Below are 57,671 nucleotides of genomic sequence, written 5' to 3'. Positions count from 1 at the left end.
CTGGGCTAATTTATTCGCACTTTCTTCAATCTCCTTCAGTGGTAAATTAATACTACGACCAACGAAATGGGCCGCAGCAATACCTAGACCAACTGCCAGTAGAATGGCTATGCTCAACATAAAAACAGATTGTTCTTGGAGCTTGTCCCCTTCGGCACTGGATATTTTACTTTGTTCCTGATTATATTTAACAATTTCATTGGAGGCAGCCACAGCAGCATCATATAGGGTCAAAGATTCACCTTTTATAACCTTATGTGCTTCATCTTTCTGACCAGTACGGCTTAATTCCAATAGTCTTTCATTCGTAGCTATGTAGTTATTCCACTCAGATTTTAATACCGTGTAGTAATTACGGTCCTGAACACTGTCAATGGATTTTTCATAACTAGCTAAGTTTTTATTTATTTTCACCTTATTTTGCTCTATGGATTCTTCCATTTCTTTCATTTCCTTACTATCATTAGCAACAATATGCCTGTATTCCCGCGTACGAGTATCGGAAATCAAGGTGTTAATTTCCTCAGCATACTGAATTCCAGCTAACCAAACATTGGAAATCTCCATTAACTTATCATTGATTTTACCCACTGTAAAACTTGCATACAAGCCGAGACAGATAATAAGACCGATTAATACACCATTGGCAAGAAAAAGCCTCTTCTTTACTGTTATCCTCATTACTTTACGTCCCCCTAACAAACGTCAAATTGCCTTCATATTACATTATTCGTCAAATTTCGATTTCTCTTTAGGCCAAAAGAAGAACCTGGTCTAATACCAGGTTTTTAAAATCATTCTTTATTTAAATGACCACAATCAGGACATCGTAAATCCCTTTTAACCTCTACATCCATAAAGGACATCGATAGCGCATCCATCGTAAGGATTCTCCCCACTAATAGATCTCCCTTGCCCAGCAGGTACTTCACTGCCTCGGTGGCTTGAATGGTCCCAATGATACCCGCTACAGATCCGAGAATCCCTACTTCTGTGGTGCCCTTAACTGTGTGGTTGATAGGCTTATCCCGGAAAATACAGCGGAAACAAGGTCCTTTGCCTGGCAATATCGTCATGGCCTGTCCTACCATGGACAGAACCCCACCATATATAAAGGGTTTTTCCTTAGCAATGCAGGCGTTGTTAAGAACATAGCGGGTTTCCAAATTATCTGTGGCATCCACCACGATATCATAGTCATCCAGCAGTTCCAAAATATTTTGCTCATTCATGCGGCAGGGATAGGTGATGATCTCTGTCTCTGGATTGATCCGAGCTAATTTCTCCCTGGCAGATTCCACCTTTAAACGTCCTATATCTGGGGTTGAGTGGACAATTTGCCTTTGCAAATTAGAATAATCCACCACGTCAGCATCAGCCAAACCAAGTCTGCCAATGCCAGCAGCCGTTAAATAGTAGCTCACCGGAGAGCCTAAACCACCGGTACCTACCACCAGTATCGAAGAGTTTAGTAGTTTAAGCTGTCCCTCTTCTCCCACCCCAGGCAGCATTATATTGCGATTGTAGCGTTCCCTCTGTTGGTCGGATAGCGTGGTTGGTGCCACCTTATTTTTTGGTTGTAATAAAGTGTTTTCTATCAGATTAGCCACACCCTCAATATCATCTAAATCAAAGAGAGGTATATCGATCGGTAAGGGTAAATCACTGACCACAGCTAACAATTCCCCAGTGGGTAATACCGTTTCGTTAGCAACTGCTGCCCGCACCAATTCTATCTTTGGTTGGGAACCCTGTTTAAAACCTTCCACGATAACTAGATCCAGGCCGGAAAAATACTGCCGTATTTCTTCCAGTGGCATTTCCTGGTCTATTTTCTTTGTGAGGCCAAATCCACTGGGTGTAGCCAAAGCAACAATTTCAGCCCCGGCCTGTCTATGCCGCCAGGTGTCTTTTCCCTCTATATCTAGCTCAAAGGTGCCCCGATGATGCTTTACAGTACCTATACGGTAGCCTCGTGAATTTAATTGTTGAAGAAGTTTTACCAGAAAAGTAGTTTTTCCAGAGTTTGAACGACCCACCAGGGAAATAACCGGCGGCAACTCTTTATTGTGGCTGAATTTCAATGTTATCCCCTACCTTCACTGTACCTCCTTGGAGTACTCGAATGAAGATACCCTCCTTGGGCATAACACAATCCCCCGCCTGATAATAGATGGCACAACGGGTATGACATTCCTTGCCAATTTGCGTCACCTCACCCAGAGCAGCTTCACCAATTTTTAATTTAGCTCCAATGGGCAAGGAAACTAAATCGATTCCCTCCGTGGTTAAATTTTCAGCAAAATCCCCAGGGCCTACCTTTAAACCCATCTGACGCATCTTTTCTATGCTTTCCTGGGCCAATAAACTAACCTGACGGTGCCATTCCCCAACATGGGCATCCCCTTCGATGCCATGTTCAACCAACAACATCGCTTCCCCAACGTTTTTCTTTCTCATGCCTTTCTTAGGACTGGTGCAAACAGCTACTATTTTTCCCATTGTTGCTCTCCTTCCCGGATGAAGTCGCCGCTTTTGCCACCACTTTTGCTGACCAGGCGGATGTTTTGAATCATCATTCCTTTATCCACCGCCTTGCACATGTCATAGATGGTCAGTGCCGCTAGGCTAACCGCTGTGAGTGCTTCCATTTCCACACCTGTTTTGCCGCCAGTCTTCACAATACCCCTAATTTCCACCCGTTCCGGTGGTACAATTTTAAAATCGATATTAACTCCGGTAATCATGATCGGGTGAGCCATGGGAATTAAGTTTGGTGTGCCTTTGGCAGCCATAATTGCCGCTACTCTGGCTACGCCAAGAACATCCCCCTTGGCCATACCGCCCTCTTGAATTAGTTTAAGAGTGGCCGGTGCCATGACCACTTCCCCTCTTACTTCGGCCACCCGATGGGTTTCGGCTTTTTCTGTTATATCAACCATCCGGGCATTACCACTGGCATCAAAATGAGTTAATTCTGACACTATGCCTTATCCCCCAATCTGGCTCATCACTCGACGGTCTGTCCAACCCTCTTCCATATGGTGTTGACTTGGTTTATATCGAATTGCCTTGGCAATAAGTGTAGCCAATTCCTGCCTATCGGCACCTTCCCTCAGGGGAGTTTTTAAATCAAATTCTTGCTGGCCGTAAAGACATGGACGAAGCTGGCCATTGGCTGTAAGTCTCAGTCGGTTACAGGCAGCACAAAAATGTTGACTAATGGCAGTAATAAAACCAATGGTCCCCTTGGCACCAGGTAGGCTAAAATATTTAGCCGGACCACCGCCAGTTACTTTAACCTCTGTATTCAAAGGGCCAAATCCCTGCTGAAGTTTCATCAATATTTCTTCCGCAGCAATAAAATTTTCAACCGCCCAGGGATTGCATTCCCCAATGGGCATTAATTCAATGAAACGCACGTGCAGCGGCAATTCCCTGGTAAGCCGGGCAAAATCAGCAAACTCATGATCATTGACACCTCGTACCGCCACTACATTTAATTTTACCGGATAGAGTTCCAGCTCCAAGGCTTTCTGAATACCGCGCCATACATCATCAAATTTGCCTAGACGGGTGATATCCCGAAAAACATTCGGATTTAGGCTATCTAAACTAAAGTTTACACGATTTAAACCCGCCCTTTTTAAATCCTCTGCCATGTCTGCAAAGAGTACGCCATTGGTGGTTATCGAAATATCATCAATGTGCGGATTGGCCGAAATACTTTCAAATAAGTCCACAATATTTTTTCTTACCAAGGGTTCCCCACCCGTAATACGAATTTTGCTTATGCCAAGATCAGAGGCAGCATCCACCACTCGAGTAATTTCTTCTAAGCTTAGTATTTCCCCGTGAGGGGTGTTTTTCACACCTTCTGGAGGCATACAATAAACGCAGCGCAAATTACAGCGATCGGTGACAGATATGCGTAGATAGTTTATGTTTCTTTGGTAATTATCAATCATTTGGTCAGCCCCCTATTCGTCTGGCTTGTACCTCTATTTCATATTGCAGCTAATTCAAATTGCTTCCAGCTTATTTGTAAGGAACCTTTTGATTCACTTCGTACCAAGGGGTAGCCATTGCAACAATCGAACCACCGATTGATCTTTTGGATTCTTATAGATTTCTTCCGGGGTCCCTGACTGAATAATTTTTCCTTGATCGATAACGGTTAACCGATGGGCCAGGTAAGGAATCTCTGCATAGTCATGGGTAACAAATAATGTGGCAATTTTTGTACCATGCAACAGTTTCACCATATCTAATAGTAGTTGCCCCCTGGTAGGACTATCCAAGCCTGTAAAGGGTTCATCTAAAAAAAGAACCTCTGGGTCCAAGGCCAAGGCCCGGGCAATACTAACCCGCTGGGCTTCACCACCGGAAAGAAATCGGACACCGCCGTTGGCTAGATGGGAAATTCCTAATTTCTCCAACCATTTATCTGTCCGCTGCTTGATCTCTTCTTTCGGAAACTTTCGTAAACGCAAACCCGTTTCAACATTCTCTCGAACACTCATATCTAACAAAAGGGGTTGTTGAAAAACAAAAGCCATCCGATGGCGTAATTTTAACAAATTTTTTTTCGTTACCGTTTCGCCTTTAAAATAAATCTGTCCCGCGGTGGGTTCCTGAAGCAAGGCCAGAATATGCATAAAAGAGGTTTTACCGGCCCCGTTTACTCCTATGAGGGAGTTAACCTTCCCTTCCTCCAGGGCAAAATAATCGATATCTAAAATGGTCTTACTTCCCTTGATGTATTGAATGCCCTTTCCTTCCAGAACATGCATGCTAAGGGCACCTCCCTCTTTGCTGTGCCATCGTTAAGACCACTGTTATGGAAAAAGCAATGATTAACAAAATAAGGCTGAGAGCCATACCCATTTCCTGCTGTCCCTTGTTTACCGCAAGAACAGTTGCTGTGGTTAGGGTACGGGTATAACCAACTAAGTTACCTCCTACCATCATAGAGGCCCCCACCTCAGAAACAGCACCACCAAAACCTGCTATGACCGCTGCCAACAGTCCAAGTCTGGCCTCCCTAGCCATTAGCCACAGCAGTTGTAGTTTAGTGGCACCTAAGGATAGTATTTGCAGCTTTAGTTTGGGGTGAAGCTGCTGAAAGGCCGCTAGGGTAAAACCAGCCACAATGGGAAAAGCAATGACACCCTGGGCTGTGATCATGGCCCCAGGGCTATACAACATATTAAGCATTCCTAATGGTCCATATCTACTTAACAATAGCCAGACTACTAACCCCACCACCACAGGGGGTAAACCCATGCCGTAATTTATTAAACTAATTAGTATGTTGCGACCTGAGAAACTTTTTAGGGCCAGCAAAAAACCCAAGGGCACCCCAATTAGCACAGCAATCAAGGTGGCTGTGCAAGACACCCTTAGGGTTAGCAAGGCTATTTCAATAATTTCCGGATCTCCTGCCAGTAATAATTTAACGGCCATGATTAACCCTTGTGAAAACACTTCCAAGCAATATCCACCACCATTATGTTTTTTTATACATAACGAGTCTTTGTTCTAGGGTAGGAACTACTCCTACCCTGCATAAAATAACGATTAGCCCCCACCCACTGGTGGGAAAAATGCCACCCGGTCACCTTCCTGCAAAACAGTATCAAGGGTTTTGTGCAAGCCATTAATTAGTGTGCTGAAAACTTCTTCCTCAGGAATATTAAGTTGCTTAACGATATCCCGTGTGGTACTGTTCTCTTCCATATTAATAAGAATTTTTTCCCCATAGCGTGTACCTGTGTATTTTTCCAGTCCGGTATAAACCCTTACTTCAATCTGCATGCACCGTCACCTCTTATGTGATTATAACAATAATTATTGCAAAATTAAAGCAAAGTAAAGCCAAAGCTCATTGTCAATTAGGTTTCTTTCTTTTGAATAATGCCCAAAAACACCCTATAGGGTCCCGGGGTTCCCGGAGGTAATAGTGCTACTCGATCCCCAGGAGCAATGGGATGGGATAAACCTTCTACCAAACCGTTAATAAAAACTGCCTCAACCTGTTTTTTATCAATTTTCAGCCTGTCAATAAGGTCATAGCCAGTCGTATTAGCTTCGATTTCTATTTTAGTCGGAAAGGAATAACCTTCTTCAGACAATATCTTTTGCAGAGCACCAAAGGCCCTTAATTCAATTGTCCCCACTTTACACTCCCCCCTAAACTTATTATATATGGGATTAATCAACAATAAAAATATTTATAGTGTTCGATCCTAATATAAAAGGAGCCGGTGTTAACCCAGCTCCTTTTGGGAATTTCGGTAGATTTAGAAGTTAAATACCTCATTAACTTCTTCTTCCGTGAAGTCCCAGGTGGTGTTATGCGGTGGACACTCTTCTTTAAAGAATTCGGGTAAACGGTCATCGGCTTTGGTAAAGCCGGCCAATTCATTAAATTTACGTTCAGCCCGTAATACCGTTTTACCTAGCTCCGTAACATCATCTGCCGTCAAGGACAAGCTATATTGAGCGTTCAGCATATCAATGATGGCCTGGAAGGCATCTGCATTATCCAGGATACAGAAGGCTACAAACAGACAGAGACCCGTGCTGTCAACAGCAGCAGTGGCGATTTGCAGGTTGCGGGAAAGCTCAACTTGACCGCCTTTGCCAAGGGGATCCACAAAGCCACCGACTTTAAGAATGTTCGTAGCAACGGCGTAACCAGCGGTATGGTCAGCTCCCATGGGAGTGGTGGCGTAGGTTAAGCCAACACCCTTAACCGCGCGGGGGTCATAGGCAGGAATTGCTTGTTTCTTAACAACAGGCACCCGGGCTACACCAAAGGCTTGGCCGGTAAAGGCAGCACCGTTACCAATAATACGGCCCAAGGCAGTACCTTCACCAATTTGTTTGATCAAATCAATCGCACCGGCAGCATCACCCCAAGGAATAATGCCTGCTTCCATCGCTACACCAACTGTTACGGAAGTTTCAATACTGTCGATACCGATATCATCCATCAGGCGATCGCATTCCGCAATGGCATCCAAGTTATCAATGCAAGCGTTGGCACCAAGGGCCCAGATGGTCTCATATTCAAAGCCGCTGGTGAGGTATTTGCCTTCTTTGTCATGGTAATGCTGGGAGCAGCGAATAACACAACCGGCATGGCAGCCGTGGGAAACTTTACCGCCACGGGCTTCAATGGTGGCACTCATGGTCTCACCACCGATATTGTTGGCCCATTCATTGCGGCCGGTACGGAAGTTTTTGGTGGGTAGGCCGCCCGCTTCGTTCAGAATATTAACCAGTACGTTGGTACCAAAGCCAGGTAGACCTTGCCCTGTTACCGGGTGATCCAGCAGTCCTTTAGCAAAACGCTTGGCAGCGGCCCTAAAGGCTTCAGAATCGGCAATGGGCACACCCTTGGCACCGGTATCATCAACAACAATGGCCTTTACCCTCTTAGAACCCATAACCGCACCTAAACCGCCACGGCCGGCACTACGGATATTGCCTTCTGGGTCTTTTACAGAAATGTTAGCAGAAGTTAGTCTCATTTCACCGGCAGGACCAACAATCATTACACCAACTTTAGCACCATATTTTTCACTTAAAACACGGATCGCTTCATAGTTGCCTTTGCCAATAACTTCAGCCGGGGCTTCTTCTACAACAGCACCGTCCACCGTAACTTTAATGACATAAAACTTATCATCTTCGGGCATGCCCTCAACAATTACACCAGCAATACCCATCTTAGCTAACTTTTGAGCTGCAGTCCCACCGGAGTTACTTTCTTTAATACCGCCAGTTAATGGGCTCTTACTTCCCACGGACAGACGTCCAGAGTTTGCACAGTTCGTTCCGCCTAATAAGCCAGGAGCAAAAATTAGTTTGTTATTGGGTCCCAGGGGATGGCACTTAGGGTCTACTTCATCCAGTACGAAACTTGAGGTCAGAGCGCGGCCAGCCAGGCCGATATACTTCTGAGGAAGTTCTTCTACGTTGGCTGTTTTGGTGGTCATGTTCACACGGAAAAGTTTAGTCATGTTTATATACCCCCTACTGGATTTTTTTGGCATTAAATTGCAATATAAAAAGGGATGCCCTAGGGCACCCCTTCCTTTGCGCAATGGCAGGCACAACAATTACTTGTCGTACCCCGTTTACTAATTCCCGGTAGGAGATTAGTAAATCGGAAGCGTAGAACTACATATTCAATTTTAAATTAAGTCTGAATTTACTTTAAATAATAGTCTGTCTAATAGTTTGTCTAAATATTTCATATTTCGTCACTAAAACTCCGATTCCTGCTTAGATATTAAACTTTTTTAAATATAAACACTAGACCAACTATTCTTACTTCCAAATCAACGCAAAACACATGCCAATGATTTATCCACTTTTAGTCAGACTGATTGTTCTAAACCGAAACATGTAATTGTTTCGGTTACGATCATTCGTATCGTAATGAAACAACTTAACGGGTTTTGCTATCGTAAAAAATACCACAGGGAGAACTTTCCCCCTATGGCATTTTTGTTTAGCTAATGATATTTATATTGTATTCCTTGGCCTTACGATACAGTGTGTTGCGTCCAATGCCCAGAGCCCTGGCACTCATACTAACATTCCCATTGAAAAAATCCAAGGTTTCTTCAATGGCTCTGGCCTCTATTTCGCTAATAGACAAAGGAAACACCGAGGTGATACCCCGTTTCCCCATGGTCCTATGAATTGCACGGTAAAGATCATCGATCTTATAATAAAGATCCAATAACGTTTCCTCATCCAGTTGATCTAAATCTTCATGCTTGGTATTTAATATATTGGTAATTACATTATACTCTTGTTTCGGTAAATCCATTTTTACATTGCGGTTTTCATTTAATAGTTTGCCATTTATTTTTCCCGATAAATGCTCTGGCAGAACAACTTGACTATCACATAAAGCCAAGGCCTGTTCAACAGAATTAGCTAACTCCCGGATATTTCCGGGCCAGTGGTAATTCATCATCGCTTCTATACAGGAGGCCGAAAAGGTTGGCACAGGCCCATCGTTCTTTTCCCAAAAACGATTTACAAAATGATCGACAAATTGAGGGATATCTTCCTTACGTTCCCGTAGTGGAGGAAGAACCAGACGAACCACATCCAAACGGTAAAACAAATCTTCTCTGAATTGCCTTTGGCTCACAGCCTCTTCCAAATCTACGTTGGTAGCTGCAATAATTCTTACATTGGTCTTGACAGGTTTTTCCCCGCCTACTCTAAGAAATTCACCCGTTTCCAAAACCCGCAATAATTTAACCTGAATGGCCAAACTAGCTTCTCCAATTTCATCTAAAAAAAGTGTTCCGTTGTTGGCAAGCTCAAAAATCCCCTTACGCTGCACGCTGGCTCCGGTGAAGGAACCCCTCTCGTGACCAAAAAGTTCGCTTTCCAGCAAATTTTCCGGCAGTGCACCGCAGTTGACAGCCAGAAAGGGTTTATCACTGCGCTGACTTGCAGCATGTACAAAACTAGCCAAAACTTCCTTACCAGTACCCGTTTCACCATGAATTAAGACATTAATATCCTTTGCAGCAATCCGTTCTGCAATGGATACTAATTTTATCATTTGGGGTGTTCTGCCTACCTGAAAACCAATATTTTCTGCCATTTGGCTCCAGCTATAAGAATCTTTGCCTTGCTGCCCAACTGTTTTGCCAAAATGTATAGCCCTTTCAATTAATTTCTCTACCAAAGCGATATCATCGAAGGGTTTTTCTATATAATCAAAGGCACCATATTGAATTGCTTTTACTGCAGTGCGAGTGGTACTATAACCGGTCATTATAATAACTTCACATTGGGGTTGTACATTCTTAATATGTTGGAGAAGACTAAGGCCATCGGCATCCGGCAGCTTTAAATCTACCATTGCTACGTCGAAATTTTCCTTTGCTATAAGTTGGTGAGCCTGGTCGCCGGAAGACGCAACGCCAATTCGGTAACCCTTTGATCTTAGGAGACGGCTAAAGAATGTACCGACCGATTGTTCGTCATCGATAATTAGGATACCCGGACCATTTACCATTAGGCCTCACCTCCTGTTTGCCTTATCGGCAACATTAATTTAAAGGTACTACCTACCCATTGCTTACTCTCGACCTTAATCGTTCCGCCGTGGGACTGAGCAATGCCAAAACTTACAGAAAGCCCCAGTCCAGTTCCCTTGGTTGCCTCTTTACTGGTATAAAAGGGGTTGAATATTTTGGTTAACCCCTCCGGGCTAATACCGCGACCATTATCACTTACTGTAAGCACAACCCATTCCTTATCCTGATCTACTTCCACTGCTGTCGATATCCAAATACACTTTTCGCCTATATTATCTTCCAAGGCGTCCCTGGCATTAAGAAGCAGGTTAATCAAAACCTGCTGCAATTGATGACCATTGGACATGATATGAGGAACATGCTGATCCAAGTTCTCAATAATACTGATGTTATTGCGATCAATTTGATAATGAATTAAGCTTAATACCTTTTCCACCTGTTGGTTGATATCTGTTTCTGTTAAGGCAAAATGTCCTTGTCTGGAGTAGGATAGTAGATTTTGAATAATTTTTTTGCAACGCATCCCACAATTAATTATATCATCTAACCATTCCGAATGGGGATGCTCTTTATTCATATCCCTTTGCATCATTTGTGCAGTACCGATGACCACCGTCATGGGGCTGTTTAATTCGTGGGCAACACCAGCGGCCATTTCCCCAATGGCTGCTAATTTTGCCGATTGCATGAGTTGAGCTTCCATTTTTTCCTTTTCTGTTACATCTTTTACCAGCAAAATTACAGAATAGGTTTCTCCATCTGGTCCAACCATTGGGTAGTAAAAAGAATCAAAAATGGCTCCTTCATTTTGAATTTGACGATAAGTTCCCCGGCCCAATTGATAAACTTCCTCCATGGGGCAGTTTTTACAGGGAGTATCCCTATGCCAAATAACCTGATAACATTTCTGTTCCTCGCCATCGTCCTCTAAGGGAATCTTACCCTCGCGCAAATTATGCCTTAAAACTTGATAATTTTTATCTATCAGAAAGATGGGATCTGTTACTGCCTTAAAGGTAGCCTCCCACTCTTGCTTTCCCTTGGAAATCTCCTTGTACAAACGAGCATTCTCAATACAGATAGCCAACTGGTCCGCCATCTGCTCAATAAATTTTAACTCAGAAGTACCGTAGGCCGATACCTGACTATCCCCAACAATAAGAACCCCAATCACTTGATTTCTTACCAGCAAAGGCACAATGGCCACAGCATCAAGCCCCAATCTCCCCACAGGATCATCCCAATTTATCACGGGGCTAAATTGCTCCGGGTTGCTGTCCATATTTATCAGAAGACGTTCACATCTATTATAGGATTGCCAGAGTGCTGAAGTGACTGGAACAGCTTGCCCAACACAGTCGTTAACCGGGGTGGCAGCAGTCATAATCAGTTTATTATTGTGAGCAAGTCCCAACCCTAAATAGCAGCAGGGAACTGCCTGGGGCAGTTTGCTATAAACCCGCTCAAGTATATCGGATAAAGACATGTCAATGTTAATATCTTTAATCAGCTGGTGTAAGATTTCTAATCGATTAATCTGGATTTTAATTTGTTCATTTGATCGTTGCACCTCTAGATAATAATTTAACTTAGAAGAATTCACTCCTGTTAAATTTTGTATAATGGTTAATTTATCATCACACATAGTTACCCCCCTTAAAGGGCTCTGCGGTATAATGCTTCTATTTGTTCTGCACAACAATCCCTCGGATTGGTTACCATACAGGTATCCTTTAGGGCATTTGCACTTAGTTTTGGTATATCTTCTTCTTTCATACCCACCTGAGCCAATTTTTCGGGTATCCCTATATCTTGAAATAATTTTCGAACAGCACAAATGCCCTTTTCTGCAGCTTTCCATTTACCCAATCCCTCAGTCTGTACACCCATAGACCTGGCTATTTTTGCAAACTTTTCCCCATTGGAAATCATATTGAATTCCATTACGTAGGGCAAAAGGATGCCATTTGTTTCTCCATGGTGCAAGTCCAGTAAGCCATCTATCTGGTGGGTCATGGCATGAGTGGCACCTAAAATAGCATTGGAAAAAGCCAAGCCTGCTTGCAGACTGGCCATGGCCATGGCCGACTTTGCTTCGAGGTTTGCTTTACAGGCAACGGATTCCCTAAGATTTTCGGAGATTAAATGAATCGCAGCCAGTGCATGCACATCCGTGAGGGGAGTGGCGGCCAAGGAAACATAGGCCTCTATAGCATGGCTTAGGGCATCTACACCAGTAGCCGCAGTGAGTCTAGGCCCTTTCGTTTGCAGTATTACCGGATCCACAATGGCAATATCCGGCACCAAGGATTTTGAGATGATTGACATTTTAGCCTGTCTTTCCCGCTCTACAATCATGGAAAATTGTGAAACCTCCGAACCGGCTCCAGCCGTGGTGGCAACAATAACCATTGGCGGTAGGGGACAGGTTATCTTATTGACCCCTTCATAATCCTTTATTTGGCCACCATTGGTAACCAAAATGGCAATGGCCTTGGCCACATCGATGGGACTACCTCCACCCACAGCAACGATACCATCACATTGGTTGGCTAAATAATACTCGGTTCCTCTGGCAACTTCAGAGTCCTTGGGGTTGGTAGACACATCGCTCCAGACAACTGCACCAATACCAACATCTTTTAAAAAATCTAAGGCCCGATCAACCCAGCCAACTCCTAAAATGCCTTGATCACTAACCAAAAAGGCCTTTTTAATCCCTAAACGGGCAGCACTTTCGCCCACTTGACTTAAAGCCCCTTGGCCAAAAATAATTTCCGGAGCCACAAATTTACTTATTTGAAGCAAACTCTTTTTCAACATGGGCAAAACACCTCCCGAATTATCTTTAGCCATTTTAGCTTTTAGCCTTTAGCTTTTGGGTTTTGTGCTAATGGTTAAAAGCTAAAGGCTAAAAGCTAACTCTATTGTACATAAACAATACTATCCCTGCAAACAAAAAATCAGGTGGACTCGGTCCACCTGCTACTACATAATATATTTATGTGGGGTGTGGATTATATTCTAGGCATTCGCTCAAACTACAGGGCGGACTTGAAAATTCCAATAATATCATTTAAAGTAGCTTTTCTTGGGTTCGTAAAACTGCAAGCATCCTTCATCGCATTTTCAGCCATAATCTTGAGATCTTCTTCCTTAACACCCAGCTCGGTCAAGCCAGCCGGAATGCCTACATCGACAGACAGCTTCTTGATTGCAGCAAGGGCTTTGTCGGCAGCATCACGAACGGACAGACCTTCAACCTTTTCACCCATGGCAACAGCGATATCAACAAAGCGCTCAGGAGCAGCAATCAGATTGAAGGCTTCTACATGGGGCAGCAGGATCGCGTTGCATACACCGTGGGGCAGGTTATAGAAACCACCCAATTGGTGAGCCATGGCATGTACATAACCCAAAGAAGCGTTGTTAAAGGCCATCCCACCGAGGAATTCAGCGTAAGCCATTTTGTCGCGGGCTTCCATATTTTCACCGTTAGCAACGGCAGCACGCAGGTTTTGTGAAATAAGTTTGATAGCCATTAAAGCAGCAGAGTCGGTTACAGGAGTGGCTGCGGTGGAAACATACGCTTCAACGGCATGGGTCAGAGCATCCATACCAGTGGCAGCTGTCAATGCAGGGGGCATACCTACCATTAATAAGGGATCGTTGATAGCAACGTTCGGGGTGCAGCGCCAGTCAACAATAGCCATTTTCACGTGGTTACTGGTATTCGTAATAATGCAAAAACGAGTCATTTCAGAAGCGGTACCAGCGGTGGTGTTTACTGCGATAAAGGGGGGCATTGCTTTCGTGCTCTTGTTGATACCTTCATAGTCACGGATGTGGCCACCGTTCGTAGCAACGATACCAATACCTTTAGCACAGTCGTGGGAGCTGCCACCACCCAAAGACAGGATCATGTCAGCACCACAGTCTTGGTAGACTTTCAAGCCATCGTGTACATTTACATCGGTGGGATTTGGTTCTGCACCGGCATAAATAGTTACTTTATTACCTTGGGCTTCTAACATAGCTCTGATATCATCGGCCATACCACCAGGACGCCCTAGAAAAGCATCCGTAACAATCAAAATATTAGAGCCGCCCATTACCTTTACTTGATCAGGAATCTCTTTGTGTGCTCCTACACCCATGAGGTTAACCGTAGGAATAAAATAACCAAATACTTGTTCTCCAACTGCCATAATTGTGACTCCTCCTTAAATTTATGCTAGGGGTAATCTCCCCTTTTCTATTTGACTGACTATTTATATAGCAATTCGTATGCCAAATAATTCAGTATTGAACAAATTTTCAGACTATAGATTAAATTGGGTCTTTTTTCCCTTTACTGTATCGTCTGAAATACCTAGCTTGGGTCAATCATTTGCATCATTTTCCCTTATTTAGCAAAAAATTTAAAAAATTCACAATGGCTTTTATAATTTGGATAATTAGTTAGTGTTCGAAATAAATACATCACTCTTGTTTCTTTATTGAACATTTGCATCGTTTACGAACAGTTCTCCAACTAACAATTTTCCTTTTAGAAGGAACATCACAATAAATAGCAAAATATAATAACACAGGTATCTCAAACTAAAAGTAACATCCCTCTTTTTATTACATAAAATGGAAAAACAATGTTAAGAGGGGTGATCCAATGGGTTTAAACAACAAAACATTAGATAATCTGCGTATGGTTAATTTAAGATTAAAGATTATTCTAATATCTTTGGTCTGTTTTTCCTTATACTTTGGTGTGACCATGCTGGGCCTTAACCAAACTTATTCCTCTCATTTTTTCCTACCACTTCATACCAATATTGAATTCTTCTGCGTTTTTGTGGCCCTTTGCACCTTTACTGCGACATGGTATTCTTACCTAAACAACTGTTCTATCTATAGCTATTTTATAGGCCTTGGACTATTAGCCGTGGGACTAATTGATTTACTTCATCTTTATTCCTGCGAAGGAATGCCTCATATTTTTGCCAGTGCCTGTACGAATCGTGCAACGCTTTATCATGTCATTGCTAGATTTCTAATGTCCCTAACCTTTTTAGTCAGTGTATTTTTATATGGTAAAGAATTTTGTTCCGTTAGACGCCATTACAGATTTTATTTTTTTGCTGCCACAATCGCTTTGGTGATTTTCATACTATTCACCGTTTCAATTGACTCCCCTTTATATCCTGCCATGCACTTACCCGATGGCAGCTTTACACAAGCTAAGATATACTGTGAATACATCATCATTGCGCTATTTGCTGCCTCCATAATAGGCTATTCACTATTATACCGAAAACATATGGATGTTTATTTTCAACTAATCATCAGCACATTGACCATTTCCATCTTTAGTGAATTGTGTTTTATTAAATATGAAAGTGTATATGATACCTTAAATCTTTTAGGACACGTTTTTCGTTTTGCCTCCTATGTGCTTATTTACGTAGCCATCTTCTTAAATAATGTCAAAAGACCCTATCAGCAATTAGTTGCCACCCGGATTGCTTTGGAGCATGCTAAGAACTCCCTGGAGGAAAAGGTTCAGGAAAGGACCCGCGAATTGCAGGAAGCCAACGAACGATTAGCCAAGGCAGCCACCCATGATTATCTTACCGGTGCCATCAACCGCATGGAGTTTACCAACCGTTTTAATAAGCTACCAGAAAAAGAAGGCTCCATTCATTCCGTCATTGCCCTTGACTTTGACTCCTTTAAAAAGATTAATGATACCTTCGGCCATGCCATCGGGGACGAATGTCTCAAAACCTTTGTCAAGGCTGCCCAGCATGTTACTCGACCCACAGACTCTGTGGCCCGTTTCGGCGGTGACGAGTTTATGCTGTTGCTTCCCAATACACCAAGGGCAGGGGCTAATGTTGTAGGAAATAAAATTCGAACACATTTGGCAGAGGTAGCGAACCCTCCCTTTACCATTTCTATGGGTATAGCGGAGTGGCCTAAGGATGGACGCAAAGAGAAAGATTTATTAGCCTATGCCGACGAGGCCCTCTACACTGCAAAGGAAAAGGGAAAAAATAGGATTGAGTAGCTGGTTTCTTATAAAAACTAAAAAATGCGAGGTTATGCCAAAATGACCGAAATCTTTCGTCTAGGCCTTTGTCAAATTAAAGTTGATACAATCAAAGAAAAAAACTTAATGCTAGCACAAAAAGCTGTCAAAGAGGCAGCCTTGCAGGGATGCCAAATAGTTGCACTGCCGGAAATGTTTAACTGTCCCTACGGTAATGATTTCTTTCCATCTTACGCAGAGCAATTTCCCGGCGGTGCAACCATCCAGACACTCTCCTCATTAGCGAAAGAGCATAACATATATCTGGTGGGCGGCTCCATCCCAGAACGGGATGCAGGTAACTTATATAATACTTGTTTTGTTTTTGATCCCAAGGGCAATTTACTAGCCCGCCATCGAAAGATACATCTCTTTGATATCAATATACCGGGTGGGGTCACCTTTAAGGAATCGGATACCCTTTCCCCCGGTGACAGCATAACGGTTTTTGACACACCCTTTTGCAGAGCCGGTGTAGCTATCTGTTATGATATCCGTTTTCCGGAACTAGCTCGTTTAATGGCCCTCAAAGGAGCCCAGTTGCTGTTGTTACCAGCGGCCTTCAACATGACCACAGGTCCAGCCCACTGGGAATTAACCCTGCGGGCTAGGGCCTTGGATAACCAAATTTACGTAGCTGCCATCTCACCAGCGAGGGATGAAAGTGCTGGTTACGTGGCCTTTGGCCACTCTTTAGTGACCACCCCCTGGGGGGAAATTTTGGTGCAAACGGCTGAAAAAACCGCTCTTCTAACCGCCGACATAGACTTGAGTTATCTGAATCAAATACGACAACAATTGCCCTTACTAAAACACCGCCGGGAACAGGTATATTTTGAAAATAAATAGCATTGGCATATTCAAGGCGAGGTGTACAGAATGCCAAGGAAAATTCTTGTTTTAGACCCGGGTCACGGTGGGCAGGACCCAGGTGCTGTGGGCAATGGCCTACTGGAAAAGGAAATAACGCTGGAACTTGGTAAAAAAGTTGCCCAAAGGCTAGCTAACTATGACGTTACAGTAAGGTTAACCAGAGAAAATGACACGTATATCTCATTAACTCAAAGGACTGCCTTTGCCAACAACCTGAAAGCCGATTATTTTTTATCCATTCATGTCAATGCCGGGGGTGGCACTGGCTTTGAAAGTTTTATTTATAATGGCGGAGTAAGTTCTGCCACCATTAACATCCGTTCAGAGATACACGACACCTTGGTAAGCTTCTTACAAAATCATAATGTTGTGGACCGAGGCAAGAAAAAGGCTAATTTTGCTGTGATTCGGGAAACAATTATGCCGGCAGCTTTAATCGAAAATCTTTTTATCGACTCTATCAAGGATACAGCACTATTAAAAAACATTGATTTCATGAATGACCTATCTGACGCCATAACCCTTGGACTGGTAAAAGGGCTTAATTTAGTACAGGTGACACCAACCAAGCCCCCCCAGCCCCCTACCATCTGGGACCCTCAGGGGGAAGTACAGCAGTTAATTGATGCAGGTATTTTAGCCAATCATCACCCAGCGGATAAACCAGTAACCTGGGGTGAATTTGCTGCAGTGATTAACAGGATTATAAAAATGAAATAAATAAATATGAAAAAAGTTAATACTAAATATAATCATTGATTTACATGGTATAATGTTCTGGGTGATTAAAGATGAACTACTCAATCCTACAAACCTTTATTGTTGTAGCTGAAAAAAAGAACCTGTCTCTGGCTGCTCAGGAAATTCATATAACCCAACCAGCCATCAGCAAACAACTCAGTGTATTAGAATCGCATTTTGATACTACCTTAGTTGAGAGAAAAGGAAGGGGTGTCAGCCTCACTCCAGCCGGTGAAGTTTTTTACCGGCATGCCAGGGAAATGTTAGAACTGATGAACAAGGCTGAGATAGAAATTCGCCAGATGTCCGGGGAAATTCGTGGCCGTATGATTATCTGTGCCAGCACGATACCCGGACACTACATTTTGCCCCCCATCATAGGTACTTTTAAAAAGGAATATCCCCTTGTGCAAACGGTGTTGCAAATTGGCGATTCCAAAGATGCTATCCGCAAATTATTGGAAGAGTCTGCCCATTTGGCCGCTGTGGGAATGTTACCCAATAACAAACGAATTGAAGGGGTTAAATTCTTTTCCGATGAACTGATGGTTATCGTTCCTATCGATCACCCCTTGGCTGAATCGGTGGAAGTGTCTATTGATCGACTGGCCAAAGAACCGCTGGTGTGGCGGGAACTAGGTTCTGGCACCCGATCCGTGGTGGAGTCTTTTTTAGCCAAGGGTGGCCTCTCTGCTGATAAATTAGATATTGCCCTGGAGCTCGGCAGCACGGGTGCCATTGTAACAGCAGTTGAAGCTGGTGCAGGTATTTCCGTGGTGTCACGTTGGGCCATCCTTAAGGAACTGGCCCTCAATAAGATCAAAGCGATTAAAATTAAAGATTTACCTATGCAGCGCGATCTTTTCCTGGCCTATCCCCGACGCAAAAATAAAAGCCCAATGGTAGAAACTTTTATTAAATATGCTTTAAAACAAAATCCCCCTGCCTAATCTGGCAAGGGGATTATTGTTTTATACAGATATAACTTCTGTTACTTCGGGAACCACTTGCTTGAGCGACCGCTCAATCCCATTTTTCAGGGTATAGGTTGCGCCGGGTCAACCACCACAGGCACCTTTTAGCTTTACACTTACAACGCCAGTAGCTTCATTAACATCTACCAGCTCAACATCACCGCCGTCTCTTTGCAGAAAAGGACGTACTTTTTCAAGGGCCTCTTGAACCTTTTCACGCATATCTGTTTCACCCCCTTATTTGCAAGACGTATTTTAAATATCCCCATATTGTCTGTTCTTTATGATTTAATTTATAAGGTATGCTTGTCATCCTGGGCTGTAGCAAAGGATGACGGAACATAATAAAAACGCTAAGATCTGGAGTAACCAAGCCTTAGCGTCGTTAACTAGTCAACTCTTACTACTTCAGTTACACCGGGAACTTGTTGTTTTAAAACACGTTCAATACCGTTTTTCAGAGTATATAAAGCCCCAGGACAATTTCCGCAGGCACCTTTTAACTTAACTTTTACAACACCATTTTCGTCGCAATCTACAAACTCAACGTCGCCACCATCTCTTTGCAGAAAAGGACGTACTTGTTCTAATGCCACTTTCACTTGCTCTTTCATTCCTTTGATCCCCTTCCTAGTTATTTGTCCATATTAGGATGTATTCATCACAAAAATATTGTAATCTATTTCAATGTACTTTTACAAGAAATATTTGTTATTATTTCCAATTCATTAAAGATTAAAGGGGAGTGTCGCCAAACTACTATTAAGAGGGCAGACACTCCCCGTTATCCACTTTCCACTGCTAATGACTCCTAATTTTGTATAAAACTTACATAATGGTAACTGTAATCAAACTATAGTTACTGCGTTCTTCTATTTGTTTAATCACTTTAACTTGTTCAGCCATGTCATGATTAACCTGCTCCAGTTGTTGTGCCAGCAGATTCGCCGGTTCTTCAGAATATTGCTGTTCCAATTCAGTTTGTTGTTGTTTTAAACCTGCTAATCTTTCGGCAGCTCCTTTATGTTGAATACTTAAATCCTTTTCCACAGGTAAAAAACTTACAACGGCGCCTAGCCCTTGTAAAGAATGAATAATCGTACCATAGGAACTTTTTGTCACCCTAATTTCCAAGGTACCGCTTTCATTGGTTCCGGAGTAAGGAGTATTGATCACTGCTCCATTATTTTGGGCAATCCGGTTGATATCTTTTAAGACATCTGCCACTTGGTCAACATCTAATTTCAAAGTAGTACTGCTTGCAACCAAGCCTTCACTGGGCTTGGGAATAAAGCTCTCCACCTGTTTATCCTTGGTTATCGGCTTAGCAGGCGTAGCTATGGTAGTCTGATTACTGGCAGCAGGAGCTTCTTTCCCCGGTTCGTTTGTATTTTCGTTAAGTGGGGAAGCCGTACTTGTATTCGGTTCTTGATTTTTTACCACTTCAGGGTTATTCGTCTGGGCTTGGTTTGGACTCGTTGGGTTTGGATTCGGTACGTTAGGCTGTTGGGCTGTGTTTATTATTTGTTTTTCCTTGGTTGGAACAGGCAAAAGCGAATTATCCTCCTGTTGCCATAAGGAAGTAATTCCCAGTGTCATCATCATTACCGCTGCCACTGCAACAGAACGATACCAGGTACTCCTGGTGATAGCTGTAACCCGAGTTAGCCAGCTCTTTTGTTGTTCTTTTTGTTTTGTAACCTCTATATCATCGATTTTCGCCAGCAGTTTTTCCCGAAAATCAACTGGTGGAGTCATTTCGGGAAGTTCCTGCAGTAAAAGCATGACAGCCTGGAGTTCTTCTAACTCTGCCTTACATTTGGGACAGCAAGCCAAATGAACCCGGACTTCAGCACACTCATCCGAATTAAGCACACCATCCAAGTAAGGAGACAGCATACTCGAGATATCCTTACATTGCACGGAACATCCCTCCTTTACTTAGCTAGACGTTTAGGTTGGGATATTAGTTCCATTTTCTTACTGATTTTTTCCTTTAATGCCTGTCGGGCACGGCTTAAGCGCGATTTGACCGTTCCAAGGGAACAACCAAGTATTTCCGCTATTTCTTCGTAGGCTAACTCTTGAATTTCACGCATAACGATTATTTCACGGTAATCATCGGATAGGGTATCTAAGCAGCTTTGAATCATTGCCTGTGTCTCACTACGATCCAGCATTTCTTCAGGACCTGGGTCATTACTGCGAATCTCATATGTATTATTGTTGTTTTCACTCGAGTTATCATCCAATGAAACCGTTGGCCTTCGTTGTCTTTTGCGCAATTCATCACGACAGACATTTACGGTAATGTGATAGATCCAGGTACTGAAACTAGAATCGCCTCTAAAATTCGGCAGTGCCTGATATATTTTAATAAAGGCATCTTGCGCCAAGTCTGAGGCATCCGCATAGTTCCCCATCAATCTGTAAGCAATTGTATAAACCTTATTTTCATATAAACGAACAAGGTGTTCAAAGGCCTCTCTATCACCTTTTTTGCTGCGCTCCACAAGTAATTGATCTTCCAGGGGCAAGGGTCCCCCTCCTTTTGAAAGGTTTGTCGGTCTCTTCCAGAATATTTATGAACATACAAAAAGTTTCCAGTTAACTAACCAACTTGGTTTAAAAGCTTATATGCAATTATCTTCTACGTTAAACAGTGTAATCCTTTAGCTAAAAAAAACCAACCTTGGAACATAATATCTTTTACTTAAACAGGTTTTAAAAAAGAAAACACTTTACTCCTAAATATGACTGCCTTCGTGCGCCTTTTGTAACAAAGAAATATAATATTAACACCATAATATTAAAAAAAATAAATTTGCACTTGAAAGTTTCGATTCGTTCTCGTATAATTAGAAAGCAGTCAATTTTATGCCGAAGTGGCGGAACTGGCAGACGCACTGGACTCAAAATCCAGCGGTGTAACAACCGTGCGGGTTCGACTCCCGCCTTCGGCACCAATATATGCAACAACCTTAAAACCTCGCAAAATGCGAGGTTTTTTGTTTAACAAGGTTTGGAAAAGCCAAAGACCCGGCACATAGGTTACCGGGTCTCTAACGGAAAGTATATTTTTTGCCGCTAGGGCGTAATTATTTTGCCCAATTCTCCTTAGAACATTCCTTTCATTCTACTGTTGAACTTCCCCTTGGCAACAAGGAAACCAATACCCCTACATCAAGTTTGACTTCTTGTACTCTTCGGTTTCTAGCGATCTAAGAACCGTATAGGCATGTTTTTCTATCTCCATTGTTATATCTGCTGTCAAATCCTTACTAAATTCAGAAATTACTTTTTTCCGAATTAAGCGTGAGAAACCAATAATGATAAGTAGCGAATCGATTAGGTCAGGATTTATTTTTTTTGTCTTCATAAAATCCCTCCTAAATTTTTCCTAATTATATCAAATAAACTAATTGTAGGGACAAATTGCACGAATATTTCAGAATATTTTAACGGTATTGTAACATTTAATAGAAATAATTACCCAGTGAATAACCAATATAAGCAAAAATAATACCGATAACGACACTGATAACTAAATAAATCAGCGAGATAATTGTCCTCCCCCGGCGAATTAACTCCACCGCCTCCAATTCATAGGTGGAAAAGGTAGTATATGCCCCTAAAAAACCAGTTCCCAAAAAGAATAAAACTTCCGATGACAAATGACGGCAGGCAAAAAGTAGCCCTAAAAGAAAAGAACCGGTGACATTGATTATAAAAGTACCAACGGGAAAGGATTTATGATGTCTAGCCTGGATAAAATTGTTAAGGCCAAAGCGGCAGATGGCCCCCAGGAATCCTCCGGCAGCTACCAGCAAAGGCAATTTCATTGGTTATCACCCCTAATTTTTACGTTGATAAACAAGCGGTGGGCTAAGCCGATGCCTAGCCAGGCCAAAGCCAACCCGCCAGTGATACTGACCAGGACATAGCTCCATGCCGCCGTATAGTGAGCCTTTTCCAGCAGGCTAATGGTATCAACGGAAAAGGTTGAGAAGGTGGTAAAAGAACCAATGATACCTGTATTTATGGCCAAAACATACGGACGAGGCAGTTGCCACTTAAGTAAACTACCATAGGTGATAAAACCAAGCAGAAAACTCCCCAGTAGATTAACCGTTAAGGTCCCATAGGGAAAAGCTGTTACTGTTATGCGCTGGATGGCAGTTCCCAAACAAAACCTAGCCAACGCCCCAAGGATACCTCCCATTCCCACATAAAGATAGTTCATTGCTTTGTCCCCCGCTTCCATTATGATGGATTAATCCTATTATAATTCCTGGTGGGATTTATAAATAGTTAACTTTACGAAAGATAACACAAAAAACCACCTCCGCTAAAAGGTGGTTTCAAGGCCGAAATCGGCAACAGTGGCTAATTTATTTGCTTATACAGTCATTTGATTTATCCACTTCCATAATAATGGGAAGAATCATCGGCCGACGCCTGGTTTTTTCGTATAGAAACTTGCCTAAATTAGATTTGATTTCTTGTTTAATGTAAGACCAACCGCAGTTTCCCTTGGCGATGCATTTTTCTAAGGAAGCAACCACTTTTAAGCGAGCCTCTTCCATTAAGACCTCCGCCTCTCTAACATAAACAAAGCCCCGGGAAACGATATCCGGCCCGGTCAATACTTGGTGGGTATGCTTATCCATCGTCAACACGACAATGAGTATACCCTCCTTAGCCATATCCCGGCGATCTCGCAGTACGATATTACCCACGTCACCGACTCCCAAACCATCCACCAGCACCCTGCCCGCCGGAACACGTCCCGTTAATCGACCATGCTTCCTGGTAAAGGAAAAGACCTGACCAATTTCCCCTACAAAAATATTTTCCTCGGGGATTCCCAGCAATTGAGCCAGTTCAGCATGTTTCTTTAACATCCGATATTCTCCATGCACCGGAATGAAATACTTGGGTCGCAGGAGGTTTATCATCAGCTTTAATTCCTCTTGGCTGGGGTGACCGGATACATGGATATCCGAGCTGCCTTCATAAATCACCTTAGCCTTTAGTTTAAAGAGATGATCGATGATCCGGGATACTAACTTTTCATTCCCAGGTATCGGCGTTGCGGAAATAATCACCGTATCCCCTGGGAGTACTTCCACCTGACGATGATCACCAAAGGCCATCCGGCTTAAGGCAGACATTGGTTCACCCTGGCTGCCAGTGGTAAGGATAACCACCTGGTTTTTTGGCAGACTGTCCACCTGATCCAACTCGATCAACATTCCTTCAGGAATGTTTAAATAACCCAATTCACCGGCCACTGACAACACATTTACCATACTGCGCCCGGCCACAGCCACCCGGCGACCATATTTGTGAGCTGATAAAATGGCCTGCTGCAGTCGATGAATGTTGGAAGCAAAGGTAGCAATAATAATTCTCTCTTCTGCCGCCAAGAAGTACTCATCAAAGGATTTTCCAACCAAACGCTCTGACAAGGTATAACCCTCTCGTTCCACATTGGTACTATCTGACATCAGTACCAATACACCTTTTTCCCCCAAAGAAGCAAATTTGTGCAAGTCAATCACATCATCATCCACCGGGGTATGGTCGATCTTAAAATCCCCAGTATGCACCACTACCCCCAGGGGGGTGTGAATGGCAATAGCCATTGCATCAGGAATACTGTGGGTGACCCGAATAAACTCAACTCTAAAGGGTCCAATCTCCACCACATCCCGAGGCCTCACCGACCGTAGATCAGCATCCCTTTCCAGATGGTGTTCCTTTAACTTGCGCTCTACCAAGCCTAAAGCCAGTGGAGAACCATAGACTGGCACTTTTATTTGTTTAAGAAAATAGGGTAACCCCCCAATGTGATCTTCGTGACCATGGGTAAGCAATACCGCCTGTACCTTATCTTGATTTTCGACCAGATAGGTATAGTCAGGCAGTACGAGGTCTATGCCCATCATTTCCTCTTCTGGAAAGGCCATGCCACAGTCAATAAGTACGATGTGGTCACCATATTTAATCGCTGTCATGTTCTTCCCAATTTCCCCTAGTCCACCTAGGGGAATTACTTGTAATTCTATATCCTTTGCCAAAATGACACCCCCCTTATATTCCTTCTATAATTAATTGCCGCTTAGTCCAACTTTTTACAATTATACTTTATAAAATTCCCCAATGGTAGTTGTAGATTAAGGAGGGGATGTTAATTTAGACGGTTGACCTTTTCCTAGTCCTTCTATTGCCATGGTTATCCAATCTTTTTTTATTATCCGTTTTGGCCCGGATGTCTTTATGAAAGTTCTTTGCCCGGGGATTAAATGGTTTTACATTCTTCGATCTTATAGGCCTTTCCTCTGTTAATTCCACAGGAGTTCGATCCGGTTCCTTCGTGATCATTTTTAGAGCAGCAGCCACAAGGGTCACTGAATCTTGTTCGGTCAACAAATCCTCCGCCAGCATTCGGTAAGATTCAAAACCGCCCTCTTCGGCAATTTGCATTAATTTTTCCACAGCCATCCTTTGCTGCCCCTCGATGGCTTCTTTAATAGAAGGAATTGGCCTACGGCTGATTTTGTGTTTGGTTATATTCTCAATAAATTTTAAAAGATTTATTTCCCTGGGCGTTACAAAACTTATGGCTTCGCCACTTTTACCGGCACGACCTGTACGCCCTATGCGGTGAACGTAGCTTTCCGGGTCTTGAGGAAGATCAAAGTTATATACATGGGTTACGCCACTGATATCTAAGCCCCTGGCAGCAACATCTGTCGCCACCAGGATGTCGATAACCCCACCCTTAAATTGACGTAATACACTCTCTCGCTTAGACTGTGTAAGATCACCATGGATACCTTCCGCCGCATAACCTCGTTTATTTAAGGCTTCATAAAGTTCATCTACCCGGCGCTTGGTTCGTCCAAAGACAATGGCCAATTCGGGAGATTGTATATCCAATAGTGTACAGAACAGTTCAAATTTTTGCCTTTCCTGTACCTCAATATAACTTTGATCAATACTAGGAACTGTAACTTCCTTGGCCTTGATGGTAATTAACTCAGGATTCTTTAAAAAACGCTGGGCCAGGTTTTGAATCGGTTTTGACATGGTGGCAGAGAAAAGCAAACTTTGGCGTTCCGCGGGAATATGCTGCATTATTTCTTCAATATCTTCAATGAATCCCATGTTCAGCATTTCATCTGCTTCATCTAAAACCACGATCTCAATTTCTTGCAAACGAATCGTTTTCCTCTGCATGTGATCCATGAGACGACCAGGTGTTCCAACAATGATTTGAGGTTTTTTCTTAAGTGCTCTAATTTGGCGGTTAATATCCTGACCGCCATAGATGGGTAGTGTTCGTATTCCCTTGACCTGGCCTATTCGATTTAATTCCTCTGCCACCTGAACAGCCAACTCCCGGGTAGGAGTAATGACAAGCCCCTGAATTTTTTCAAACTCCTGTGCTACTCTTTCAACCATTGGTATACCAAAGGCTGCGGTCTTTCCTGTACCAGTGTGGGCCTGTCCAATAAGATCCTTACCCTGTAAAGCAAAGGGAATGGCTTTTTCCTGAATGGGGGTAGCTTCCTCAAACCCCATAATCCTTAGTGATTCACTAACAGGTTCGCTTAAATTAAAATCATAAAAACGAGACAATAATGACACTCCTTTTCTTTAAAAACTATTTTTATATAAAATGATCAAAGAGGAACTTTAATATGCAAGACTTAGCCTTTGGGACCAAATACCATTAATCATACCAAAAGGTTCATGACTTTACAAATAAAACCACCCGATAATATTAAAAAACGCTCTAAATAATATAAAAATCTCTGCAATTATCCTGCAGAGATTGATTGGTGTAAGTATCTCATCTACTTATTCTTTTAAATAACCAGACGACAAGCACAAGCACAAAGCAAATACTAACCGTAATCAAACCAAAATAGTTTTCCAGCAAGGCTATAGCCTTTTCTCCTATTGCTATAATCAACAGTGCTTCTAGAAAAAACCTTGCACTTCTACTGATGATTGAGGCTAAGATAAATGTAATTTTGTTAATACGAAAAGCTCCGGCCGAAATGGTAAATATTTTATAAGGAATGGGTGAAAAGCCTGCTATGGCTACGGCCCAACCACCGTAGCGCTGAAAAAGACCTTGTATCTTCAGCATACTCTCTGGTGAAACCCATCTTTTCAATAAAGGTCTACCTGCAAATACGCCAATTAAATAACCAAACATACCACCAAGAACCGAAGCCACTGATACGATAGCAGCAAACCAGAGTGCTTGCTCCGGGTTGGCAAGGGCCATCGGAATCAACAAAACATCCGGTGGTATGGGGAAAAAGACGGATTCTATAAAGGATAGAATACCAAGACCTAAACTACCGTAATTTGAAAAAAAATCCAATATACCTTCCATTTATCTCCGTCCATAAAAAGAACTTGACCATTCCTTCTATCTTAAATAATGCTATTCGCGATAAAAGGTCTGACTATTATCATACGAATATCCCTATCCCCTGTCAATAGTATGAGATACCATTATTCACCATGAAATATTTTCCCTAAAGAGGAATATTTATGTTTCTGAAGAATTATATTATAATGCATAAACAACTAAATAATGCTCCGAGCCTACCAACCTAAAGTATTCACGGTTCTTAGGCCGTTAGGGTTTGCCGGGAAACGGGCAGACCTCCCGGTGTGGAAAGGAGGAATTTAATCATTCAGGACGGGTAAACCATGTACTGTTTTCCATATCAGTGCGCGGTTTTTTTATGTTTATTGGGGGGTGAAACAGCATCATAAATAGTCCCTATCCTAATTAATTTTATATTATTACTTTAACTGGAGGTTTTACTATGAAGAAACGTTCGACAACATTTATTGCGTTACTACTGTCAATGATCATGCTGGTATTTGTTGGCTGTGCTCAACAAAAAGCCCCTCAGGAAGAAGCCAAACAGGAAGCCCCAACACCAGCAGTAAAAGATGTTATTCTGGCCACAACCACCAGCACCCAGGACAGTGGCTTGCTGGATGTATTAAAGCCCGAATTTGAAAAACAAACCGGCCACAACCTAAAAATTATTGCTGTGGGTACGGGTGCCGCCCTACAAATGGGTGAAAAGGGTGAAGCAGATGTATTGCTGACCCACGCTCCCAAATCCGAGCAACCCCTGGTGGATAGTGGTGTTGCCATCAACTACAGTCTGGTTATGCACAACGACTTTATCATTGTGGGACCTGAGAATGACCCTGCGGGCATTAAGAACGCAAATACTACCGCTGAAGCCGTAAAAATGATTGCTGATAATAGTGCTATCTTTGTATCCCGGGGCGATGATTCTGGTACTCACAAAAAGGAACTGGATCTTTGGAAAGAAGCCCAGATAGAACCTAAAGGTCAAAATTGGTATCAAGAATCCGGTACTGGCATGGGCGCAACACTAAATATTGCCTCTGAAAAACAAGGCTATACCCTTACTGACCGGGCAACCTATTTAGCCCAAAAGGATAATCTAAAATTAACGATCCTATTACAAGGTGACAAATCCTTATTAAATATCTACCACGTAATGAATGTAAACCCAGAGAAATTTGATAAGGTAAATGCCGAAGGCGGCAAGGCCTTTGTAGACTTTATGGTAGCTAAGGAAACCCAAGATATTATTGCTAAGTTTGGTGTAGATCAATATGGCGAACCTTTATTCTTTGCTGATGCCAACAAATAAGCTTTAAACAATATTAGAAGGGAGTGTCGCTTGACACTCCCTTCTAATATTGTAAAGTGCATTCAATCAGCTTACTTCTGCACTAAATATTTTATCATAAGGAAACTTGATGACAAAGTCGGTACCAAGGGGTCCTGTTTTTACATCAATTGAAGCACGGTGCCTTTCGGCAATACTATAACAGATCGCCAGACCTAGTCCGGTGCCGCCATCCTTTGTGGTATAAAAGGGTGTTCCAAGTTTTTTCATGATTTCATCCTTGATCCCTTCCCCTTCATCCCGAATAGATAATATTACATGGGGTTGCCTGGTGTAGGTGCGGATCGTAATATTCCCACCCTCGTGCATCGCTTCTAGGCCATTACGAACTAAATTATAGATAACTTGTCTTATTTCATTTTCATCCAGTGGCAGGTCCGGCACCTTATCCAGTATGGCATAGACATGTTTTTCTTCTTTCGTGGCCTGGGCTTGCATTAATGGCAAAATTTTTGTAATGACATCATTAAGGTTTTTCGTTTCCACTCTTTCCGGTTTATTTCTAGCCAAGGTAAGAAACTCAGTAATAATAGCATTTGCCCGATCCAACTCTTCTATCATCAATCTAAATTGATCCTTAAAATTCTGACAACTTTCCTGCTTTGCTTGAAACAACTGTAAAAACCCTCTAACCGTAGTTAAGGGATTACGGATTTCATGTCCGATCCCCGCTGCCACCTGACCAATTAAGTTGAAGCGTTCCAGTTTCTTGATCTCTCTTTCCATCTCTATTGATTCTGTGATATCCCTATGGGATAACAACATACATTGTTCCCCAGCCATATTTACAACAACACCCGAACCCTGAAGAATCCTCTGGGTTCCCTCCCTGGTACAAACTGTAATTTCCTTATTGTAATTTTTTCCTTCCTTAGACAACTCCGTTAAAAATTCGTTGCGTTGTTCTCCATCCACAAAAACATTAAGATCTAACATAGAATGTCCAATGATTCTTTCCCTAGGAAAACCAAAAAGCCGTTCTACATTTTTATTTACATCCACGATAACATAATCATTTAGTCTAACGATAGCTTGTATATTTGGACTATCATGAAACATTTTAGAAAACCGTTGCTCCGATAGTTTAAGGGAGTTCTGTGCCTTCAGTAGTTGGGTGTGTTTATAGCATAAAAACACCGTGGAGAAAATAGCAATCATACAGCAAAACAAAAACCCCCATACTAATTCCTTGTTAATCTTGTAGAATCCTTGTAAATCTTCTATACTTGGTTCTCCATAGCAATAAACTGGGAAATTAAAAAGGCTAAAAATAAGAGAACACAGTATTATGCCTTGAAAAAATTTATTTTTCAATAGGTATCCCCCATCTCATCACAAGATCAAAAATTACCCCTAACAAATACAATAATAATTAATTAAAAATAAAAATTATACTAATATTGCTATTCTCCTGCGAAGAAAAAGGATAGTTACTGTCGAAACCAAATAAAAACAGCCCTTCAGAAAAAAGGCTGTTTTATAATCTATTCGTAGTTTCTACCAATGTTGGCCATGGCCGATCCAATATTAAGCAGTTGATCATAGGTTGCTACGATTTGTTCTAAAGAGCTTGTGACAATTTTTATTGCCCTTTCCTGTTCTAAAATCGTCACACTATCTTCCCTTAGGCTGGTCAGGACATTGGTAATATCCGCAAGTGCAATGGTGGCCTGTTCGGATTGCAGCTTTGTTTCTGCAGCAATTTTTTTAATTACCTCTAAATCGGAACTGATGGCAACTGCCTCCCCAGAATCCTGACAGGATGAACACTGGTAGCGAGATACAATATTTAAGACCTTTTTAGCCAATTCCGTTGCATCCTTGGCATTGGTATTGGTTTCGTTTATTAAGGCCTCCAAGTATTGATTGCGAACATTCATTTTAGAAGTGGTTCCCTTAAGGGTTAAGGTTGAAAAATTAATTGATTCCATCGAAAGCATTAACTTACTGCTCATTTCCATAAGACTAGAGGTTAGGGCCGGAACCTGACTTAACAGAAAGGGTAGACACATTTCCTTTTCCGCCATACCTTGCAAACAGGCAACCGCCTTTTCCCAGCAGGTATCATAACCACAGGCACCACAGTTAATCAGATCCCGAGGACTTATTTTGCCGGTTTCTTTGAGGGTTTGCCAAACCTGATCGGAGGTAAAATCCTTCTTCATAATTGGTTTTGCTTGAAAAGTCCTGCTAAAATTCAGTTTCTCCCTGGCCGCAATAATTTCTTTATTATCTAAATTATTGTTTTGGTGAACCGTATTGCAAATCTGTTGGGCCCTTACCACATAGGGTTTTTCACTGACCATCCCAGGCCCCATTACACACCCTTCACATACCAGCATATCGACAAATTTAGGACTAAAATCTCCTTTGTCAATGGCCTTTAATACCTCAATACAACGACGTGCCCCTTCTGTCACCACAATTTCCATACGGGAAACGTCCTCTTGGATACCGGATGTTTTTAAAAGCCCTCCGCTGATCGGAAAGGTCCTTGCAATTTCAGGCTTTGGGTTTTCCCAGGGTTCATCTGTTAGTTGCTGCCAGTCGATACCAGCCTGTTGATACCATTGGTCCAGTTCTTTAAAGGTAATTACCGCATCTACATACCCACCTGTATTAACGTCCGTGGATTCATATTTTTTTGATAGGCAAGGCCCAATAAAAGCAACCTTATAATTAGGATAAACCGATTTAATAATTTTTGCCTGTATTAACATCGGAGAATCCACGGGAGAAAGGTACTTTACCAGGTTAGGAAAATGTTTCTCAATCAATTGCACCACTGCTGCACAAGGTGTTGATATTAAGGTTTTATCTGTCTTTCTCAAGAGCTTTTCTTGTTCCTTAGCACATACACCTGCCCCATAGGCCACTTCCTGAATACTTGAAAAACCAAGTGATTTAAGGGAAGCCACCAATTTACCCGCTGCTACATCAAAGGACGCTGCATAGGAAGGGGCAACGATTGCTGCCACAGGCTGACCATCTGCTATCCATTGTTGAATAAGAGGTGTATCATCCTGTACCTGTTTGGCTCCGATGGAACAGGCCAAAACACACTGACCACACCCAAGACAACCTTCCTCAACAATTTCTGGTAGACCTTTATTAATGGAAATTGTCTTGACAGGACATGCCCTGACACAGGCATAACATTTTCTGCATTTTTCATGATCAGTCGTAATTAAGGCAATGATAATCACCCCCCGAAAAATCGTGCATATGGTATTTTTTCATCATGCAAATAGTCTCACAAAACAAGTGCTTCGGATTGTTATTAGTTATATTATATTATAATTCCATGCAAAAATATCAATGCAAAAATAATGCCAGCGTAAAAAACACCCATAAACGAGTAAAGATGAGTGTACCAGAAATATTTTATTTGCGTTTATTGCAACAATACTTTTGTGTTCTTCTTTTATGTTCCGTTTCATAGCAACTGTGTAAGTTACTGACATAAACAATGCTTGGTTAAAAAGCGTGTTATAATTAATTACTGCATAATTTAGGAGGTACCCGGATGGCACTTTATTTGGACCTTGATCTTGATTACTTTGTTTATCCCATCATAAAGGAAGCTGTGACAAATCACCGCCCCAGCTGTGATGACATATATGCCCTCGCTGATCCTAGCCAACTACTATCTATTATAAAGCAAAAAAATATTTTTTGGAGTGAAAAACGTTTTATATTTTCGAATCACATGCAAAGTCACCTTAGGTGGTGGTTAAATGGTAAATTAAACAATACCGTTATTCATATTGATGCCCACAGTGATTTATACGGCCATCGTCTTCGTGATTTATCTAACTTAAAAATGCTGGGCTGTCAGAACTTTTTGTGGCACTCCATCCGAGAAGGGTTAGTCTCTGAAATTTTTTGGGTTTTTCCAGATAATGCGGTGGATTTAACAAAGGAAAATTTAGTATATGATATCTTTACCACGGAACAATTAAACAATTTTTACCTTAAGGATAACGTACTAAATATAGAATTAAATTGTCTCCTGCCTGGCAACAAACCAAAAACTATACACTATCATTTATTAAAAGCAGAGGATTTACCTGTGTTTGAAGAAACAGTGGAGCTTACCACTGTGGCAACCTCTCCGGAGTTTATTCCCCGTCAGGCTGATTCCCTGATCGTATCAATTGGCCAGCGGCTTAACCTAAGCCCTTCATTAATTGAAAACATTTTAATGCAGCATAGGGCCATGAAGACCCAAGGTAAATAGAGAAAAACGCAGATAATCAAATATTTTAAATATTTTTTACGCAATATAGGTCAAAATGGCTCAAACTTTTGTTAAAAGGTTGACACATTTAAATCCATGTCCTATATTTAATTTAATAGTATATTTTTCTTCGTTAGGTGAGGCTTCTACATAGACAGATGCCACTGCCCGGAAATGTCGAGAGACTCTAACGGGTTTAACAGGTACTACCGGCTTAAGGTTTTACCTAATGTGGCTGGGACAATTCATTGCCCTAGCTATGTACGTGCTAAAACTTGTACGAGTGGGGAAGGCTTTGGTGCCCTTTGGGTGCTAGTTACCTTCTGTTTTTGTGAAGGTTTTTTTTATTTTCCAATAGGAGGTGGTAAGGATGGATGACCCGTATCCCAGGGTTAAAACTTTAAATTGCCGTTTCATTCTTACCATAAGAGGCTTTTCTGGGTAAGAGCATCTTCTATTGGGGGTGGTACTATGATTAAAACCTACATGTATGACCAAAGCACCGATAAAATGCGTCATGATATTAGTTTGGATAACCTGCACCCTTTTTTGACTAACAAGAAAAACTTTCTCTGGGTGGACCTCTATAATTTCTCCGAAGAAGAGATTAAATACGTTGCCAACGCTTTCGATTTCCATGAACTGACCATTGAGGACTGTATGCATTACAGCCCCCGGGCTAAGCTTGATAAATATGATGATTTCTATTTCCTCATGATGCACGCCATTCGCTACAACGAAGAACGGGACGAAGAAATTATGCTGGTTCAGCTAAACATTTTTTTAGGTGAAAATTATGTGGTTACCGTTCACAAAAACACTTTGCCTAGCCTGGGGCGTATGGCCAAGATATGCCTCGGAGACTGCAAGCTTTCTAATAAAGGAAGGGATTTTTTCCTCTATTCAATCATCGATGGCTTAGTGGACGAGTACTTCCCTGTACTGGATCGAATTGGTGATCGTATCGAAGACTTGGAAGATGAAATATACGAAAGACCCAGTCGGGAAACCACCGATGAGTTTCTTGCCTTGAAAAGAACAATCTTAACCATGCGACGAGCCATTACGCCCCAGCGGCGAATCTTTTATAGTATCAGCAGCAGTTCCTTTACCGTCAGCGAAGATAATCAACCCTACTATCTGGATTTAAAGGATCATTTAGAACGAATTTCTGACACCATTGATGGCTATAAGGATCTAACAGATGGCGCCTTAGCCACCTATTCCTCCATCATCAGTGCTCGGACGAACGAAACCATGCGCGTTCTTACGGTAATATCTACTATTTTCATGCCATTGACCTTTGTAACTGGATTTTTTGGTATGAACGTTCCTTTACCGGATCAAAACTCCATCTGGGCCACGGTAAGCATAACACTGGGTCTGATACTTGTATCACTTTGGATGGTCATTCTTTTTCGTCAAAAGAAATGGCTGTAAAAACACCTCCGCCAGTTACTTGGTGGAGGTGTTTTTGCGTTAACTATTGACTTTGAAAATGCCATAAGCGTGCCATCCCCCTCGAAGAGGGGGATTATCAAAAAACCTCCTTCTCCGAGGGGGATAGCAGCGAAGCTGACGGGGGGAGTCGCCACGCAGGGTTCAGCACCTATTTTTCAGGGTCTTTCTCTTCCTGGTCTTTTATCTTCTGATCTCTTTCTGCTCATTCTTCTTTTGGTCTTTTATCTTCTTTTCTTTCTCTTTCTGTTCCTTCTCTTTCCGTTCTTTCTTTTGAGCGTTGGGTTGGGCAGGTCTTTGCTCCTTATCCTTGCTTTTCTTATTATCCATATGGCTTTGGCGACGGTCATCCCGTCGCTTTTGGTTATCATTTTCCCTTGTTTCTTTTAGTTTGCCTTCATCCCTATCATCACCCCTTGATTGAATTTCTTTATTTACAGGGTGATTTGGTAATACCCTCCAATTGACTGAGGATTTGCCGGACTCCTGTTTCATTAACTGTCCCGGGGGTAGGTTTTTATTGGGGTATTTTTCTTGGTTCGTCTTCTCCTTGAATTGGAATTCCTGTGAGCCTGAACTGGGCATGACTTTAATTCCTACCTTCGCTTTGGCTTTAGGATGAGGCAGGTATTGCTGAATTTCTATACCCTTTTCCTTCTCTAATTCCCCCAAACCCTTTGTCTTTAATTCATCCAAATTGATTTTTCCGCCCTTCTGGCTGCTGCCTTGGTAAATCAGATAGCGCCCCACCGAAAGTCCCTTTGCCTCAGCTAATCTGTGATCTTGTTTAGTGGCACTCTCGGTAACCACTTTAATCGGAGCAGGTATCTCGGCCACGGATATTTGAACGGTCGATTCCAATTTATCTTGATCAACCACTGTTTGGTTCTTCGTTGAAGGAATAACAGTTGCCAAAACAATATTATTATTATCATTTAAATAATTGCAATTTACTGCTTCTTTCAGCAGCATTTCCACCGCTTGATAAATTTCCATTTTCTTAGGGGTAACCTTTTCTAACAGTGCCATGCCATCTTCATTGAGTCCACTGGCTTTAATAACCGTGCCCGATTTATTAACAGCAAGTTCCACACTGGGGTTAATATCCAACGCCACATAGGCAGCAGCCGGACTAATCAAAAATTTGCTCCAAATACCAATGAGCACCACCACCAGCACAGAGGCCGCAGCCATTCCTTGAATTAAGGAGGGATATTTTAGACCTAGAATTTCCTGACCCAGGATATGATTCTTACCGGTAAGCAGCACCTTTACAAAATGTCCCTCTGAGGTCATCAGTACACCCATGGGTCCCTTTTTCTGTACTAAAATTCCCGTAATCTTAGTCATTATTGCTTCCCTCCTTTCTTTCTGACCAACCAGTTAATTTTAAATAAGAAAAAAGATAGATAAATCTGTCTCTATGGTTCAATAAAAGTGCCATTGCTATGATATAGCGCCGGCCCTTTTCAATTGTTTTACGATGAAGACCCGAAACCAAAGCTAGCTCCTTTACAGGCAGCCGTCCGGTACGAAGCAGATGTTCCATAAGTGAATCCTTTTCCACAAGAATACTGGCAACTGAAATAAGATTTTCTCTGGAATCCCTATGTTTAGGTGAGGCATCTACCAGTTCGCTGACGCTTATACCATATTGAGAAAGCTCCTTTTGAAATTCCAGAACTTCCTCTTGACGCTCTCGCATTTCTGCCTCGTGCAAATATATTTCCCAAGCCTGAACCGTTTCATGGTGCATAGGCGCATTATCGGCAATCTGATATTCCAGGGGTTGATGTCTATGCCGGGACTCCTTGCGAAAATAGTCCGAAAGGCGACTCTTAATAACGATCCTGGCAAAACCTAGAAAGGGTATTTTCTTTGCTTCTTCAAATCGATCAATGGCTTCGTTAAAGGCCATGATACCAACACTTAATTCCTCATCCCTGCCCCATTCCAAACAACGATTGCAGTATTTTACACAGACACCCTGAACAAAAGGTTTGGCCTGCTCCAATATATTTTCCCTTGCATTCGCATCGCCATTTCTAGCCTGGTTCAGGTACAGTGCCGTATATTGTTCCAATGTCAAATTGGTCACTCCTCCTGACCCAACTACTCCCCTCTGATATCCTTTTTTCCTTACTATAGAATACGACCCGGGTAATCCTTTTTAGTAGGTAATGAAGGGGTTGGGTAATAGAAAAAACCCCTGCCCTATTTAAATTTGCAGAGGTTGTCCTTATAATTTTACAGGGATAGGTAGATATGTGCAATATAAAAAGGTATAACCACTGCTTCCAATTAATGTTAAACAGCCAAACAATTGGATTGCCGTCATTACCTTCGCTATCGCTCAGGATAACATAAAGTTTTCATTCTTTGCTGGTACTGCCTGCGGCACGGAAGTCATTTACTATGATACAATATTATAGAACAGAATAAAGAAAGGTGGATTTAGACGTGAATAAAGGTCATGTTGAGATTAAACTCTTTGAGCCCTACGCCGTGGAAGACCTAGTGGTCTATGTAACTGGCCCCAACAGTGGCTCTGTAATAGAAGCTGACTGCCGCTGGGAATTGACCACCACCGTGGGTAGCTGTGATTGCTGTACCTTTCGCTGGCGATCCCGTCACGACACCTCTTTTAAATGCCGCCACATTTTAGCCCTGCGGCAAGTGTTAGGCGTGGACTAATGAAAAGGTCTTGACCATTCCGCTAGCACAAGGGGACGGTTCTTTTGTGTTGTTCTAGAGAACAACACAAAAGAACCGTCCCCTTGTGCTAGCAGGGCGGGACAAAGAACCTGTCCCCCCCGCCCCACTTTAGAAATGTAATCGGTTGGCCAATTGCCGGATCGCTGCCTGGCCAAGGAGGCGGTAGCCCTCGTGGGTGGGATGTCCGCCGTCCAACAGGTAGCGGGGGTCTCCCTGATCGGTACCCGTAAGGAGTAGCGGGGTGTGAAAATCTAAGGTAAGGAACTCCCTTTCCTTGGCATATTGATCAATCCACTGGCGAATTTGGCCTAAGTTTTCATGATATTCCTCTGCATCCTGGCGAGTCCCATCGAAGCATTGCAAGAGTTGTTCAATGTTTAAGGGGGATGGTAAAACCATTATGGGACAGATACCCTGCCGCAGTACCGACTCCACCACCTGCTGGATATTGTGCTGAACCCTTGGCAAGGAAACCTTCTGCCAACCATCGTTATGCCCTCCGGCAAAGATTAAATAGGCCGGTTTTTCAGAAATAACATCCCTTTGCAGTCGATCCAACATCTGTCCCGTGGTCTCCCCATTGATACCACGGTTTAACATAGGATAATCTGCGTTGTCAATCACTTTGGTGACCCAGGAAAAACCCGGTCCATCTGGATAACCATAGGTAATGCTGTCACCTAAACATACGACCTTATTTCGATTGATAACTTCCTCAAAAAAATGCACCCCTGCCTCATCTGGCAAAGCGAAGGTTACTTCCCTTAAACCGGTATGGAAAGACATGTGCCGCCGGGCTTCGGAAACCATCAGGGGTGCCATTTCCGCCACCGAAATCTCCTGTTCCCTGGTATTTACCACTGGCAGCATCAGAGTCTCTAAGCCTTGTTCTGTGGCAGCCTTCAGTGCCCTAGCCATCACTGTCCTGATTTCCTGTTGGATGTTCTCTTTCTGGTTTGCCTGCAGCACCCGATCAGGTTTAGGATATAATTTACTTAGCTGTTGTAAATCTCCCTGCACAACACGAATCATTTATCTTCCCTCCCGATTAAACTCAAATTCTATTACGCTGTAAACCAGGCAAATAATGCCGAATTAAATATACTCCCAGCAGAACCACCGCCAGTATCCATAAATATTTAATCCCCGGAGCATCCATCAGCCTGGGCCAATTTTGACCGAGCAGTGCTCCACCACCTAAAAAGGCAGTGAGCCACAATACGGCATGAATTAGGTCAAAGAAAAGAAACTTGATCAACGAAAGACCGCTAATGCCTGCGATGTAAGGTGTTAAGTTACCGACAGTGGGAATAAACCGTCCCCCGATAATAAAACCAGGAGCAGATTTAGTTAATAGCTCCTGGGCCTTGGCAAATCTCTCCGGCGTAAGTTGCAGATATCTTCCCCATTTGGTAAGGAAGGGCTCCCCAACATAACGACCAAGTACAAAGGCAGTAATCGAACCCATTAAATAACCTGCCAAGGCCACCAACCAAGCAATAATAATATTAAATTCACCCTGACGGCATAAAAAACCTGTTAATGCAACTAAGACGCTTCCGGGAAAAGGAAGGCCCAGGGCTTCCAAAAAAACGCCAACAAATAAACCGGGTAAACCTAGACTCGTTAAAATGTCTAAGATTTGTTCAGACAACTTTTTCGCCTCCCCAGTTTATTATGGCTGTTCGAGTCCTTTAATATTTGTTTTCTGGGTGGGCTTAGTTTGCTTAAATTTGTTGGTTCGATATAAGCCATTGCTGGCAAAGGGCTGTATGTAAGTAAAATTTTCTTTCCATAAGGGTTCAAGCCAGCCCAAACCATGGCGTTGAAAAGAAGCATCCAATTAGCCCCTGCTGATGCGCTAGGCCCTCCACTGCCCCTGGCTATCCGGTAAATCTAAAATGAAGCACAACCCTGCCAAAAGGCAAGTTATGCTTCATTTCTAGTAATACCTCGTAAACTATAAAACCCTGGCAATGCCGCCATAAACCAGTCCCCGCTGGCTATCCACCGTAATAATTTCATCATCCGGTAGAATGCTGGTGGCATTATCCATACCGACAATCACAGGTATGCCAAATTCCAAACCTACGATGGCAGCATGAGAGGTAAGTCCACCCTCCTCTGTAATGATAGCCGTGGCCCTTTGCATAGCGGGTACAAATTCGCGGTCAGTGGATACGGTAACAAGAATATCTCCGGGACGAACCTTTTGTTCTGCCTCCTGCGGTGTGCGACAAATGCGCACCCTGCCGGTCACTGCCCTTTGGCCAATACCTGTTCCCTGGGCTAACAGTGTACCCACTGTATGCACCTTCATCATATTGGTGGTGCCGTGGACACCCACCGGCACACCAGCGGTAATGACGATGAGATCCCCTGCGGCAATATTCCCGGAGGCCAGTGCAGCCTCCACGGAGGTGTTGATCATTTCATCGGTACCGTGCACGTCTTGGATCAGCAAGGGAATCACACCCCAAACCAGAGCCAGTTTCCTTAACACATTCGTTCTAGGTGTCACCGCGATAACGGGTACCTTCGGACGATACTTGGCAATCATCCGGGCAGTATGGCCACTGGCCGTGGCTGTGACAATGGCACTTACACCCAGATCCTTGGCAACGGTGCAAACCGCATGGCTGATTCCGTCCGTGACTGTCCTTTGCAGGGCTGCACCCCTGAGTTCAAGGAGATCATCAAAATTTACTGCCAACTCTGCCCGTTGGGCGATACGGGCCATGGTTTCCACCGTTTGCACGGGATATTTGCCAGCAGCCGTCTCACCGGAAAGCATAATCGCATCGCTGCCATCAAAGATGGCATTCGCCACATCACTGGCCTCTGCCCTGGTAGGTCTCGGGTTTTGGGTCATGGATTCCAGCATTTGGGTAGCGGTTATGACTGGCTTACCTGCTTTATTGCACATTTCAATCATTGTTTTTTGCAGCACAGGCACTTCTTCTGCGGGAATTTCAACACCCAAGTCTCCCCTGGCTACCATAATTCCATCTGCCACATTAATTATATCCGCCAGATTCTCAACACCCTCACGGCTTTCAATCTTGGCTATGATATCAACATCCGCACCATTTTCCTCAATGATCTGACGTATGGCCAAAACATCTGCGGGTTTACGAATGAAGGAAGCGGCAATAAAATCCACCCTTTGTTCCAAACCAAAAATAATATCAGCGATATCCTTTTCGGTAATAGAGGGTAAGTTTACCATGACGCCAGGTAAATTGACACCCTTTTGGTTGGTAAGCTGACCACCATTGATTACCCTGCAGTGGACTTCCGTGCCTTCAACCTGCTCCACAACCATTTCAATGACCCCATCTGCCACAGCAACCCTACTGCCTGGCTGAACATCCTTGGGCAAATCCTGGTAGGTCACGGATACAATGGTATGATCACCGGACACTTCTCGCGTCGTTAAGGTGAAACGTTGATCCTGCTTTAAGACAACCGGTGGGTTAGCAAATGTCTTGAGGCGAATCTCAGGACCTTTGGTATCAAGCATAAGAGCAATGTTTTGACCTACTTCTTGGGCTGCCTGACGAATGGCAGCAATTCTATTCGCGTGATCTTCATGGGTACCATGGGAAAAATTCAATCTTGCTACATTCATTCCAGACAGCATCATTTTTTTCAAAATCTCAATTTTTTCACTGGCAGGACCGATGGTACATACAATTTTAGTACGTCTCATCAAAGACCCCTCCTTATGCAGAATCCCTTGCAAGTAATTTCTATATCGATAGTATTTTGGCAAGATCATACATCTCTTTATCAATGGGGCGACGCTTGCCAATGATTTCATTTAAATCAGTGGCTAAAATCTCCCCGGACCTCATGCCTATCATTTTATTCGATTCCCCTGCCATCAGTAATTCTACTGCTTTGGCACCTAATCTGGCAGCCAGTATCCGATCAAAGGAAGAAGGTGTACCACCCCGCTGTAGGTGTCCGAGAATGGATACCTTGGTATCAAAACCTATTTTTTCTTTAATGATATTACCAATATCCAATCCACTGGCTGCACCTTCGGCAACTAAGATGATCGAGTGTAGTTTACCCCTTTTAATACCGTTCAGGAGTTTTTTAGAAATATCATCTATATTGAAAGGAATTTCTGGGATTAATATGCTTTCTGCCCCACCAGCCAAACCAGCGGCCAGGGCAATATTGCCTGAATCTCTCCCCATTACTTCAATTACAAAGGTACGCTCATGGGATGTTGCGGTGTCCCGAATCTTATTGATGGCCTCCACCACATTATTTACCGCCGTATCAAAGCCGATGGTATAATCCGTGCCTGAAATATCATTATCGATGGTGGCAGGTACACCAATTATTGGCAGCCCATATTCTTGATGTAACAACTGCGCCCCCATAAAGGAACCATCGCCACCAATAACCACCAGTCCCTGAATCCCAAAACGCTGCACATTTTCCATGACCTGAGACCGGCCTTCTTTGGTTTTATATCTTTCGGATCGAGCTGTATGTAAAACGGTACCACCACGGCCAATAATATCTGCCACAGAACTAAGATTCATGGGACACATATCACCTTCTATCAGACCGCTATAGCCCCGGTGGACACCCATGACCTCCAGGCCATGGTAGATGGCCTTACGCACCACCGCACGTATACAAGAATTCATGCCCGAAGCATCCCCGCCACTGGTTAGTACACCAATTCTCTGCATGTAACAACCCTCCCTACTATGTCCCAATACACCTATAGCCTGCCGTGAAACGGCAGGCTTATACAATATTTTTATCCAGTTTGACCGATGGAACGAAATTTTCTATACCGTGCTGCTACCAATTCTTCAACGGGTATTTTCATAAGTTCTGTTACGTTATGTGCCAAAGACTTATCAACCATCTGATAGGTTGCCGCTAAATCACTGTGGGCACCACCCAATGGCTCAGGAAGAATCTCATCAATAACACCAAACCTTAGCAAATCCTGGGCCGTAAGATTTAATACCTCCGCTGCTTCTTTCGCCTTGGCACCGTCTTTCCAAAGGATGCTGGCTGCGGCCTCCGGTGAGCTTACTGAAAAGATAGCATGTTCCTGCATGAGAATTGTGTTGGCAACTCCAAGGGCCAAGGCTCCGCCACTGCCGCCTTCACCAATGACAACAGAGATGATGGGAATTCTTAAAGCAGACATGACCATCAGATTTTTGGCAATGGCCTCACCTTGGCCCCTTTCTTCCGCACCCATACCACAATAGGCACCTGCGGTGTCAATAAAGCAGATCACCGGACGGTTAAATTTTTCCGCTTGCTTCATTAAACGCAAGGCCTTGCGAAATCCTTCGGGGTGAGCCATACCAAAATTCCGATAGACATTTTCCTTGGTATCATGTCCCTTTAAATGCCCTATTACGGTTACGGGAATACCCTTATAGCGAGCAATACCACCCATTACAGCGGGATCATCACCATAAAGGCGGTCACCGTGGAGCTCCAGAAAATCGTGGAAAAGAGCCGTTATATAGTCCTTGGTATTGGGACGGGCAGCATGCCTGGCAATTTGCACCTTTTGCCAAGGATCTAGATTACGATATATCTCTTCCTTCATATCCCTGGACTTTTTCTCCAGAAGAATAATCTCATCGGAAAAATCGATGCCTTTTTCGTTGGTAAACCTTTTAAGTTCTTCAATCTTGGCCTCTAACTCCAATAAAGGCCTTTCAAAATCTAACGCCATACAGGCCTCCTTTAATTCGTCCTATGAAGTGCCAGAATATTAGCCAAGGTTTCTTTTAGCTGCGGACGATTTACAATCATATCCACCATGCCATGTTGACGCATAAATTCGGCCCGTTGAAAACCCTCGGGCAATTTTTGGCGAATGGTTTGTTCGATAACCCTCGGACCAGTAAATGCTATGATGGCTCCGGGTTCTGCCACAATAATGTCTCCTAAAGAAGCAAAACTAGCCGTTACCCCACCCGTTGTGGGATCCGTGAAAACAGAGATAAACAATAACCCTGCCTCGTCCAATTTGGCCAGGGCGGCAGAGGTCTTGGCCATCTGCATCAAGGACAAAATACCCTCCTGCATCCTAGCCCCACCAGAGGAAGAAAATAAAACCACGGGCAATTTTTTCTCAATGGCTGTTTCTATGGCTCTTGTGATTTTTTCACCCACCACAGACCCCATGCTTCCCATAAAAAAATGGGAGTCCAAAATCCCTATAATGATCGGGTTTCCTCCGATGGTCCCCTGTCCGGTGACCACAGCCTCTTGCAAGCCGGTGGTTTCTTGTATCGTCTGCATTTTTTCTTCATACTCGGGAAAATTTAAGGGATTTACGGTAGTTAACTCATTGTCAAATTCTATAAAGGAACCCTCATCCAGGGTCATACGAATGCGTTCCTTGGCATTTAAACGAAAGTGGAAATTGCACTTATGACAAACTTTAAAATTCTTATCCAGCTCTTTGGTATAAATAATTTCATTACATCTTGAACATTTAACCCATAAGCCTTCAGGAATGTCTCTTCTTTCGGTTTCTTGATTTTGTTCTGCTTTATCGGGGCGTACAGTTACATATTTAGACTTACGAAATATTTCCAGGACCAAAGACTCACCTCTCCCTTAGTTCCCCGCGTATCTATATGGTGTTAATAATCTCCAATGCCTCATCCAGCTCAGATTCTGGTACTAAAATTTCCACAGAACCATTATCATTGCCGTTCGGCAGTCCGATATTGCGTAATTTTACCAGTAGCCCTTCTTGTGATAGTGCCTTTTGTAATCTCTCAGCTTGTTTACGATTGGGCGCAATATATACGACTGTCCACACTTATAAATGGCCCCCTTGATTACATAGTAGAATACCCATGGATATTCGTATAGTTCTTTCTATAAATACACGGTGATTCCTCTTTTTTTATACTATAAAAATAAGTATATCCAGAGTAATAGCTCTGGATACAGTTTTGCATATGCTGGTTGCCAACTAGTCATCTGTTGAGATTTTGCCATGCTTGGTCAAAACCTCTGCCCGACCACGTATTTTAATGGCTGAAGTATGCTCGGTAAACTGAGCAATCACGATTTCACCTTTATCAAGTTTTTCTGAATGGTGGAATTTGGTTACCCCACCTCTGGTTAAACCAATCAGGGTTACCCCATTTTCCAGGGCCTTCACTACGATGTATTCACCCGCAACGATATTAATATTTTCAGCCAATTATGTTCACCCCAAGTAATTTCCTCTTTTTTACAGTTGATTCATCTTATCATATCTGCAATTAATTTACAAGCGGGTTATCTTCGTCATCCTTTTGGCAATCCCAGCAAAGTAAGTGATAAATATTTTTTAGTCTGCCATAGACGATCAGTTTATCTCCACCCCGGAGGACCTGCTTACCCCTTGGGGAGTGCAAAAAATCTCCTTTTCTATCAATTGCCAGGATAAAAAGTTCCTGATCGCGGATCTTGCTATCCGCAATGCATTTACCTGCCAAAGGATTATGATCCTTTAAACGAACCTCTGCCACTCCGTACTCCCTGTCTAAATGGAGTACCTCCTCCACCGTCTTTTTTTGCAGGGTCAAATGACGGGCTAATCGCCTTTCAATGCCCCTATCCAGCCTACCCCTGATGCTGCGGCTAGAAGCAACGCTTACGGCCAATAGCACGATCATGATGGCGATACTGGTCTGAATTAATGTCAGGGGATGACGCATTAATCCAATCAGAGCAGAGACAATGGTGGCTGTTCCCAAATAACCCAAAATCATCAGAACCATGATCAGACGCCGTCGTACATGGTGTTTGACCACCTGTTCCGACTCAGAGGTAGTATAACCCACCGTTACCAGGGCAGAAAGGGCTTGGAAACGAGCAATATGCAAATCCATCCCGGTCAATTTAAGGGCAATGGCTGATATCTCCACAATAATAAAAAGGACGAGTATAAACGACACCAGGAAAATCAGGTTCATTCTATAACCCCATTGTTATGTAATGAGAAGATTATATCAACGAGTCTAGGTCTCTCACAAGTTTCTCGGGGTGGTAAAAAATGGTCATCTTTTTTAGCCTTCAACCTGATGGCTAATTACAGTTCCAGTAAACTCTTCGGCACTGGGTAAGTGTCAGGATCAAAGGCACCGGATGGTTGAAGGCCCGCTGTTTGGGTGCCAATGCTATACTGGTTCGGTGTTTCTCTAAAGTGCGTGGTATCTCTAGCTGCAGCCACGGGAACTTTAATCGGGTGTGTCAAACGAATTCGAAGATTTTCTGCCTGGAAAAGCCGTTGCAATGACAGCTTTAGCTCGGTGCTGAGAGAAACTCCCTTTTCCCACTGTACCTTGTGCTTGGTGCTTGGATAAAAGAGAAAGACGGACGTCTGCCCGGGATGTGCTGCCAGCACTTCCGCCAATTCCTGTGGTTTGTCAGTGGTGTCTGTGATCCTCAGCCATAATTCGCTGGTTATTTTTTCCAGTGGCTGAAGCTCTTCTAACAAAATCTTGGCCTCTTCACCGTTATTACTAACTCTTCCCCTGAACAAGAGTGGTTCCCGCAGATCCAATATGCTCAAATGGCGGCGATAAACCTCCGGGAAAACAACCACCTCACAGCTTCCTGTTAAATCTTCAAAGGTAATAAAGGCCATGGGGGCACCCTTGCGTGAGGTAATCCTTTTCATGGTTGAGATAACCCCCGCCAATAATAGAGGCTGACCGTCTGGAAGTTCACTCAGATGCACCACTCTTTGTACTTCCAAATGATCTAACAACCAGCTGTATTCAGCTAAGGGATGACCTGAGATATAAAGTCCCAGGGCTTCTTTTTCCATTTCCAGTTGTTCCCGAGCCGTTAATTTAGGAACCGAGGGAAGTTCCATTGCCAGCAGCTGGGCCGAACTTTCCGGTATTAGATCAAAAAGACTCACTTGTCCCCTTTCCCTATCCCGCTGGGAACGTGCGGCATGCTCAATGCCCATTTCTAAACCGGCAATTAATTGCGATCGGTAGCCAAAGGCATCCAGGGCTCCGGCCTTGATTAAACTTTCCAATACTCTGCGGTTGGCCAAGCGCGTGTCTAAACGTCCGCATAGGTCAAAAAAGCTGGTAAAAGGCCCTTCCTTTTGACGCACCTTGATAATCTCCTGTACCACACCCCAACCAACATTTTTCACCGCCGCCAAGCCAAAACGAATGGCTCCATTGGCTACGGTAAAGTTTTCCTTACTATGGTTAATGTCCGGCGGCAATACTTGTAGACCCATGCGTCGGCATTCCTCAATGTAGAGGACCACTTTGTCGGTATTATCCCTCACCGAGGTCAAAAGGGCTGCCATATATTCCACCGGGTAGTTGGCTTTCAGATAAGCTGTTTGGTAAGAAACCAGGGCATAGGCAGCGGAGTGAGATTTATTAAAGCCGTAGCCGGCAAAGTATTCCATCAGGTCAAACATTTTTTCCGCCAACTGCCGGTCATAGCCCCTGGCCACCGCTCCGGGAATGGGGTACAATAACGGTTTTCCCTTTTCATCCACTGTGCTGCCATTAATAAACCAATCCCGATGCATGGCCATAATCCTGGCAATCTTTTTGCCCATGGCCTTACGCAAAGAATCGGCCTGACCCAAGGAGTAGCCCGCCATGACTCTGGCTATCAGCATGACCTGCTCCTGATACAGGATAACGCCATAGGTCTCTTTTAAAATAGGCTCTAAATCCCGATGAAAATAATCCACCTTGGTTTGTCCATGTTTCCGTTGAATAAAATCCTCTACCATGCCACTGCCCAAGGGACCCGGTCGGTAAAGGGCAACCAGGGCAACAATATCTTCAAAGGCATTGGGCTTTAGTTCCCTGAGAATGTTGCGCATACCACTGCTTTCCAATTGGAATACGCCAATTCCCTCACCCCTGGTTAACATATCAAAGGCAACCTGATCCACCAGGGGAATTTCATTTATATCCAGCTGAACGCCTCGAATCTGCTTAATTAGCTCCACGGCCTCGGCAATGACAGTCAAATTGCGCAGACCCAACAAATCCATCTTCAGCAGACCCAGTTCCTCGACGGTAGTCATGGGAAATTGGGTGGTCACTAAACCGTCGGAGGTTTTGTTCAGGGGTAAATATTCTACCAATGGATCTTTCGAAATCACGATCCCCGCAGCGTGAGTAGAGGCATGCCGGGGCATCCCTTCTAATTCTGCAGCAGTATCCACCAGGCGTTTAACCTCTGGGTCCTGGTCATAGGCTGCCTTTAAATCCGGTGAATTGGCTAAAGCCTTGGCAATGGTAATATTTAGTTCCATCGGCACCAATTTAGCTACCCGGTCCACCTCACCATAGGGTATATCCAAAGCCCGACCGACATCCCGAATGGCTGCCCGGGCAGCCATGGTGCCAAAGGTAATGATCTGGGCCACCCGATCCGTGCCATATTTTTGCACAATATAATCAATCACTTCGCCCCGCCGTTCATAGTCAAAATCAATGTCTATATCCGGCATGGAAATACGCTCCGGGTTTAAAAAACGTTCAAATAATAGACTATATTTAAGAGGGTCAATATTGGTGATGCCTAATGAGTAAGCAACAATGCTGCCTGCGGCAGAACCCCGCCCGGGACCAACGGCAATGCCCTTTTCCCTGGCATAATGAATGAAGTCCCAAACAATTAGAAAATACTCATCGTACCCCATTTGGCCAATGACACCTAGTTCATATTCCAGTCTTTCCTGCACCTGTCCACTGCAATGGCCATATCTTTTGATTACACCTTCCAGGCACTTTTCCCTTAGATGCTGGGCCGGACTAGACCCCTCGGGCACCTTAAAGTAAGGCAAGTGGTACTGGCCAAAGGTCAAATCCACTTGACAGCGCTGAGCAATCCTTACAGTATTACTTAACGCCTCGGGAATCTCCGCAAAGAGCAGGTTCATTTCATGAGGGCTTTTTAAATACATTTCCTGGCCTTCAAATTTCATGCGTCCAGGTGTATTAACGCTTTTCCCCGTTTGGATGCAAAGTAATACATCCTGAATATCTGCATGTTCCCGCTTCAAGTAATGGACATCGTTCGTTGCCACCAGCGGGATTTGTAATTCATTGGCAATCTTCAGCAACTCCCGGTTCACCAGCCGTTGCTCTTGATAGCCGTGGTCCTGTAATTCCAAAAAGAAGTTATTCCTACCAAAGATCTCTAAATAGTCTGAGGCGGCCTGACGGGCCTTGTCCAATTGACGGCCAAGAATTTTATCGGCAACCTCTCCGGCCAAACAGCCACTGAGGGCAATCAGACCTTTACTATAACACTTCAGAATTTCCTTATCCACCCTGGGTTTATAATAAAAACCCTCGGTATAGCCAAGGGATACTAGTTTTAGTAAGTTTTTATAACCCTCTTGGTTTTCCGCCAATAGTACCAAATGGTTCGGCTGATCATCCAGCTTGGGCACCCGATCCATTCTGCGTCGCGGTGCCACATAAACTTCGCAGCCAAGAATGGGTTTAACCCCTTCTTTCTGGCAGGCCTTATAAAAGTCAACGACCCCAAACATGCAGCCATGATCAGTAATGGCCAGTGCATCCATACCATTTTCCTTCGCCTGCCTGGCTACCTGATTGATCCTGGTTGCCCCATCCAAAAGGCTATATTCACTATGAAGGTGAAGATGGACAAATTGATTCTCTGACACCACTTACCCCTCCAGTAAAATGCATTACTTCTAAAATTATTTTAACATGAACTTTGCAACTTAGAAAAGCTTGGCTCGCTTGCCTGTGCCCTTTAGGCCATACCCTAAAGGGCACAGGCAAGCGAGCCTTAGCTTTTCTTAATAATATCCTCTTTAAAATCTTATATTTCTGCCAGTGTAAGAAATGCGACAGAGAGATCAATCTCCCTGTCGCACAGTCTAACGATCATCTATAAAATTTATTTCTGTCGCTGTATTTGTTCACGGATATCCTGCCAACGGGATCGAGCCATTCTGCTGAAAACTGGATAGCTGTTGGCTGCGGGATGGTTGGTAACGGAATGAAACCACTTGACTGCCCCCCCAAAATCACCACTTCGGTATGACAGATCCCCAATTAAATACATCATACGCAATTCCTTTTTGGCGTCCGATGAAGTCTCCCTTTCGTAGGCTCGTCTCATAAATTCTAAGGCCCGCAGCAAGGACTGATCTTCATTATTTTTATTTCCCTGATAACGGTAAAGCCAGCCCAAGCGAAGGTATAAAGAACCCTTCACAGAATCCTTGGCATTTCTTAGTTCCTGACAAACAATGGCCTTATTATAAACCTTAATGGCTTGGTCGAGGGTCCTCAGGCCGCCGTATTGCACCCCATCCTTCGGCCAGTTGGCTAAGATCGTGTTGATTGTGGTTTTTTCCTGTTCCGAGAGGGCTTTATTTGTTTCCTTCGTAAAGGAAAAGCCACAATAACGACAGACCATGACATCATAAAATACCGGGTTAATACCTATGTAATGGGTACAAAAATCACTGTCCTGCTTTTCTACCACAATGTATCTAGTTTTAACTTCAGGATGCATAAATTCTTGTCCACAATTCGGGCAAGTTACTTTTACCTGGAAGATCATATCTTCATTAATTTGCATAATATTCCTCTCCAAAAAACATAATACCTATATTATAGCAAATAACTGGAACGGATTGGAGAATTTTAGTCATTCGCTTTTAGCCTAATTACCAGACTACCACAAACCTTTTTCATCCTGAGCGATAGCGAAGGATCTTTCCTTCATTAGCTAGTTAACTCCAGTATCCTTCACTGTCCCTCAGGGTGACACACATTTTTGCAGATGCCACTAACGGCATGAAGCCTTTTAACCGTTTTCGTATTGCCTTTGGGCTAATAGCTGACGGCTAAAGGTATCTTCTCGCACCTAAATAGCGTCCGCTAAAAAAATGATCATCAAAGGAGGTAACCGTTACTCCTTCTTTACTGCGGGCATTGATAAATAAACCATCTCCCTGGTATATCCCTACATGTGAGGGACCCGGCTCAATGGTAGAAAAGAACACGAGATCCCCCTCTGTAAGTTCCTCTTTTTGCACAGGCTTCCCTACCTTAAACTGATCCTGACAATCCCTGGGTAGTTGGTAGCCATTGCTGAAATAGGCCATATAAGTAAGGCCCGAACAATCAAAACCCCGCACGGTCATGCCCCCCCAAAGGTAAGGAGCCCCGGCTAAGCGTCCCGCAGCCATTAATACCCCTTTGCTTTGGCCAAATCCACCCTGGGGCATCATGTTCGTGGCATCCTTGGCTAAAAATGCATACTTTTTTTCCGGTAAGACAACCCTTAATCTTTGGTTTTCCTGTCCCACCACTGGCAATATACTTCCCATAAATAACGTACAAAAACGATCGCTGGTGCATAAGGGGTGACGGCTTAATCTGGCCGCAGGCTTAGTAACCTGTATGGCTACAGCTTCCTGGGGCCACTTTGAGAGACAGAAATGATCCACCTTGCCCCAGCCGGGGGAACCGTCGTGACATTGTAGATGAAGCCAATCCCCCTCAACACCCATCACAAGGGCTGGCCACCCCATTAACTGTTGCGTAACCAGGGGAACCCCTGCCTCAGGTTGTTCCAAGATATCAGCCACAGACACCGACGTGATTACAGTGGTCCCCACTTCTACCTCTCTGAGATCCATCATAGAATCATCCCTCTGCCCTTTTATTACACAATATTCGGCAGTTTATTTGGTTATGCTCTCTACAACATAATTTCCAAAGTCCGGTTGACCCTCTAGCAATTGCATGAGTTGAAGAAATCCAGCTGTGGCACCGGGGTCACTGCTTAATTTGCCCATTGCCGCTTGCTGCGCTTCTTCATTCTCCCAAATAGAGATCACCACAAACTTATTACTGTTCCCTTGAGACCTAGCCACATATCCATGCACCAGTCCGGGTTGATGATTTAAACATTTCATATGTTCCTGGATGACGTTCCGAAGTTCATCCCCGTGACCTTCCTGGGCTTCAAATTTTCCAAATGTGATAACTTGCATCATAATCCTCCTCTGAAAGCTGGTTTTTGTTGTAAGACTAACTGGTAAATACCTTCATATTTTTCCACCCAATATGCCGCATTAAACTTAAGCACGGCATGGTTCCTGGCATTGACCGATATCTTTTCCTTTAAATCCTTATTTTCCAATAACAGTAAGGTGTATTTGGTCATTTCCGCTACATTTCCCACCTCTGTGAGAAAACCCACTTGACCATGCTCGACAACCTCTGGAATCCCCCCGGATCGGGAGGCCACCACAGGAACACCGCAGGCTAAAGCTTCCAGTGCCGCTAGGCCAAAACTCTCACAACTGGAGGGAAATAACATGACATCTGCCAATGCCAAAATAGGCGCAACATGATCCACCTGACCAAGGAAGGTAACTTCCCGAACCAAACCTAAATTTTGTGTCAGCTTTTGTACCGCAGGCATATCCGGACCATCACCGATTAGGACTAACCGAGCCTTACGTTTTTGCCTTACTTGGTTAAACACGTGAATCACATCAAGCACCCTTTTGAGCGGTCGAAAATTTGATATATGTATGATGATCCCTTCATCTTCATTGGCAAGAAGTTTCCGTTCCATTCCCCGGGAGGGTCGAAAGGCCTCCGTATCAACAAAATTATAAAGAACGGGTAGTTCCTTTGTATAATTAAATGCTTCACGAGTTTGTTCAGATAAAAAATTAGAAACCACGGTAACTAAATCACTGACCTCCAAGCTATAGCGGGTGGTCTCATAAAACTCTTCGTGGGCTCCCACCAGTGAGGTATCGGTGCCATGCAGGGTGGTAATAAGCGGAATATATTGGCCAAGAATTTGCCTTGCCAAATGTGCCCCCAGGGAGTGAGGTACGGCATAATGGGCGTGCAGCAGATCCAATTGGCAGCTCCTTAATACCTCTACTATTTTATTAACTTGACTAATAAAATAAGGCGGAACCTCAAAAAGCGGGTGATGAAAGGCTCCTACTTCATGGATAAAAATATTTTTTTGATAATTTCTCAGGCGAAAGGGATGACCGATGGAGATAAAATGAACCTGATGTCCTTTACTGGCTAAGTTCTTCCCTATTTCTGCAGCTACCACACCACTTCCCCCGCAGGTTGCATGGCATAGTATACCGATGTTCATTACTACACCCCCATTAAGAGAGAAGGATCCTTCACTGCCAAAGGAGCGGTTGTAATAAATCCTTCACCATACATACATCCTGTTTGTGCACCATAAAAGCGATCTCTGCTTTCAATTATGGAAAGCAGACTCCCAGGACCAGTATTTAAAAAGGTCTGTTGCTGCTCCATATCTTTGCCAAATTGTGTTTGGTGTGCCTTAATGGCAGCTCTTTTTATCTCATAAAAGGGGCTAACATCCACAACAAACTGTGGTTCCACTGCCTTGGACAAAAAATAATGCCAAATATATTTAGCACGATGGGGTGGTAAATGCGGGGCAATCCTTTTTAACCCTGCATCAAAATTAGCCTCAGCCGTTAATTTTGCAGCATTTACATGATCAGGGTGTCGATCCTCCCAATAGGGACAAATAATTAATTGGGGTTTGCTCTCACGAATTAATGTCACCAATGCTTGAACGTTCTCTTTTATCAAGGCAATATCCCGATCGGGCAAACCTAAACATTTGCGCCATACGGCACCCAGCGTCAGGGCCGCCCTTTGTGCCTCTTGGCGGCGCTGCTCTACCGTTCCATTCGTTGACATTTCACCCGCAGCAAGATCAACAATCCCTACCCTGATTCCCTGGTGAACAAACCTTGCCACTAAACCCCCCGCCCCCACCTCGACATCGTCTGGGTGTGCCCCAATTGCTAATACATCGATCTCTATCGTTCACCAACTCCCTTTGCCTAAAGTTATTCGGTAGTTAGTTAAAAATTCCTTGCATCTAGAAATAATAACCCGGCTGATTTCCGTGCTGTAAGTGGCACCAAGGACAAGCAATTAAATGTCATTCTGAGCAATAGCAAAGGATCTTGGGTATACCCTTTGCTACCGCTCAATGACAAAGACGGATGGTTAAACGCAGGTTAACAAATAGCCGCTTGCTGCTGATAATTCCTGCTTCGCCAGGAACGGTAATCAATATCCGGGAAAATATTGTTTTGCCACTCCAGGTGAGCTACAAAGCCTTCATCAATCCGGCAGTATTTTATTTCATTATAGAGCCTTAAAAAATTCGCTAAATGCTGTTTTGTTCTGCGTATGGCGTAAGAAACCATGGTGCCAGTGGAAATGATAAAGGCCCAGTCACTGCTTTGTGCCAATAAAAGCTCCCTCGCCGCCTGGTTTAAAGCCCGTCGCAAATTTCCTTCGGCCTGTGGAAACATGTCGGCCAATTCTGTCATGCGATCCGCCGCCATGTGCAGGTGGCGATAAATCCAATGATTTTTTTCATTTAACCATACTTCGTTATAACCAGCATTACCCCAGGTGGATTGACAGGGTATGGTTACTTGATTACTGGTATGCTGGCGCAGGTAATCGGATGGGGTAATTAATTTAACCGTAGGGTTACCGGCCATCTTTCGGATCAAGAATTCCAGCCAACTGGGTCCTTCAAACCACCAGTGACCAAATAACTCTGCATCATAGGGTGCCACGATGATTGGCTGTCGTTCCATCAAAGAGGCTAGATGCTCAATTTGCTTCTCCCTGTTAAAAAGAAAGTTTCCTGCATGTATTTCTGCCTTCCGCATAGCCCAATCAGGGTAATAGGGCTGTTTGTCAGCCAGATCTACCCTGCCTGTAATACGGTGGTACTTCAGGCCGGTATGAGTCCTTATCCCATCCGGGTGAATGTATTCCTTTATATAATCAAAATCAAGATCATAGCCAATATCACGGTAAAATTCACGGTAATCCGCATCGCCGGGATAACCCTCATCCGAACTCCAAACCTGTTTGGAACTTTCAATATCCCTGGCAAAGGCCGCAACCCCGGTGGGACAAAAAATTGGTGCAAAATTGCCAAAGCGGGGACGGTGATAGGCATATAATAATCCATGGCTATCCGTAAAAAAATATTTCAGTCCATACTCCTTTAAATGCTCATCCACGCCAGGACTATAACCACATTCCGGTAACCAAATGCCTTCCGGTGCACGACCCAAATGTTTTTTGTGTAAATTAACCGCCGTTTCAATTTGGGCCCTGACAGCTTCTCGATTCGTCATCATAATCGGTAAGAACCCATGGGTGGCAGCACAAGTAGTAATTTCCAAATGCCCATTTTCTTGTAACTGCCTAAAGGCATTCATCAAATTACAATTATTTTCATGAACAAAAATATCATAGGCCCGTTGGAACCTTCTCTTATACATTAAAGCTGCACTGTGAAAGGGTGTACCATCGGTACGGGCTTCTTCTTTTTGGGCCAGTTCCATTAATTTATTAAGATGCCGAATATATCGTTCCTGTAATAATGGGTCCGTAAACATCGATAACAACGGTGGCGAAATAGAAAAAGTTAAACGAAAGGGTATATTTTCATAGGATAGTCTATTAAACACATCGACCATAGGAATATAGGTTTCCGTTAAGGCTTCATAAAACCAATTTTCCTCCAGGTATTTTTCGCTTTCCGGATGTCTTACATAGGGTAAATGTGCATGCAATACGATTGACAAGTAACCCTTTGCCAAGGAACAAACCCCCTTTAAGAATTATTATGTTTTTTTGAACTACACTCTGGGGAGTCAATTCCCATATCAGTCAGCATAGTCGAGCTAAAACCATAGAGGCTGCGTTTATTATAAAGTTCATCAATCCCCACCCACTGCTCATCCGTACGTTCCGAAATCGATGCCCGAGGCATTGACACTGTGTTGGAAGTCAGCAATTTAATATATCTGCCGTCGGCTAATACCCGTCCTAACTCAAGGAAAAAGCTGTGTTCCGGCTGACCAACCTCCACAAACCAGTTATCCGCAAAGGGATCCGGGCTAATCTCCTGCCAACTGCAAGGATCATCCTTTGTCGTGCCAGTAATGTCATAAACCCGAAGCACTTGTTTGGAGGTTTGCCAGGCTTCTTCCCCATACAAATGGATAAACTCCTTTATTTTTCCGTTGCTTACCTCCCAGTAGGAATATAACCAATTGGGATCCTTGGCCACTGCCACCAAGCGATTGACACCATAATAATGGGGTATAAATGGATCTTCTTCGATATGAGATACCGACTTAGCTGATTTTATAGGGGAAATCTCCTGGGCAAATTCTTCCTCCCGATTTCTTTTCGGTAACTCAGGTTTTTTCAGGACATCGGCAGTTTTGTCGAATCGAGGTAGTAAGAAAAAAACCAATGCTGCCAATGCTAGGAGTACGGGGAACGAAATCCAAAAATTGTCCATTTTCTTTACCCTCCTTGGCAAAATATTACATGCAAACTTTAACCCCTTTTATACTAAAAAGGACGGATTGAGGAAATTTTAAACCTAAAGCGAGACTTCACTTAGTATTGCCCAGCAAATTTGCCTTTATAATTTTTCATCACTGGTTATAAATGACTGATTATGATAAAGATTGCCTTACTGGGGGTTTTTTATGTTAGATAAAAATAATTTTAAACATATTTGGGGCATAACCGATGTAATATGGGTATTTGTTTTTCGCATAGCCCTGGTCTACTTGTTTGCTAAGTTCGTACTGCCTCTTGTGCCGGGGATTTCACCCCGGCTGGTGGAAATTTTGGATCGGCTGATTTTGATCAGCCTTACTCTTTATTTTGTATCCAGGAAAAGCAGTATTGCTAAGCTTGGACTACATTTTAGGGATTTAGGCAGACAGGTTGTTTTTGGGGTTATGGGAGGGGTTCTGCTTTTTATATTAGCCGAAGGCAGCCAGCGTGCTCTGGTTGCTTTTTTGGCTGCAGATATCGGTACAAATCCTTTGGTAAAAGCCACTGCTGACGCCAAAAGGCCACTGGATTTACTTTGGCCACTCTTTATCGGAGGTATTTTGGTACCCTTTGCCGAGGAGATCTATTATCGTGGCATGGCCTTGCAAGCCTTTGCCAAACGCTGGGGTTGGCTGTTTGGTATCGTCATCAGTGCTCTCTTCTTTTCCTTCGCTCATTTAAGCGGCATTTGGTTTGTCCAAATAGCCGCGGTGGGAGCCGGTCTAGCCGCAATATATTATATCACCGGCTCCCTCTTGCCCGGCATCATAGCACACGGTCTGGTCAACAGTGCCCGGCTGATTATGGTATACCTTGGCGGTTAAAGTGCTGGCAACACACCTGTTGATGTGTTATTATCTCTAGGAGAGATTAATCAAAAACGGTACGAGCAGAGGAACCAGGGCAGTTAATATGGAGCCGTTAATAAATGCAATGATGGCCATATCTGAGCCAGTGGCTTTGGTAATCAATGGCAAGGTGGTATCCATGGTGGTTGCACCACCGGGAGCCACTGCTGAAAGTCTGCCAATATGCCGGGCCACCAAGGGCACAGTAATAAAGGTTAGTAATTCACGGGCCACATTGGTAATAAACGCTAAGGTTCCCGTTTCCACATTATAGATCTCTGTTAGTAAAACACCCGATAAGGTGTACCAGCCAAAACCTGCACCGATGGCAGAAGCCTCATTGAATGGCAATCCTATGAACAGGCCGGTGATAGAGGCCCCGGCAAGACTTCCCGCAGCCACCAGAAGGGGTAACAATAATACGCGCCAGCCCATATTCCACAGCCTAATCCAGACTTCCTTCTGACGGCCAATGTCAATACCAATGGCAAAAAGCAATAGGTAAAGGGCGGTTGTGGTAACCCCACCCATGTGTTGTACATATTGTTCTGGTATTATCCAATTTCCCAGGGCTATGCCCAGCACCACAGCACCCAGTATAATCCAGGTCATGGTATTACTCACTTCCTTCACGATTCTGACAACGCAATTGACGGTTGATCTGGTTTTCTGCCAAACGAACAAAGAAAACACTGCCGATGATGCTGCCTAGTGCTAAAAGCAGTGCTTGATATCCCATCCGACCCAAATCGGCTAGTAATTTATCATTGGCACCCAACTGAGCACCCATGGCCAATAGCATGATAATAAGACAAAGGGTTGTAAATTTGCCAATTGTCTTTGAGCCGAGAGCCAATATATTTAAGTGCCCCACAAGTACACCCAGAGCCACCGCAATTAGTACTGGAACCAATATCATCACCCCCTGTCTAAAATAACAAACAATAATACTTTAGCACGCCAGGAAAATCCTGGTCAATCATTTATCTAAAGGAGGAACATCCATGTATCAAAACCCCAGCGATGAAAAAATTAAGGAACTATTAACCCAGTGTAAAACCATTGCCGTGGTTGGTCTCTCGGACAAGCCCCACCGGGATAGCTATAAGGTAGCCCAATACCTGCAGCAGCATGGTTATCGGATCATCCCTGTACACCCAAGAATAACCGAGGTTCTGGGCGAAAAGGCTTATAAAACCCTAGCGGATATTCCTTACCAGGTGGACATGGTCAATGTATTTAGAAAGAGTGAAGATACCCCCCCGGTGGTAGAGGAAGCTCTCCCCTTAAAACCCAAGGCTATTTGGCTTCAACTAGGTATCTCGAATGATGCTGCGGCACAGCTAGCCACCGCTGCCGGGCTAGAATTTATTCAAAACCTATGCATTAAGGTTGATCATTGCAGGCTTTTT

The 57,671-nt window shown here is 43.5% G+C and carries 57 protein-coding genes, 1 tRNA gene and 2 riboswitches (2 of these 60 cut by a window edge); of the genes, 11 read left to right on the top strand and 47 right to left on the bottom strand.

Features of this window, described 5'->3' with window-relative positions; translation table 11 throughout:
* The 14 genes from AC1U9Z_RS00860 to AC1U9Z_RS00795 all read right to left on the bottom strand — a co-directional run.
* A protein-coding gene (locus AC1U9Z_RS00860) for a methyl-accepting chemotaxis protein (RefSeq protein ID WP_479955250.1) crosses the window boundary here: on the bottom strand, positions 1–681 show its beginning. It extends 897 nt beyond the left edge of the window; only the first 681 of its 1,578 coding nucleotides appear in the window; the start codon lies at positions 679–681; the stop codon falls past the left edge of the window.
* A gap of 113 nt (positions 682–794) precedes the next feature.
* Positions 795–2,084 (bottom strand): molybdopterin-guanine dinucleotide biosynthesis protein B, encoded by a 1,290-nt coding sequence (gene mobB / locus AC1U9Z_RS00855; RefSeq protein WP_479955248.1) that lies wholly within the window; start codon positions 2,082–2,084, stop codon positions 795–797.
* The gene (locus AC1U9Z_RS00850; RefSeq protein ID WP_333530219.1) at positions 2,065–2,502 is read right to left on the bottom strand and encodes an MOSC domain-containing protein; all 438 of its coding nucleotides are present in this window, start codon (positions 2,500–2,502) and stop codon (positions 2,065–2,067) included. The genes mobB and AC1U9Z_RS00850 overlap by 20 nt, the downstream gene beginning before the upstream one ends.
* The gene (moaC, locus tag AC1U9Z_RS00845; protein ID WP_479955246.1) at positions 2,490–2,984 is read right to left on the bottom strand and encodes a cyclic pyranopterin monophosphate synthase MoaC; all 495 of its coding nucleotides are present in this window, start codon (positions 2,982–2,984) and stop codon (positions 2,490–2,492) included. The genes AC1U9Z_RS00850 and moaC overlap by 13 nt, the downstream gene beginning before the upstream one ends.
* A gap of 6 nt (positions 2,985–2,990) precedes the next feature.
* Positions 2,991–3,968: a GTP 3',8-cyclase MoaA gene (gene moaA / locus AC1U9Z_RS00840; protein WP_479955244.1), complete on the bottom strand. Its 978-nt coding sequence runs from the start codon at positions 3,966–3,968 to the stop codon at positions 2,991–2,993.
* Positions 3,969–4,061: 93 nt separating this feature from the next.
* Complete coding sequence (locus AC1U9Z_RS00835; RefSeq protein ID WP_479955242.1) at positions 4,062–4,793, bottom strand: ABC transporter ATP-binding protein; 732 nt, start codon at positions 4,791–4,793, stop codon at positions 4,062–4,064.
* A 1-nt stretch (position 4,794) separates the two neighbouring features.
* Positions 4,795–5,493: an ABC transporter permease gene (locus tag AC1U9Z_RS00830; RefSeq protein ID WP_333530210.1), complete on the bottom strand. Its 699-nt coding sequence runs from the start codon at positions 5,491–5,493 to the stop codon at positions 4,795–4,797.
* Positions 5,494–5,580: 87 nt separating this feature from the next.
* Entirely contained in the window at positions 5,581–5,817 is a 237-nt protein-coding gene (locus AC1U9Z_RS00825; RefSeq protein ID WP_333530209.1) for a MoaD/ThiS family protein, read from the bottom strand.
* Between the two features lie 77 nt (positions 5,818–5,894).
* Positions 5,895–6,179: a MoaD/ThiS family protein gene (locus tag AC1U9Z_RS00820; RefSeq protein ID WP_333530207.1), complete on the bottom strand. Its 285-nt coding sequence runs from the start codon at positions 6,177–6,179 to the stop codon at positions 5,895–5,897.
* 123 nt (positions 6,180–6,302) lie between these two features.
* Complete coding sequence (locus AC1U9Z_RS00815; RefSeq protein WP_479955240.1) at positions 6,303–8,030, bottom strand: aldehyde ferredoxin oxidoreductase family protein; 1,728 nt, start codon at positions 8,028–8,030, stop codon at positions 6,303–6,305.
* Between the two features lie 494 nt (positions 8,031–8,524).
* Positions 8,525–10,060: a sigma-54-dependent transcriptional regulator gene (locus AC1U9Z_RS00810; RefSeq protein ID WP_479955238.1), complete on the bottom strand. Its 1,536-nt coding sequence runs from the start codon at positions 10,058–10,060 to the stop codon at positions 8,525–8,527.
* A complete protein-coding gene (locus tag AC1U9Z_RS00805; RefSeq protein ID WP_479955236.1) occupies positions 10,060–11,727 on the bottom strand; it encodes a GAF domain-containing sensor histidine kinase in 1,668 nt (555 codons plus the stop codon). Before AC1U9Z_RS00805 ends, AC1U9Z_RS00810 begins: the two co-directional genes overlap by 1 nt.
* Before the next feature lie 11 nt (positions 11,728–11,738).
* On the bottom strand, positions 11,739–12,905 hold the full coding sequence (locus tag AC1U9Z_RS00800) for an iron-containing alcohol dehydrogenase (RefSeq protein ID WP_333530204.1): 1,167 nt from the start codon (positions 12,903–12,905) through the stop codon (positions 11,739–11,741).
* Positions 12,906–13,123: 218 nt separating this feature from the next.
* On the bottom strand, positions 13,124–14,290 hold the full coding sequence (locus AC1U9Z_RS00795) for an iron-containing alcohol dehydrogenase (protein WP_333530203.1): 1,167 nt from the start codon (positions 14,288–14,290) through the stop codon (positions 13,124–13,126).
* A gap of 458 nt (positions 14,291–14,748) precedes the next feature.
* Here AC1U9Z_RS00795 and AC1U9Z_RS00790 point away from each other — a divergent pair, with 458 nt between their 5' ends.
* From AC1U9Z_RS00790 to AC1U9Z_RS00775, 4 genes are all read left to right on the top strand, one after another.
* The gene (locus AC1U9Z_RS00790; protein ID WP_333530202.1) at positions 14,749–16,146 is read left to right on the top strand and encodes a sensor domain-containing diguanylate cyclase; all 1,398 of its coding nucleotides are present in this window, start codon (positions 14,749–14,751) and stop codon (positions 16,144–16,146) included.
* Between the two features lie 42 nt (positions 16,147–16,188).
* Positions 16,189–17,016 carry a carbon-nitrogen hydrolase family protein gene (locus AC1U9Z_RS00785; protein ID WP_333530201.1) on the top strand — a complete coding sequence of 276 codons (828 nt, stop codon included), beginning with the start codon at positions 16,189–16,191 and terminating at the stop codon, positions 17,014–17,016.
* A gap of 30 nt (positions 17,017–17,046) precedes the next feature.
* Complete coding sequence (locus tag AC1U9Z_RS00780; protein WP_333530200.1) at positions 17,047–17,760, top strand: N-acetylmuramoyl-L-alanine amidase family protein; 714 nt, start codon at positions 17,047–17,049, stop codon at positions 17,758–17,760.
* 71 nt (positions 17,761–17,831) lie between these two features.
* On the top strand, positions 17,832–18,731 hold the full coding sequence (locus AC1U9Z_RS00775; RefSeq protein ID WP_333530199.1) for a selenium metabolism-associated LysR family transcriptional regulator: 900 nt from the start codon (positions 17,832–17,834) through the stop codon (positions 18,729–18,731).
* Positions 18,732–18,752: 21 nt separating this feature from the next.
* Here the strand turns inward: AC1U9Z_RS00775 and AC1U9Z_RS00770 are convergent, their stop codons facing one another.
* From AC1U9Z_RS00770 to AC1U9Z_RS00755, 4 genes are all read right to left on the bottom strand, one after another.
* Positions 18,753–18,977, bottom strand: a complete 225-nt coding sequence (locus AC1U9Z_RS00770; RefSeq protein WP_333530197.1) for a NifU family protein — start codon at positions 18,975–18,977, stop codon at positions 18,753–18,755.
* Between the two features lie 167 nt (positions 18,978–19,144).
* Positions 19,145–19,369 (bottom strand): NifU family protein, encoded by a 225-nt coding sequence (locus AC1U9Z_RS00765; RefSeq protein WP_333530196.1) that lies wholly within the window; start codon positions 19,367–19,369, stop codon positions 19,145–19,147.
* A 214-nt stretch (positions 19,370–19,583) separates the two neighbouring features.
* A complete protein-coding gene (locus AC1U9Z_RS00760) occupies positions 19,584–20,678 on the bottom strand; it encodes a zf-HC2 domain-containing protein (protein ID WP_333530195.1) in 1,095 nt (364 codons plus the stop codon).
* 14 nt (positions 20,679–20,692) lie between these two features.
* Positions 20,693–21,292, bottom strand: coding sequence for a sigma-70 family RNA polymerase sigma factor (locus AC1U9Z_RS00755; protein ID WP_333530194.1), 600 nt, complete (start codon positions 21,290–21,292; stop codon positions 20,693–20,695).
* A 342-nt stretch (positions 21,293–21,634) separates the two neighbouring features.
* On the opposite strand from AC1U9Z_RS00755, the gene AC1U9Z_RS00750 reads away from it, so the two are divergent.
* Positions 21,635–21,721: transfer RNA gene (locus tag AC1U9Z_RS00750), tRNA-Leu, on the top strand.
* A gap of 212 nt (positions 21,722–21,933) precedes the next feature.
* Here AC1U9Z_RS00750 and AC1U9Z_RS00745 read toward each other — a convergent pair.
* The 6 genes from AC1U9Z_RS00745 to AC1U9Z_RS00720 form a co-directional block, all read right to left on the bottom strand.
* Positions 21,934–22,134, bottom strand: a complete 201-nt coding sequence (locus AC1U9Z_RS00745; protein ID WP_333530193.1) for a hypothetical protein — start codon at positions 22,132–22,134, stop codon at positions 21,934–21,936.
* A 97-nt stretch (positions 22,135–22,231) separates the two neighbouring features.
* Positions 22,232–22,597 (bottom strand): fluoride efflux transporter CrcB, encoded by a 366-nt coding sequence (gene crcB, locus AC1U9Z_RS00740; protein ID WP_479955233.1) that lies wholly within the window; start codon positions 22,595–22,597, stop codon positions 22,232–22,234.
* On the bottom strand, positions 22,594–22,998 hold the full coding sequence (gene crcB / locus AC1U9Z_RS00735) for a fluoride efflux transporter CrcB (RefSeq protein ID WP_333530191.1): 405 nt from the start codon (positions 22,996–22,998) through the stop codon (positions 22,594–22,596). Before crcB (AC1U9Z_RS00735) ends, crcB (AC1U9Z_RS00740) begins: the two co-directional genes overlap by 4 nt.
* Positions 22,999–23,146: 148 nt before the next feature.
* Positions 23,147–24,838, bottom strand: coding sequence for a ribonuclease J (locus tag AC1U9Z_RS00730; RefSeq protein ID WP_479955231.1), 1,692 nt, complete (start codon positions 24,836–24,838; stop codon positions 23,147–23,149).
* 115 nt (positions 24,839–24,953) lie between these two features.
* Positions 24,954–26,402 (bottom strand): degradosome RNA helicase CshA, encoded by a 1,449-nt coding sequence (gene cshA / locus AC1U9Z_RS00725; protein ID WP_479955229.1) that lies wholly within the window; start codon positions 26,400–26,402, stop codon positions 24,954–24,956.
* Between the two features lie 214 nt (positions 26,403–26,616).
* On the bottom strand, positions 26,617–27,171 hold the full coding sequence (locus tag AC1U9Z_RS00720; RefSeq protein WP_479955227.1) for a YqaA family protein: 555 nt from the start codon (positions 27,169–27,171) through the stop codon (positions 26,617–26,619).
* 195 nt (positions 27,172–27,366) lie between these two features.
* A riboswitch (molybdenum cofactor riboswitch) is annotated at positions 27,367–27,482 on the top strand.
* Positions 27,483–27,613: 131 nt separating this feature from the next.
* On the opposite strand from AC1U9Z_RS00720, the gene AC1U9Z_RS00715 reads away from it, so the two are divergent.
* Entirely contained in the window at positions 27,614–28,486 is an 873-nt protein-coding gene (locus AC1U9Z_RS00715; RefSeq protein WP_479955225.1) for an ABC transporter substrate-binding protein, read from the top strand.
* A gap of 66 nt (positions 28,487–28,552) precedes the next feature.
* On the opposite strand, the gene AC1U9Z_RS00710 is transcribed toward AC1U9Z_RS00715, so the two are convergent.
* The gene (locus AC1U9Z_RS00710) at positions 28,553–29,839 is read right to left on the bottom strand and encodes an ATP-binding protein (protein WP_479955223.1); all 1,287 of its coding nucleotides are present in this window, start codon (positions 29,837–29,839) and stop codon (positions 28,553–28,555) included.
* A gap of 170 nt (positions 29,840–30,009) precedes the next feature.
* Entirely contained in the window at positions 30,010–31,731 is a 1,722-nt protein-coding gene (locus AC1U9Z_RS00705) for a [Fe-Fe] hydrogenase large subunit C-terminal domain-containing protein (RefSeq protein WP_479955221.1), read from the bottom strand.
* A 320-nt stretch (positions 31,732–32,051) separates the two neighbouring features.
* Between AC1U9Z_RS00705 and AC1U9Z_RS00700 the strand changes: the two genes are divergently transcribed.
* Together AC1U9Z_RS00700 and corA are read left to right on the top strand one after the other, a co-directional pair.
* On the top strand, positions 32,052–32,765 hold the full coding sequence (locus AC1U9Z_RS00700; RefSeq protein ID WP_479955219.1) for a hypothetical protein: 714 nt from the start codon (positions 32,052–32,054) through the stop codon (positions 32,763–32,765).
* A 122-nt stretch (positions 32,766–32,887) separates the two neighbouring features.
* Positions 32,888–33,060, top strand: a riboswitch (M-box (ykoK) riboswitch).
* A gap of 176 nt (positions 33,061–33,236) precedes the next feature.
* Positions 33,237–34,205, top strand: coding sequence for a magnesium/cobalt transporter CorA (corA, locus tag AC1U9Z_RS00695; RefSeq protein WP_333530181.1), 969 nt, complete (start codon positions 33,237–33,239; stop codon positions 34,203–34,205).
* 201 nt (positions 34,206–34,406) lie between these two features.
* Here the strand turns inward: corA and AC1U9Z_RS00690 are convergent, their stop codons facing one another.
* Both AC1U9Z_RS00690 and sigI read right to left on the bottom strand, forming a co-directional pair.
* Positions 34,407–35,573, bottom strand: coding sequence for an anti-sigma-I factor RsgI family protein (locus AC1U9Z_RS00690; protein WP_479955217.1), 1,167 nt, complete (start codon positions 35,571–35,573; stop codon positions 34,407–34,409).
* Positions 35,566–36,321: an RNA polymerase sigma-I factor gene (sigI, locus tag AC1U9Z_RS00685; RefSeq protein WP_479955215.1), complete on the bottom strand. Its 756-nt coding sequence runs from the start codon at positions 36,319–36,321 to the stop codon at positions 35,566–35,568. Before sigI ends, AC1U9Z_RS00690 begins: the two co-directional genes overlap by 8 nt.
* Before the next feature lie 362 nt (positions 36,322–36,683).
* On the opposite strand from sigI, the gene AC1U9Z_RS00680 reads away from it, so the two are divergent.
* Positions 36,684–36,917: a hypothetical protein gene (locus AC1U9Z_RS00680; RefSeq protein WP_479955213.1), complete on the top strand. Its 234-nt coding sequence runs from the start codon at positions 36,684–36,686 to the stop codon at positions 36,915–36,917.
* Between the two features lie 129 nt (positions 36,918–37,046).
* Here the strand turns inward: AC1U9Z_RS00680 and AC1U9Z_RS00675 are convergent, their stop codons facing one another.
* From AC1U9Z_RS00675 to AC1U9Z_RS00595, 17 genes are all read right to left on the bottom strand, one after another.
* Positions 37,047–37,970: an SGNH/GDSL hydrolase family protein gene (locus AC1U9Z_RS00675; RefSeq protein ID WP_479955211.1), complete on the bottom strand. Its 924-nt coding sequence runs from the start codon at positions 37,968–37,970 to the stop codon at positions 37,047–37,049.
* Positions 37,971–37,992: 22 nt separating this feature from the next.
* Positions 37,993–38,592: a DedA family protein gene (locus AC1U9Z_RS00670; RefSeq protein WP_479955209.1), complete on the bottom strand. Its 600-nt coding sequence runs from the start codon at positions 38,590–38,592 to the stop codon at positions 37,993–37,995.
* 306 nt (positions 38,593–38,898) lie between these two features.
* Positions 38,899–40,650, bottom strand: a complete 1,752-nt coding sequence (pyk, locus tag AC1U9Z_RS00665; protein WP_479955207.1) for a pyruvate kinase — start codon at positions 40,648–40,650, stop codon at positions 38,899–38,901.
* 40 nt (positions 40,651–40,690) lie between these two features.
* Complete coding sequence (gene pfkA, locus AC1U9Z_RS00660; protein ID WP_333530172.1) at positions 40,691–41,653, bottom strand: 6-phosphofructokinase; 963 nt, start codon at positions 41,651–41,653, stop codon at positions 40,691–40,693.
* Positions 41,654–41,724: 71 nt separating this feature from the next.
* Entirely contained in the window at positions 41,725–42,669 is a 945-nt protein-coding gene (locus AC1U9Z_RS00655; RefSeq protein ID WP_479955205.1) for an acetyl-CoA carboxylase carboxyltransferase subunit alpha, read from the bottom strand.
* An 11-nt stretch (positions 42,670–42,680) separates the two neighbouring features.
* Positions 42,681–43,541: an acetyl-CoA carboxylase, carboxyltransferase subunit beta gene (gene accD / locus AC1U9Z_RS00650; protein ID WP_479955342.1), complete on the bottom strand. Its 861-nt coding sequence runs from the start codon at positions 43,539–43,541 to the stop codon at positions 42,681–42,683.
* A 37-nt stretch (positions 43,542–43,578) separates the two neighbouring features.
* Positions 43,579–43,770, bottom strand: a complete 192-nt coding sequence (locus AC1U9Z_RS00645; RefSeq protein ID WP_333530170.1) for a putative signal transducing protein — start codon at positions 43,768–43,770, stop codon at positions 43,579–43,581.
* A 156-nt stretch (positions 43,771–43,926) separates the two neighbouring features.
* Positions 43,927–44,160, bottom strand: a complete 234-nt coding sequence (gene mtrB / locus AC1U9Z_RS00640) for a trp RNA-binding attenuation protein MtrB (protein WP_479955203.1) — start codon at positions 44,158–44,160, stop codon at positions 43,927–43,929.
* Positions 44,161–44,221: 61 nt separating this feature from the next.
* The gene (locus tag AC1U9Z_RS00635; RefSeq protein ID WP_479955201.1) at positions 44,222–44,917 is read right to left on the bottom strand and encodes a cation:proton antiporter regulatory subunit; all 696 of its coding nucleotides are present in this window, start codon (positions 44,915–44,917) and stop codon (positions 44,222–44,224) included.
* A 116-nt stretch (positions 44,918–45,033) separates the two neighbouring features.
* The gene (locus tag AC1U9Z_RS00630) at positions 45,034–48,639 is read right to left on the bottom strand and encodes a DNA polymerase III subunit alpha (protein WP_479955199.1); all 3,606 of its coding nucleotides are present in this window, start codon (positions 48,637–48,639) and stop codon (positions 45,034–45,036) included.
* 236 nt (positions 48,640–48,875) lie between these two features.
* On the bottom strand, positions 48,876–49,565 hold the full coding sequence (locus tag AC1U9Z_RS00625; RefSeq protein WP_479955197.1) for a DUF2225 domain-containing protein: 690 nt from the start codon (positions 49,563–49,565) through the stop codon (positions 48,876–48,878).
* A gap of 268 nt (positions 49,566–49,833) precedes the next feature.
* On the bottom strand, positions 49,834–50,634 hold the full coding sequence (locus AC1U9Z_RS00620) for a C40 family peptidase (RefSeq protein ID WP_479955195.1): 801 nt from the start codon (positions 50,632–50,634) through the stop codon (positions 49,834–49,836).
* Between the two features lie 42 nt (positions 50,635–50,676).
* Positions 50,677–50,988, bottom strand: coding sequence for a putative quinol monooxygenase (locus tag AC1U9Z_RS00615; RefSeq protein ID WP_479955193.1), 312 nt, complete (start codon positions 50,986–50,988; stop codon positions 50,677–50,679).
* The gene (gene bshA, locus AC1U9Z_RS00610) at positions 50,988–52,127 is read right to left on the bottom strand and encodes an N-acetyl-alpha-D-glucosaminyl L-malate synthase BshA (protein ID WP_479955191.1); all 1,140 of its coding nucleotides are present in this window, start codon (positions 52,125–52,127) and stop codon (positions 50,988–50,990) included. The genes AC1U9Z_RS00615 and bshA overlap by 1 nt, the downstream gene beginning before the upstream one ends.
* A 2-nt stretch (positions 52,128–52,129) precedes the next feature.
* Positions 52,130–52,834 (bottom strand): bacillithiol biosynthesis deacetylase BshB1, encoded by a 705-nt coding sequence (gene bshB1 / locus AC1U9Z_RS00605; protein WP_479955340.1) that lies wholly within the window; start codon positions 52,832–52,834, stop codon positions 52,130–52,132.
* A gap of 206 nt (positions 52,835–53,040) precedes the next feature.
* The gene (locus AC1U9Z_RS00600; protein WP_479955189.1) at positions 53,041–54,654 is read right to left on the bottom strand and encodes a glycoside hydrolase family 57 protein; all 1,614 of its coding nucleotides are present in this window, start codon (positions 54,652–54,654) and stop codon (positions 53,041–53,043) included.
* A gap of 14 nt (positions 54,655–54,668) precedes the next feature.
* Positions 54,669–55,364, bottom strand: coding sequence for a DUF4912 domain-containing protein (locus tag AC1U9Z_RS00595; RefSeq protein ID WP_479955187.1), 696 nt, complete (start codon positions 55,362–55,364; stop codon positions 54,669–54,671).
* Positions 55,365–55,557: 193 nt separating this feature from the next.
* Here AC1U9Z_RS00595 and AC1U9Z_RS00590 point away from each other — a divergent pair, with 193 nt between their 5' ends.
* Positions 55,558–56,235 carry a CPBP family intramembrane glutamic endopeptidase gene (locus AC1U9Z_RS00590; protein ID WP_479955185.1) on the top strand — a complete coding sequence of 226 codons (678 nt, stop codon included), beginning with the start codon at positions 55,558–55,560 and terminating at the stop codon, positions 56,233–56,235.
* Positions 56,236–56,271: 36 nt separating this feature from the next.
* Here the strand turns inward: AC1U9Z_RS00590 and AC1U9Z_RS00585 are convergent, their stop codons facing one another.
* Complete coding sequence (locus AC1U9Z_RS00585) at positions 56,272–56,871, bottom strand: LysO family transporter (RefSeq protein WP_479955183.1); 600 nt, start codon at positions 56,869–56,871, stop codon at positions 56,272–56,274.
* 4 nt (positions 56,872–56,875) lie between these two features.
* A complete protein-coding gene (locus AC1U9Z_RS00580) occupies positions 56,876–57,172 on the bottom strand; it encodes a LysO family transporter (RefSeq protein ID WP_479955181.1) in 297 nt (98 codons plus the stop codon).
* 91 nt (positions 57,173–57,263) lie between these two features.
* Between AC1U9Z_RS00580 and AC1U9Z_RS00575 the strand changes: the two genes are divergently transcribed.
* Positions 57,264–57,671, top strand: partial view of a CoA-binding protein gene (locus AC1U9Z_RS00575; protein ID WP_479955179.1) — the 5' portion only. It continues 15 nt past the right edge of the window; only the first 408 of its 423 coding nucleotides appear in the window; it begins with the start codon at positions 57,264–57,266; the stop codon falls past the right edge of the window.

This window comes from Desulfotomaculum sp. (genome assembly GCF_982386235.1).
This window is presented reverse-complemented; position numbering and strand designations above follow the sequence as displayed.

Excerpts from the sequence above, each read along its gene's own strand:
- AC1U9Z_RS00715 (WP_479955225.1), top strand. The coding sequence starts at position 27,614 with ATGAAGAAACGTTCGACAACATTTATTGCGTTACTACTGTCAATGATC.
- AC1U9Z_RS00810 (WP_479955238.1), bottom strand. The coding sequence starts at position 10,060 with ATGGTAAATGGTCCGGGTATCCTAATTATCGATGACGAACAATCGGTC.
- pyk (WP_479955207.1), bottom strand. The coding sequence starts at position 40,650 with ATGAGACGTACTAAAATTGTATGTACCATCGGTCCTGCCAGTGAAAAA.
- AC1U9Z_RS00590 (WP_479955185.1), top strand. The coding sequence starts at position 55,558 with ATGTTAGATAAAAATAATTTTAAACATATTTGGGGCATAACCGATGTA.
- corA (WP_333530181.1), top strand. The coding sequence starts at position 33,237 with ATGATTAAAACCTACATGTATGACCAAAGCACCGATAAAATGCGTCAT.
- AC1U9Z_RS00620 (WP_479955195.1), bottom strand. The coding sequence starts at position 50,634 with ATGATGGATCTCAGAGAGGTAGAAGTGGGGACCACTGTAATCACGTCG.
- AC1U9Z_RS00625 (WP_479955197.1), bottom strand. The coding sequence starts at position 49,565 with ATGCAAATTAATGAAGATATGATCTTCCAGGTAAAAGTAACTTGCCCG.
- AC1U9Z_RS00790 (WP_333530202.1), top strand. The coding sequence starts at position 14,749 with ATGGGTTTAAACAACAAAACATTAGATAATCTGCGTATGGTTAATTTA.
- AC1U9Z_RS00805 (WP_479955236.1), bottom strand. The coding sequence starts at position 11,727 with ATGTGTGATGATAAATTAACCATTATACAAAATTTAACAGGAGTGAAT.
- AC1U9Z_RS00780 (WP_333530200.1), top strand. The coding sequence starts at position 17,047 with ATGCCAAGGAAAATTCTTGTTTTAGACCCGGGTCACGGTGGGCAGGAC.
- crcB (WP_479955233.1), bottom strand. The coding sequence starts at position 22,597 with ATGAAATTGCCTTTGCTGGTAGCTGCCGGAGGATTCCTGGGGGCCATC.
- AC1U9Z_RS00595 (WP_479955187.1), bottom strand. The coding sequence starts at position 55,364 with ATGGACAATTTTTGGATTTCGTTCCCCGTACTCCTAGCATTGGCAGCA.
- AC1U9Z_RS00775 (WP_333530199.1), top strand. The coding sequence starts at position 17,832 with ATGAACTACTCAATCCTACAAACCTTTATTGTTGTAGCTGAAAAAAAG.
- bshA (WP_479955191.1), bottom strand. The coding sequence starts at position 52,127 with ATGAACATCGGTATACTATGCCATGCAACCTGCGGGGGAAGTGGTGTG.
- crcB (WP_333530191.1), bottom strand. The coding sequence starts at position 22,998 with ATGAACTATCTTTATGTGGGAATGGGAGGTATCCTTGGGGCGTTGGCT.
- AC1U9Z_RS00800 (WP_333530204.1), bottom strand. The coding sequence starts at position 12,905 with ATGTTGAAAAAGAGTTTGCTTCAAATAAGTAAATTTGTGGCTCCGGAA.
- AC1U9Z_RS00745 (WP_333530193.1), bottom strand. The coding sequence starts at position 22,134 with ATGAAGACAAAAAAAATAAATCCTGACCTAATCGATTCGCTACTTATC.
- AC1U9Z_RS00815 (WP_479955240.1), bottom strand. The coding sequence starts at position 8,030 with ATGACTAAACTTTTCCGTGTGAACATGACCACCAAAACAGCCAACGTA.
- AC1U9Z_RS00585 (WP_479955183.1), bottom strand. The coding sequence starts at position 56,871 with ATGACCTGGATTATACTGGGTGCTGTGGTGCTGGGCATAGCCCTGGGA.
- AC1U9Z_RS00765 (WP_333530196.1), bottom strand. The coding sequence starts at position 19,369 with ATGAAAGAGCAAGTGAAAGTGGCATTAGAACAAGTACGTCCTTTTCTG.
- AC1U9Z_RS00615 (WP_479955193.1), bottom strand. The coding sequence starts at position 50,988 with ATGCAAGTTATCACATTTGGAAAATTTGAAGCCCAGGAAGGTCACGGG.
- AC1U9Z_RS00635 (WP_479955201.1), bottom strand. The coding sequence starts at position 44,917 with ATGAACCTGATTTTCCTGGTGTCGTTTATACTCGTCCTTTTTATTATT.
- AC1U9Z_RS00720 (WP_479955227.1), bottom strand. The coding sequence starts at position 27,171 with ATGGAAGGTATATTGGATTTTTTTTCAAATTACGGTAGTTTAGGTCTT.
- pfkA (WP_333530172.1), bottom strand. The coding sequence starts at position 41,653 with ATGCAGAGAATTGGTGTACTAACCAGTGGCGGGGATGCTTCGGGCATG.
- AC1U9Z_RS00700 (WP_479955219.1), top strand. The coding sequence starts at position 32,052 with ATGGCACTTTATTTGGACCTTGATCTTGATTACTTTGTTTATCCCATC.
- moaA (WP_479955244.1), bottom strand. The coding sequence starts at position 3,968 with ATGATTGATAATTACCAAAGAAACATAAACTATCTACGCATATCTGTC.
- AC1U9Z_RS00825 (WP_333530209.1), bottom strand. The coding sequence starts at position 5,817 with ATGCAGATTGAAGTAAGGGTTTATACCGGACTGGAAAAATACACAGGT.
- AC1U9Z_RS00675 (WP_479955211.1), bottom strand. The coding sequence starts at position 37,970 with ATGATTCGTGTTGTGCAGGGAGATTTACAACAGCTAAGTAAATTATAT.
- AC1U9Z_RS00785 (WP_333530201.1), top strand. The coding sequence starts at position 16,189 with ATGACCGAAATCTTTCGTCTAGGCCTTTGTCAAATTAAAGTTGATACA.
- AC1U9Z_RS00655 (WP_479955205.1), bottom strand. The coding sequence starts at position 42,669 with ATGGCGTTAGATTTTGAAAGGCCTTTATTGGAGTTAGAGGCCAAGATT.
- AC1U9Z_RS00850 (WP_333530219.1), bottom strand. The coding sequence starts at position 2,502 with ATGGGAAAAATAGTAGCTGTTTGCACCAGTCCTAAGAAAGGCATGAGA.
- AC1U9Z_RS00835 (WP_479955242.1), bottom strand. The coding sequence starts at position 4,793 with ATGCATGTTCTGGAAGGAAAGGGCATTCAATACATCAAGGGAAGTAAG.
- AC1U9Z_RS00795 (WP_333530203.1), bottom strand. The coding sequence starts at position 14,290 with ATGGCAGTTGGAGAACAAGTATTTGGTTATTTTATTCCTACGGTTAAC.
- AC1U9Z_RS00690 (WP_479955217.1), bottom strand. The coding sequence starts at position 35,573 with ATGACTAAGATTACGGGAATTTTAGTACAGAAAAAGGGACCCATGGGT.